We start from the raw sequence: 41,294 nt of genomic DNA on the forward strand, positions 1-41,294 counted from the left end.
GCCTAACGTGACGCTAAGAAAAATAATAAATCGCCAATCTCCTTCTAGAAAAATAGTCAAGAATACCACTTGCTACTACTTAAATTTCATCCATAATTGTAATGCGGAAGATATTATTCCCACTCCTAGTGATAGGAAGGTGAGAATAAGCCAAATATCACCGGTCTGTTCGTTAAAAATAAACAAATGTGGCCATGGCATAAAAGTACCCTGCGTTACTACTTCCATAAAGGTATAAGTCGCAATAATCGCTAGCGATATATCCAAACTTTCTGTAGCGCTTAAAATTGCAATGCCTACAATTTGGTAGAAGATAAATAGCATGATTAGATGCATAATCAAAGTGCTATTAAAGAAGTTTGGTTTATTTATCCATGCGGTTAAACTTGCAAGCAGTGATATAAAAATTGCGTGCATGATTGCGTAGCGAGTTATGTCAATGATGAGAACCCTTCTATAATAAGAGATTAGTGTCTCTTTAGCCCCTTCTTCAAACAAGCTACTATATAGAAAAACCAAATGCCAACCAGCCATCGGTACAGCAATTCCCTGTACTGCAACGTATGGTAGAAAAGAGTCATCGGATTTCCCTCCGAAAACTAGTATAATTAGGACACACAGTAAATAAGCCACGAAGGGAAAACCGTATAAAAAACGTAACAATTTAATATCGAATTTAAATAAATGAATAAGTTTAGCCATGGGCAACCTCTTTCAAAAGAGCTAAATAACCATCCATTAAGCGTGGACTAACGCGCTGACCAATAGGATCATTTGACAATACACGTACCACAATATGGGATGGTTCCTCATTCATTTGTACGACATCTTTGGTAGCGATTATTACATCTAATTCTGTAAGTGGAACGTTAATTTCATATGTGCAATGCACTGCTTTTTGCTTTAATTCATCAGGCTCCCCTTCGAATAAAACTTCCCCATTTTTAATGATACCAATTTTTGAACACAGAAATTCGATATCTTCAACAATATGAGATGAAATAATAACAGTATGACGCTTCCCTAGTTGCTTCAACAGATTGCGAAAGCGAATTCTTTCTTCAATGTCCAGCCCAGCAGTTGGCTCATCAAAAAGAAGAATTGATGGTTTACGTAGCAATAGCTGCGCGATACCTACTCGCCTACGCATTCCACCAGACAATTCCTTCATTTTTTTATTTAAATGTTCGGATAAATTCACTTGTTCTACTACCTCTTTGATTTGATTGTTGTACGAGGTGGAATTATTCCCTTGTAAGATAGCGATATGTTCGAGAACCTCATACATTTTGAGTTCTGGGTATATCATAAAATCTTGAGGGAGATATCCAATATGATCTGTTTGTTTTACATAAGTTCCTGTACTAATTAATTCCTCATTAATGTATACTTCCCCGGCATTAAAGTCAGTTAAACTCGCTAATATCTTCATCAATGTTGTCTTACCTGCACCATTTGGTCCTAAAAGCCCATAAATTCCTGAAAAAGAAAGTGTAACATTGGATAATATTCGTTTCTTTTTGATGATTTTTGATAATCCTTGAACATAAATATCCAACCTATTCCCACCCCTCTACCAAATCCAACACTTGTTGCCACGTCCATGTTTCGTCCATTTTATTGTACCATTCTCGTAAAAACCTCTGTTTCTTTTCATAATTCAATTGGTGAAAGTAATGATAAATGGATTCAATCAGCTCCTGCTCTGTTTGTGATAAAGAATCTGATAAAGGACTTCTTCCATTAAAGTCGATTTCCCACTCATTTTTTTGACGGATATATAGACTGGCCATATTCACCCATTCTCTGAAAATACTATCTGGCCCCTTTTTTTGTATCGTAAAGTTTAGCACTTTTTCTTGAAAGTCCTTCATAGTTTCGTAAGAATTCACAGCATCCCCATAGCCCGTGTTGTATACAAGGTGATCTTGTGTCATAAAGGAAGATAATCCATAATTGGAAAACACAATTGCCTTTGGTAATGATTTGACTGTTGAGGGTGCAAGTTGCTGTACATCATGTATCGTTCTTTCTAATTGTGATAGCACCATTGGTGTCCTATCCTCCATTTTTGGCCAATCGGCTGGGTATGTTATATGGTAGTCTCTATAAGTCAACTGATTTCCTTGCCCTTTTATTAATGTTACTGCTTGTGCTTCTCCTCTAAAAATTTCTCCTTGTTGTGGTAAATTACAGAATAGTACTTCATTCGCTTTTAACGTAAAGAAATAACTTTCTTCTGGTAAGAAAGATTCGCTTATTTCTATCCATCCAATGTAATCGTTCATTTCATACATGTGTGTGGCTCTTTTTTTGGGATACCATGCATTATTTGCTAATAGGGTCGTTCTATCTTTTTTGTAAGGGACAAAACTTGTATCCTCTATTTCGTATTGAAATGTGAGTGTTAATGTATTTGCAGGTATGCTAACTTTAATGAGATCTCCGTATCGTTTAAATTCTACTAATTTATCATCAGCTTTAATCCATTTAACAGGATAGGCATGGTACAATTGAAAAGTTGGCTTAAGTGTAGTCATTTCAGAAAAATTCATCTGCACAGTTGCTTGTTTGTCTGTCAATGAAATTACGTATGATTTAATTTCATAACGTAGGTCAGTATCAATGCCATTCTTGTTCAAATTCATATAGTAATTTGTTTCTGTTGTATCATCTGCTCTACTAAAAGCTTTCGTACTTAACTCGACTGCGCTTTTGGCTGTTATAAATGAAAGAATAAAAACCACCAATAGTGCTTTTTTTGTAAAATTCCTCTCACTGACTCTAAGTGTCCATCGCAGTGACAAAATAAGTATGATTCCGGTGAGAATTAAAAACCAAGTGAGTAGTTTCAGTTCATTTCCACTATCAATATCAAAGCCAAAATATGATTGATATACATATTGCACACTATTCAATCCAATAAAGAGTAAAGACTGCCAGTCATCAGCATGAACGTTGCGAAAAAATGGATCGAATAATTCTGCACTCATACTCCCTGTGCTAATCCACAAAAACAAGATTACTAAAAAGCTGATTTTTTTTGTTCCAAAAAGCATTGCAACAACCAAACCATATAACAAACTAAAAATCAATGGAACAAGCATATAAACTATCAAAAATCGCAACAATGATAAATAAAAGTCGGAAGGCTCTATCCCCACTTTATAATAAATTACTGTAAACAAACCATATACAAATCCAAGTTGTATTAATTGGAACATAGAATGTGTAACAAGCATAGCACTAATTTTTTCCAACATGATACGATAACCATCTACGAAAAAAGACTGAACTCCATATAACAATTCATTAGATTGAATACGATAAAAATAAACAATATAAAAAGCCGATACCATTTGTACAATCATTGCTACTTCACCAGGTAATTGACCGTATTCTTCTATTTCAAATGGATTTAATAAATACAAAATTAATCTGATGGTTAGCAAAGTAATAAACAGAACACTCGCTCCTATGTAGAGCTTACTTCGAGCCATCTGTTTAAAATAAAAAAGAGACAAAAACCTCCATCTCACTATTTTCACCCATTTCTGTATAGAGCTGACTCAAAAAGATAAGAAATCTCCTCATATAATGGGGAGAAGTATGTTGAGGTATTCCTTACTTTAGCTCTTACTTTTTACTATGTTATTATTTCAATGAGGGTAGGTTTGAAGTCAGGGAAGTGTTAATAAGCAATTCCCTGACTTCACTAATAACGATAAATACATTTGTTTGTTATTTAACTGTTATTGTCACACTTCCTCTAGATCCGATTGTTTGACCACCAATTTGCCCGTAATACACATGTCCTTTGGTTTGAGTAAAATATCTTCTTTCAGATTTTCCCGGATTTAACCAATTAGTAGATGCTACGATACTGTCTGGCCACCAATCAATTGATCTTTTACCATAGCCTCTAGTTTGTGTATTCGCACCAGTGTTTGTTGCATATATATTACCTGTGGAACCACTAGTTGCAGTAATGGTACCTGTATTTTTATAAGTACTTGACCCATCTAAGGATGCTGATTTTGATACTGCACCCGCTGCACCAGCAGTTGCCACTAAACCTGCTGCAAGTGATAAAGCAATAAATTTTGGTTTCCACTTCCTTTTTCTGTTTACTAACATAAATTTCATCTCCTTTGATAATTTTTTAGTACTTTTGAAGTTATGTGACTTTAAGTTCTGAAAATCTTGATCTTATGAGGGGGGTATTTGAATTGCTTGAGTTTTCATAGAAGTTTAATTTGTTCTACAATCTGATCACCTCCTTTCAAGGCTTTCATCTTAGTAGAATGGATTTGATAGATTGGTATTGCTAGCCTAGCAAATATTTCTTCAATACGATTTGTAAAGATAACATAATTCGCATCTGAGAAATCGCCATTTAAAAAATTGTAAAATTGTTCTAAGTCATCATAATCGAAATATTTTGTTGGCTGATCAAAAATAAATACAGAACGATTCAATAAATGACCAAGAGAAATAAAATAAATCAGTCTTTGAAATTTTGTAAGCGAATCGATTGAAACATTAGAGGGTATATTGTATTTGTTCAATAATGGCGATAGCTGGATTTTAATCTTCATAACTCTAGGTATTTCATGTAAGCAATAGTTCTTCCATAATTTATGGTAATTTTCGGGTATCAAAAAAAACACTTTTTTGATAGCTGTCACTTTTTTAGCCATCATATTTTCCTGTAGATGTATCTCACCTTCATCTACTGGACGAAAGCCAGTAATGGTTCTTGCTATAATATCCGTATTAATGTCATTTTTAGAAACAATGATTGATTGGGAATTAATATTACAATTACAACTATTTAAAATTAGTTGACTACCATGCTTTATAGTGACATCTTTTAATTTCAGCATTAGTTTCTTCTCCCCATTTCTGTAGCCATTTGTAATAGTACTTTTTCTTTCTCTCCAAGAGTTAAATTAGTGTAGCTTCTCCACTCTTTTGATGTAATTGAGGAATCCTCTATTATCCATTCTAAATATCCTATAGGTTCAATATCTAACTTTTCAATTAGATACTGACTAATATAAATACTAAATTGTACATCTTCAGAAAGCCTATAAGGTATTAAAAATGTGGATAATTCCTCAATATGAGTAGTTACTGGTTGGTGATTTACATCAAGCAAAGGGTTAACGTAAAAAGTAAAATTACCATGTGAAACTGTACTGTCATACAGTGAGAGGTTAGTTGTACTTAAACTTTTAGGAATAATAGTTATAGTCTGTGTTTTACTTTTGCAGTAATTGTTAAAATTAAGATCTTTAAATAAGTGACAAATCTCATCACGAACCAATTCAAGTTGTTCCAGCATTTCTATGTAGTTCTGTTTTTTTGTCAAGAACGGCTGATAAACTATTAATTTCGTTTCACGGATTTCAATTTCTTTATATGGACCTTTTATTATTGATAAACAACCGAGATTATCACCTTGCCAACTATATCTTCCTTTACCAAATACTAATTCAACCTGTCCACATTCATTTGCTTCCACATTAGCATGAATCGTTCCATTTGAATCGACAATATAATGATTCGAATTAGTAGGCTGTGGATACCAATTTGCTTCAAAAGGTAATATTATATTATTGGAAGTCAATGGGTGAAAGCTAGTTCCTATGGTATTTTTGTAGTACAGCACCATTGACTGTATCCCTGTTGTTTCAACCTCAACACTTCTTCCTTGTTGCTTAAATTCTAAGTTTTTCCCTTCACTTTCTATGTGATCTATCAAAAATTGTTCATTAATAGAAAATCGTATTAAGTCTTCCCTCTCGTCTAAAGTTAGTTCAATTTGAATCGGATATTGGGAATGTGGTTCAACATTTACTCCTGTTATCTTCCAATTGTTTGTAAATTGTATATTACTTTGAATTCTATTCTTTATTTGGTTATAGAGTTTATTGTCATTTGCCAAAATAGTTTCATCATCTAACCACAGTTTACTTTGAACACTACTAGTTGTGAATGTGACAAATAGTATAAGAGTTACAGTTAAAGTTAACCCTACGCTCAACTGTCTGAAACAAATGACTATTAATAAAATTCCTACTGAACTGATAAGATATACTGATTGGTGAAGTAATTTTTCTTTTAAAAATGTTAGGTGAAATAAAGGATCAATATAAGGCCAGCGATTTTCGATAAAAATATTAAATGAATCAAGACCATACTCAAGAGAAAATATCACCATTATCCAAAGAAGAAATACAGTAAAGAACAAAATCCCTTTTTTGTGGGAATAATATGAATAAATGATACTACTGAATAATCCAATAACCCATGACCATATAAATGGAAGAGTAAAATAAATCCAAAATAGTTTGAAAATTAATTTAAATAGCCCAAAGCTAGATGAAAAGATAATAACAATAGCACTTGATATTATTACGCCAGTTAATATTTGAAATATTGTAAAAAATATAAATAAAAAGCTAATTTGTTTGATCAAAATTCTAATAGGCTTTTCTACAAATTCGTTAATAGTAAGCCATTTAAGCGGAATCGACTTTGTAATCAATATATGTAAACGAAAACTTGCTATTACCCAAACTAAAACACCAACAGGTATAAAATACTTGGTGTACAGGGTAAACTCGACAGGGTTAATAACGTAAGGATTGCTACAATAAAAAACAAGAATACAGGAGAACAAAAAAACAACAGCTAAATCTACTTTTAAACTTAGAAGCATCCTTAATAACACTGGTAACGACTTCATCCATTCTGTCCTTTCTACAATTAGTATTAACATTAATTAAACAGTTTAAAGGTTATTTTTAATAATCTAACTTAGCTTTAATTTTGAAACTAGACATAATATCACCATTTATTCTTTTGACACATCATCTTAATTGAAGGAAATAAGATTTATCTTAATAATTCTTACTCATAAATATATCTTTATTGAAAGTTAATGCAGATAACTATTTTATTCAAAGTGTGTAATTAATAGACTCATCATTAAAGGTGAGGTTGATAATTTCTATAAAATATGTACTTATATAAATTTCCTCATTTTTTGCAATTATGAATGTAAAATAGATGTTGCAATGGATAATAAGTGAAATGTTTTATGTCATACCCAAGTTACTGTGATGGGCCATTTTTTACAAAAAATTAAATAATTAACATACAATTACATTATATCTAATTTTTTGACTTTTTCAACATTTAAAGGGGGATTTTCTTGTATTTGAGAGTTAATCCTTGTAGAAACAACACAACAAACATTGGTCATTATTCAATAATATGGTAAAAGGGTACTGATATTCTATTAGCCGTTTGGTAGATGATAATCATTATCAATTAGAAAAGGGGGTGTTTCGTCCTTGAAAAGAAGCTAGATTTGTAACAGTTGAAATGGAAGCTACGTTAAATAAAGGGATTGTACCACCATGAGAGTTGATTAACAAATAAAATCCGGAAAAAACAATAAAAAAGGGGACCTTTCCTGCAGAATGTAAGTACACTAAACAAAGAATACTACGTTCCCGAATTTACTGAAAAAGATTATTTTTGAGCGCATCTTGTCTCAAGCGTTATCTTTCACAACATGTTCATGATGATTCGGATAAATAACGTGACCCCATCAATTTTTGTATTTCGTTTATGATTTTGTTTCTTGTTTAAAATAGAAATACGATTGTATAAATAAATAGGCAACTCCTCCTAACGTGACGCTAAGAAAAATAATAAATCGCCAATCTCCTTCTAGAAAAATGGTCAAGATTGCTGTTAGCCCCATGATGACAAAGACTTTCCCACCAAGGCGGTGCGTTTTGTTCCAAACTGTTTCATTTGCTAATGTCCACGGAGTTCGAATCCCTACGAGGTAATTATGCTTAAATTTAGGCATGTAATTTCCGATGATGATGAATAAAACACCTATTGCTAGTGGGACGATAAATGAAATATCGATGTTATACCCTAGATTAAAACCGATTGTGCCTAGATGAATAATAATAAATACGAGGCCAAGTGAATTCATCATAATCACATAACTACTTTTAAATTTTTCGTAATTTTTCTTTTTGGGATCGATTTTCGGCACAATATTTAGTAATAGTAATAAGCCTACGATGACAAGGGGCATAAAAAATGCACCAAAATATTTGTGACTATAATTATCAGGTTCACCCGCTGTATTCCAATGGATGGCTACTTGCTCTGGCAAATAGGGTAACGCAAGGAAACTGATGACAAATGACAGGATAACAAGTCCCATGAATAGACGATTACTTTTCATTTTTCGTCCCATCCTTTTCTAAAATATCGTAAAACCACTTTAGTAATTCCTGAAAGACCGTAGTATTTAGTGAATAGTAAATATGTTGACCTTTCCGTTCATCATGAACTAAATCCGCTTGCTTTAACAGTTTAAGGTGATGAGATACACTCGGTTTTTGCATATCAAAATGGGAGGCGATTTCACCAGCTGTTAAATCTCTATTCTTTAGAAGTGATAAAATTCGCCTTCTCGTCGGATCTGAAATCGCTTTAAACGCATCATTAAAGGACACACTTTTCCACCTTTCTTTATGATTAGATATTTAGATAATCTTCTAAATATAGTATGAACAAAATTGAAATTGATGTCAAAATCTTTATTCTCTTTTCTTAATAGATTCAAAATACCGACATCCCCATCGCTATTTTTCTTAGAAAATGGTATACTTTCGTAGATATTATTTATTTGGAGGAATTAGTCGCAAAATGATAACAGTTCAAAATGTTAGTTTACGATTTGCTGATCGCAAACTATTTGAAGATGTGAATATTAAGTTTACCCCTGGGAATTGCTACGGGTTAATTGGAGCAAATGGAGCAGGAAAATCAACGTTTTTAAAAGTGCTTTCTGGTGAGATTGAGTCACAAACTGGACATGTTCATATGAACCCAGGTGAGCGCTTAGCTGTTTTAAAGCAAAACCACTTCGAATATGAGGAGTATGAAGTCATTAAAACGGTTATTATGGGGCATGCCCGTCTATATGAAATTATGGAAGAAAAAGATGCGATTTATATGAAGCCTGACTTTTCAGATGAAGATGGTATGCGTGCTGCTGAGCTTGAGGCTGAATTTGCTGAGTTAAACGGATGGGAAGCAGAATCTGAAGCCGCGATTCTTTTAAAAGGATTAGGTATTCGTGAAGAGCTTCATACGAAAAAGATGGAAGAATTAACAGGTGCCGAAAAAGTAAAAGTACTACTTGCCCAGGCTCTATTTGGCAAGCCTGATGTGTTACTTCTAGATGAGCCAACGAATAACTTGGATATTAAAGCAATCCAATGGTTAGAAGAGTTTTTAATTAACTTTGAAAATACGGTGATTGTCGTTTCCCATGATCGTCATTTCCTAAATAAAGTATGTACACATATTGCCGACTTAGATTATGGTAAAATTCAAATCTATGTTGGAAACTATGACTTCTGGTACGAGTCTAGTCAACTCGCGCAAAAAATGATGCAAGAGCAAAATAAGAAAAAAGAAGAAAAAATTAAAGAGCTTCAAGCGTTTATCGCCCGCTTTAGCGCAAATGCATCCAAATCAAAGCAAGCGACGTCTCGTAAAAAATTGCTGGATAAAATCACATTGGATGATATTAAACCGTCTTCTCGTCGATATCCGTACGTTCATTTTGCGCCAGAGCGTGAAATTGGAAACGATGTGCTTCGCGTTGAAGGATTGACAAAAACAATTGACGGCATCAAAGTGTTAGACAATGTCAGCTTTACGATGAATAAAGATGATAAAGTAGCGTTTGTTGGCAGCAACGAAATTGGTTATACGACACTATTTAAAATATTGTCAGGAGAAATGGAAGCAGATAGCGGCTCCTTTAAATGGGGTGTGACGACATCTCAAAGCTATTCCCCTCGCGATAATAACGAATACTTTGAAAACAATGATTTAAATTTAGTCGATTGGCTACGTCAATATTCGCCGAATGATCAAAGCGAAACGTTTTTACGCGGTTTCCTCGGTCGCATGCTATTTTCGGGTGAAGAAGTGATGAAAAAGGCAAGTGTCTTATCAGGTGGAGAAAAAGTACGCTGTATGCTATCGAAAATGATGTTAAGTGGTGCAAATGTTCTAATGTTTGATGACCCGACGAACCATTTAGATTTAGAATCCATTACCGCTCTTAACAACGGCTTAATGAAATTTAAAGGGGCCATGTTATTCACTTCCCATGACCATCAGTTCGTCCAAACGATTGCCAATCGGATCATTGAAATTACGCCGAAAGGGATGGTTGATAAGCAAACAACGTATGATGAATACCTTGAAAATGATGAAATTCAAAAGAAGTTGAAAGGACTTTATGCATAATAGGTAACTCCGAAAAAAAGCGTGTTTTGAAAAGATTGAATCAAAACACGCTTTTAGTATACGTTTTTAACCGCTTTAAATACTTCTAAAAAAGAACGGAATATCAACTTGAATGTAAATATTCGTATTATTTTTTGCAGAAATGTTTCTTCTTTATTTTACTCATTTGGTAGCTGCAACAAAAAATGTTCAACAAAGAGTTTTGAATCTAATCTTGCCGCAACATAGGGTGGACGAAGCTTTTCCGTTACGAAAAGAGGTAGACCTAACCATAAGAAACGATTGTCAATGATCACAAATGGAAAAGGTAATTCGTATGTAATGTAGTGATTGAACGACAATGACTTATGTGGAGCGCTGGAACTCATCATTGTTAACTGAACTTGTGCCTTTCGTTCGTTTAATACTTGAACCCATTCATCTGGGATAAATGAGTAAGTAGGAACTGAGATCAAGATAGAGCTTTTCGCTTGACGTATATCTTGAAAAACTTTTTCTAGCTTCTTTGCGTGCATCCATTGTAGTTTAGAATGTTGGTTTTTTATCCATGTTCCAATTTTACTTGGATACACAGCTTGTTCGTTTTCTACTTGATGTTCAACTAATTGCCTGATCGTTTTGTTTCGAAACACATTCTCACGCATAAAATGAATGTTACTTAGATGAATGAACTTCCCTTTCGTCCTTGTGATGGCGACATTAATGAGCCGCTCACTGTCTCTCCCTGTTAAAAGCATGCCTGCTCGATCAAAAGGGTGGCTGTCTACGGTATCAAAAATCATCACATCTCGTTCGCTTCCTTGGAATCGATGAACAGTGGCTGAGATGATATCTGCTGTTTGTCGTTCCTGTTCATACAAATCACTCAGTAATTTTTCCATAAGCATCGCTTGGGCACGATACGGTGTTACATATCCGATGGAGCGTGCGCCATCAAGATAAGCCTCATGAAGAAGTTGAAATGACAACATAAGGTGCCATAAGTTCATTCGAGAATTCGAATGTTTTTCTGACAGACCATACTCCCCTGTAAAGCTTGTATCTAAGAGAATGGATGCTTGATGAGAAAATGGAGCTCGCTGAACGATTTCTTCTCGACTCGTACTTACACTCGGATGATCTCCTACTAACGACTCGTAAATATAGTGGTTCGTAAATGATGATATAGCTGGATGCATACGGCGTTGTTCCTTTAAAAGGAATAAATGTGGATGTAACTCCCCTTTTTTCACCGAATCGGCAACGCCTGATTTATGGAAGATATCATCCTTCAGCCATTCGGTTACGAGTGGGTGGCGTGCTTGGGCAATCGGTGGTAATTGTTTAAAATCACCACAAATAATCGACCGTTTTCCGAGTGTTGCAGCAAAAGCAGCTTGCGGGATATACGCCATACTCGCTTCATCAACAATGATGACATCAAAGTCTTTTTCATAAATGATAGGATCACTCGCAGCTTTCGCTAATGTTGTACCAATCACTTTTGCGTCTTTCGCAAACTGAATGTCTTTTTGGTGCACTTTTTCTAATACGTATGTTATTTGTTTTTCTAGCTCTAATAAGCGATCAGAGTCCCTTTTCGAAAACGATCTCGTTAAATCTTGTTTTAACAAGCGTCTCTCTTCCATAAGCCGAGCCTTTTTCTCGAATAGGTTTGGATGATGTTTTTCTAATAATTGTGTCGTAGTCAATAAATGACAAGATTGTAAAGTGTCACTCGTTTGCGTGCCGTAACGGAGAATGTCCCCTTCTTTCAATCGGTCTTTCTTTTTGAGAAAGCTGGCAATTTCATTCATTAAGACGTCAACTGCTTGATTACTATGAGCCAAAATGAGAACTTGCTTCTTTTGGATATATTTGTTCGCGGCTACGCGGGCAAGTGTATACGTTTTTCCTGTTCCGGGTGGGCCCCAAACGTATGTAATCGGATTATATTTCGAGCGAAGAATTAATTCATGTACATTGCTTTTCATCCTGTCTGTTGGATGTTTAGGCGGCATATTCGGTTCCATCACTTTTTTGATTCGCGCTCTTTTTCGTTTGCTTTTTTTCATTTCATCTAGGCGTGAGCATAACTCATCTAACAGCTCCCATGGGTCATGAAATAAAAAGGCCTCATGGATTAGGTCGCCAAAGGAACGTTCAAAGGAAAGAATGACTCCATTCCCTTCAGATGAAAGAATTCGTCCTGACTCTGTAAGGTGACCCCACTCTAATTTTATATTTGATCCAACAGGCACTCTTAGCTTTAGTGTTGTATCAAAATAATACGTAAAAGAAGGAGAACTAGAGATCAGTCGACCATTTGTTAAGTGGTATTTCGTACTTCCATACTTTTTTAAATGATGAATTTCCGCTTGAATTGCCTTTTGCCATTGTTGAATATATGTTAATGTTGATGTCATAATTACCATTCCTTACATAAAGAAAGTTCAATCTCTAGTTGATCCCACTCTTAACGGGCAGTAAGACCCCCACCTCAAGATTTTGTAGTAAAGCAAAGAAGATAGGTGGTGGACAACTGCCCGTAAAGGTCCGATTGGTTCAACTAACATTCAGTTAACATTCAGTGGGGGATGAAAAAAACCCCCACTGAATGAAGTTTCACTTTATTGAACCGAACTTTGATTATATAACTATACCATTTTTTGCACTCATTCGACTACTGAATGACATCATGAATCAAATCACTAGCGAATCCATTTACTACCTTTTCTCTATTCGTTATACTTAGTAAAGAATTGATTAGGAAAGGATGAGAGGATAATGGCAAGAACGGAATCCAATATGCTCCCACTTGGATCATCGGCACCTTATTTTGAATTAGAAAATCCAATAACGGGTGGAACTACGAGCCTCGATGAAGTTAAATCGGATGTTGCAACCGTGATCATGTTTATCTGTAATCACTGTCCATTTGTCATTCACGTTCAAGAGGAATTAGTTCGACTAGCAAAAGATTATCAACCGAAAGGCATTTCATTCGTTGCCATTAATGCGAATGATGTTGAAAACTATCCGGAAGATTCACCTGAGAACATGAAAAAACGCGCAGAAGAGCTAGGTTACCCATTCCCTTATTTATTTGATGAAACGCAAGAGGTAGCTAAAGCTTATGAAGCAGCCTGTACACCTGACTTTTTCGTATTTGATCAAAACCTTCATTTAGTATATAGAGGTCAATTAGACGATTCCCGTCCTGGAAATGACGAGCCAGTAACGGGTGAAAGTATTCGGGCAGCATTAGATGCAATTTTGAAAGGTGAATCTGTTCCTTCACATCAAAAACCGAGCCTAGGTTGCAATATTAAATGGAAAGAATCATAAACGTAAAAATACAGCAGCAAAGGGACTGTCCGAAAAGTAGTATTTACGCCCCGAAATCTAAAAAGAAAAACCTAAAGAATGTTGATTTTACAGCATTCTTTAGGTCTTAGTTTTAAACATACACTTTTTGGAAATTACGATCCTAATATCTTTACCTTGACGGTTTTCCGGCCAAATCTTTTTGCCTCTTTTAATGACGGGATGAATACATCAATCCGTTTCCCGTTGATTGCACCACCTGTATCTTCCGCAGTCGCATAGCCATACCCTTCTACATATACTTTTGAACCTAGTGGGATAACATCCGGATCAACAGCAATCACTTTTTGGTTAGGGTTTGCGCGTAAATCTACTCCTGTTGCTGTTATACCAGAACAGCCTTTACAATAAGCTGTATATGCTGTCGCTTCAACGGAAAGCTCTTTTATGATGTTTTGGTCATTAGTTAAGTTGTCTTTCTTTGATTGAGCTTTATGTTCCGCTTTTCGTTCGTTTTCAACTGGCCTGTCTTTATTTAACTGAACGACTAACTTATCACCAGGAAAAATAGCTTTCGATTCTAAGTCATTCCATTTTAGTAAATCTTCAATCGATACGTTATAGTCTTTTGAGATCGACCATAGTGTATCACCTTCATCAATCGTTACGATTTTTGTAGGAGATACATATAATAGCTGTTCTGGATATATCGTCGTTGATGTTAATTGGTTCCATTTCATTAAGTTTTCAACTGTCGTATTCGTTTCCTGTGATATATTCCAAAGCGTATCGCCTTTTTTAACGACTCGCTCGGCTGCTTTTATATGTTGAGCAGAAAAGCCTGTTAAGAAAGCAACTGTCAAAATTGTAAACAAACTTTTTTTCATGTGTAAGTCCTCCTTCTGTTAACTCAAAAGATGTCAACTGGAGGCATACTAACAAAGAAATATATCAAATAGATTACAAGGGTATTTTGAATTATTTACATTCTTATATCAAGGAAAAATGTACCTGAAATATTGGAAATAACCGTGTCTTTTCTTCCTTAAATGGTAGTTCATACCTAAGTTAAGTAAACCGAATTGTTGTTTGATAATTTTATCGATTTACATAATGTTTTTATTGTCATCTGATGAAATGGTGAAAGCAAACAAAAAAATACCCGCTTTTCATACAGCAAAGCGGAATGGACTTGAATCTGTTATTCAACAAAGGAGTATTTAGTGTATTTTCTTCTACTTTATTGCATGAGTTTAGTCTTTAAGCGTTCATACTCTTCCTCTGTGATCTCACCTTTTGCCAATCGTTCTTTTAAAATATCCATATAGTTTGTACTTGTTGCTCGATTGTTCCCATTAATATAATTTTTCATTAAATAAAAAGCTAAGATGATTAACAATCCCCAGAAAAAAAACATGCCAATCATCATTCCTCCATGAATGCCTGTGTATCCATTAAACCAGTGCATCCATTATCAACTCCTTTCTATACTTAGACATTAACAGAGATGTGTGCAGAAAGTTTCGAGAAGTTATTCCCATTTGTAACCAACACCCCAAACAGTTTTTAGGTGGGCATCGATTGGAAAACCTACTTTACGACATTTGTCCCTAATATTCCGCACATGCGAATCGACTGTTCTCCCTTCCGTTTCTGAATCAAATCCCCATACTTGTTCAATTAATTTTTCTCTACTAAACACAACTTTTGGATGTTTGAGTAATAGGCCGATCATTTTAAATTCTTTCGGAGTCATTGTAATATGTTGTCCTTTATACTTTAATTCATGCTGCTCGCCATCCCATAAAAGTCCATTAAATTCTATCTTTAGTAAATGGTGTGTTCTTCGTAAGACAGATTCAATCCTTGCCAATAAAATAGATTCCTCAAAAGGTTTTGTAATATAATCATCCGCACCTATTTTTAATCCTTTGACCATATCAGAATTACGATCACGTGCCGTGATCATGATAATCGGGATATCTGAAAATTGACGAATGTTCCTAGCTGTTTCCCAGCCGTCCATTTCAGGTAACATGATATCTAGAAGAACTAAATCGAATTCCTCCATCTCAACTAAATGGAGGGCTCCTTTTCCATCACTAACCGTGTAACAGCTGTATCCTTTTGGCTCTAAGTACAGCTTTAATAGTTGCTGCATTCTTACTTCATCATCAACAATTAAAATTTTTGTCATGGTCACCCTCACTCACCTTGCAAAAAAATTGAAAAGGTTGTTCCTTTTCCTATTTCACTTTCCACTTCTATATGTCCTTCATGCCTATCAATTATTTCTTTCGCGATTGTTAACCCTAGTCCACTTCCACCTGTTGCACGTGAACGTGATTTATCTAATCTGTATAAGCGGTCCCAAATTTTTGAAATCTCATCTTTAGGAATTCCGAATCCTTGATCACAAACCTTTATTACCACCCATCTCCCTTCTTTAACGGCCGATATCGATACATTTGTATTTGAATCAGAATATTTTAAAGCGTTATCAATTAAATTATTCATGACTTGTCCAATCCGAATGGGATCAATCTCGATTATTATGTCATCATCGCATGAAGTATGTAACGAAATATTTTTTTCTTCAAATGCTGGCATAAATTTCATGATCAATTGTTGAAGAAATTCCTTTAGTTGAACACGCTCTTTTTGAATGAAAAACTGATTTTGGTCCATCTTTGCAAGGTCAAAAAAATTTTTCACAAGCTTTGTTAAGTTTGACGCTTCCTCTTGAATGATTGTAATAAATTCTTCTCGTTCTTTTTTAGACAAGTTAGGTCGATTTAAAATATCTGCATAGCCTTTCAAATAAGTTAATGGTGTCCTTAACTCATGAGAGATACTGGATAGAAACTCTGATCGTTCTTTCTTTAACCGTTCTAAATCATCCGAAAGTCTCTGGATTGATCGAGCGAGGTCTCCTAATTCATCTTCTCGATAAATATCTAAAACGACCTCACTCTTACCTTCACTCAATTTTTCTGTCACTTTCTTCATTTGAATTAATGGCATCGTAATAAACCTAGATAACAAGAGTAGTGTAATGATGGAAATAATCGTAGCAATGGCACCAACAATGATAAATTGACTCGTTAAATTTTGAACCATTTGTCTTATTTCCCCTGTATCTAAAAGCATGTAAACATACCCCTTAACATCCTCATCTATGCGAATGGGGCTAATGGTAGCTAAATAAGGGGCTGTTTTCCATTTCGATTCAACGACTACTCCGTGGTGCGAAAAGTCCATCGTTTTCCCTTTTTCAATTAATTTGTCCTGCTCTTCATTAAGAGGATTCGATGAGTTTAATACATGAAATTGACTATTCGTAATCGCTACTACTGTTTCGGCTTCTGATTCCATTAGGGCCACATGCTCTATCGTTAAAGGGTCGAAATTTTTTTCTAATACATCTCTGTGACTCATCCCGCGAGATAAAAGATTATCGATTTCACTTTGAACTCTCTCATTTACGAGAGAAAAATAGAGAAAGAAAAAAAGCATCGATTCAATTAATAAAATGAAAATAAAAAAGAGCATCCCCAACTTAAACGATAGTGATTTTATGATTATCAACTCCCTGTGTAGCCTAAAATATAATTTCAATCATTCATTTATAAAGTCTCACAACCGATTCTTAACAGGAATGTTTCCCTTCCCGACTTGCTGATCATTACCTTTGTAAGATGCCCTTTTTTCATCAATTCCGCATCTTCCTTTCATTAGCGTACTAAACATTTATCAAGAAATTGTGCAGAATATCCCTAGTTTTGATTCATCTTAAATGAATGAAAATATGTCAACATTTTTTCATCATTTCTGCAAAGTTTCTGAACACATTTTCTAGATAATAAAAGCAAATAAAGAAAGGAGTTGAGAAAAATGAAAAAAATGATGATCATTGGTTTGATCGCCATTGGATTAATTGTTGGAATTGGAACAACTACTTTAGCACATAGAGCTGGATTCGACAATGACAATATAAACAATTATCATCGAATGCAGTGGGGTAACCACATGGATTGGAGAGAGCAACCGTTTCATCACATGTATGAAAACAAAGTAGATTTTGAAGAAATGAAAGACCACATGAAAGATGTTCATCCTAATTGGGATAATCAAATGATAGAAGAAATGTATAGAGAGTGTCATGGTACCATTCAATGACGAATTTTCTGTATGATTTGAATGAAAATCAAAGAAGTCGCATCGTTTTCACCTTCAAATAGAAAACGATACGACTTCAATTTTAAGATTCTTTAATCTTTTAACATATGAAATACTTGCTCGACGTCTTTATCACCACGCCCAGAAATGTTGATGATGATAATACTATCGCTTGACATCGTAGGAGCTAGTTTCATCGCGTACGCTACAGCATGAGCGCTTTCGAGTGCAGGTATGATCCCTTCTGTTTTGGATAATTCTTGAAAGGCATCTAAAACTTCTTCATTTGTAACGGTTACATACTCTGCTCTTTCACTCGTTTTCAAATAGCTATGCTCTGGACCGATACCAGGATAATCAAGCCCGGCAGCAATCGAATACGTTTTGGCAGGCTCTCCTTTTTCATCAAGTAATGTTAAACATTTAAAGCCGTGCAGGACTGCCGGAACGCCTTTTGTTAAGCTAGCAGCTTGTTCTGGTTCTACGCCAATGAGTCTTACGTTTAGTTCATCAATATAATGAGCAAATGCACCGATGGCGTTACTCCCTCCACCGATGGCAGCAATGACAACATCCGGAAGACGACCTTCTTTTTCAATTATTTGACGCTTGCTTTCTTCGCTAATAACACTTTGAAAATGTTTTACCATACTTGGAAACGGATGAGGTCCGACGGCACTACCGAGTAAATAAAAGGTAGTTTCATAGTTTTCGACTAAATCGTTCAGTGCTTCGTCAACAGCATCTTTGAGTCGTCCTTGTCCTTTACTTACAGGTATGACTTTGGCCCCTAAAAGTTCCATCCGAAAAACATTCAACGCTTGACGTTTCGTGTCTTCTTCTCCCATATAAATCGTACAATCAATACCGAACATCGCACAAGCTGTTGCTGTTGCAACTCCGTGTTGTCCCGCACCTGTTTCCGCGATAATACGGCGAACGCCCATCCGTTTTGCAAGTAATATTTGCCCGATTACGTTATTGATTTTATGGGCTCCTGTATGATTTAAATCCTCACGTTTTAAGTAAATTTTGGCTCCGCCTAGCTTTTCGGTTAATCGTCTAGCATATGTAAGCGGGTTTTCACGCCCAACAAATTCTTTTAAATAAAACTTAAATTCTTCAATAAACGATGGATCATTCTTCGCCTTTTCAAATTCCTCGTCTAAAATACTTAACACATTTTGCAATTCGTTTGGAACGAAACTTCCGCCAAATTCTCCAAAAAACCCTTTTTCTTGACTCATCTCAACTATCTCTCCTCTATAAAAATGTTAACTTATTATAGCATAGAAGATGTATTGGTTTGAAGGGAAAGTTAAGAATCTTTTGATTTCTTTGTCATATTCTCAAACCATATTTGCTAGCGGTAATGTAATCGAAAAAGTAGTTGAATGTTCGTTTGATGTGCAGTTGATTTTCCCATTATGGCTTTCGATAATTTTTTTGCATATATATAAACCGATGCCTGTTCCTAATTCCTTCGTTGTAAAAAATGGTTCAAAAATAATATCAATAATCTCTTTTGGAATAACCGGGCCATTATTGGAAATGAATACTTCAACTTCATTCTCTTTTATCCTACATTCGATGATTATTTTTCTCGGATATCTCACTTGCTGCAGAGCATAAATGGAGTTCAGAAGAATATTCAGGAAAACTTGCCTTAGTTCCTCTTTATTGGCATAAATCTTAATGTCAGGATCAATTTTTGTTTCAACAGTCACGTCTCCATCAACGATGCTCGGATAAATGAATTCAAGTACTCCTTGTATCAATTCGGACAAAGAATTCCTCTTTTTTTCTCCAAAAAGGATCTCTTTTTTTGAAGTATGCAGAAATTTTGTAATTTGAGAGTTTAGTTGATGTAGTTCACGCTCTATAATATCAATATACTTCAAAGTGGGGTATTCACTTTTTATGAGCTTTGTAAAACCGAGGATGGTCGTTAATGGGTTTCTAAATTCATGAACGAAACTTGAGGACATCTGTCCTAAAATCGTCAATCTTTCTTTATGAGTTAGATCAATAAAAAGTTCTTTTTCTTGTAATTGTTCTTCCTTTATTTCTGTATATCTCTTTACAGCATAATACGTGAATTGATCAAATAATTGATTAATATCTTCAATAAGTGCTGGCAAGCTTTCGACTGGTATTCCCGAACTTACAACCCATTTCATGATTTCACTTCGTCCTGCATTCACATTGTAAGCAAAATCACTAATATTCATTTCGGCATCTGCTCTTTCAAAGGCAACTTTATAAGCGAGTTCTCGAATATCATCTTCAGTTAATGAATATTCAAGCGTTTGCTTGACTAACTCATACATTTTTATTCCATTTATGTATACTTTATCTTTATGAATATCTGTTTCAGAAATCATGGCCTTTTGTCGCCAAGACTTAACAAAAGTAGTGACATTGTTTTCTAAATAATTCAAGAGTTGTTTGCGAATATCATCCATCTATCAAACCCACTTTCGTCCTTCTGCTATGGGAATAATCACTGTTTTTATTAATAATACCACATTACAGCGTGAAATTAGGAATTTTTCAAAGGTGTTTGAATATTTCCATCTTAATCACTTGTTATTAAAAAAACTTCATTCAGTATTGGTCTTTCAGCTCGTTAAGAGGGGGTGAAACCATCCATAAAAAGGAAGAAATGCTGCGCAAACACAGCATTTCTCAGTCGATATCATATCGATCAAAATCGATGCTTATATAAATGAATGAATTTGCAAAAACATTTAGACCGCCAAATGACTTTTGATTCCTACTTTTAATAATTCTTTCACAGCATATGCGAAGCCGTTTTCATCATTAGACTTTGTAATATAGTCTGCATGATCCTTTATTTCTTGTGGGGCATTTTCCATCGCTATTTTAGTTGTTGCCACTTCAAATTGACCGAGGTCGTTTCCCCCATCGCCAAATGCGTAAATTTCATCAAACGAGAGACTCTTCATGTTTTGGTAGCGTAAAATTGCTTTTCCTTTATGGGCTTCGCCAGATGTGATTTCGACATTATTTGGAAATGATGAGGCGATTGAAATGTCATCACGTTTTCGGAGAACGTCCTTTACTTCTTTTATTTTCTCAAGATTATCATGATGGACTAAGGCAATTAGTTTATATATTTTTAGATTTTCCATGTTCAATATCGATTCATAGTTGAACTTGCGGAACATTTTCTCGATTTCATCCCAGTTCATGCTGTGTAATGGTGGCAATGTAGACGGAAGACCACCTTCGTTTGTATAGACAAGGACGCCGACATTTAACTTCATTAATGTTGTGAAAATTTCTTTATATGCCTTTACGTCAATTGTTGCTTCATACATAAGCTCTCTTTTCTCCGAATAAAGAACTGAGCCATTGACACAAAAAATTGGTATTTCAAGCTGTTTTACCGCTTCAATTTTCATCACATCTGGAAAAGCACGGCCCGTATTTAAAATGACTGTATGTCCTTCTTCTTTCAATTCACGTAAAACAGCTAAATTTTCGTCCGAAATTTCATGCTGAGAATTGAGTAATGTACCATCTAGATCAATTGAAAAACATTTCATCGTTTTATCATAATTCCTTTCCGTCATTTTAGAATAAAAAATGTGAGGGTTAAAATAGAAGGTAGCCCCTTAGTTTACTGATTCTAAAGGGGATTTCACTTTTCATAGTTTACTATAAAATTATGCCGAATCACAAACTATTCACTGAACTTTAATGAATAGATAGTGATTTTCTAATCTTTTCTTCTTGCGTTTTGGTGGCTTATTCAGTATGATTTTTTATGTAAACGGTTTAAAGGTAAGACGACTGATGTCTGATTATATATATTTAAGGAGTTAGCAGGATGAAAGAGAGATTGTTATTTTTTATGCTTGGTTTATTTATTTTAACGTTAGGTGTCGGACTAATTATTAAATCAGGGCTTGGTGCTTCCGCTTGGGATGCTTTAGCGGTTGGTGAATCAAACATGTTCGGTATGACGGTAGGAACATGTGTATTTATTAACGGAATCGTATTAATCTTCATTAACTCCATTCTATTAAAGAAAAGACCAGAAATTTTAGCTGCTGCAACGATTTTATTGATTGGCGTCTTAATTGACTTTTGGTTAATAATGGTTTTACAACCTTTATCACCACAGCATCTGTTCTTACAATTTGCTTACTTAATTGCCGGCATTCTTACGATGGGAATTGGCATTGCGATATACTTACAAGCAAAATTTCCAGCGAGTCCAATGGATACATTAATGGTAGCGGTTCATAAACGATTTGGCCTTAATCTTCGAAGTGCACGAATCATTAGTGAAGGATTCGCTTTAATGCTTGCCTTTCTTTTTAAAGGTGCGATTGGAGTTGGAACCATTGTCGTAACGTTAACATTAGGATTCGTTGTCCAGTTATCATTTCCTTTTTGTGAGGAGCTCATGAAAAAAATCCGCAGAGAACCTGCCGTTAAATAATTATTCTCAAAAACGCCTTCATCTTTTCGAGTAAGATGAAGGCGTTTTTTTGTTCTTTACGGTTTTGGGTTAATCGACCAAGAAAGGAAGAACATGAAAAAGATAAATAGGTTTAAGGCAATCCCCCATAAAATCATATCGTTTGAAAAACATAATGGTACCTGTCCTATTTCACTTCCGTTTGTTGTGAATATACTGTAGTTAGGGAGGGTGTGATGGATGGAAAAGGATAGCCGATTACTCGAACTTGCAGGTGTTTGGACTCAAACAGCTGGTACAGCAATTGCCTCTATTGGACATACAATCATAATAAAAGTAGAATCAATGGAAGCAGAAGAGCTGGCGACAAAACTTGTCATCATAGGAAATACATTAGAAGCGGTCGGAAACTCCTTTCAAGCCATTGCAACATCTAAATCAAATGAACAACAAAAAGGCCAATCCTTTTCCGTTCTTGGTGGATGGCTTCAAGCTGGTGGTAACTCAACAAATGCTGTTGCAAATGCGATGTCTTTAAAACATGATGAGTTCGATACTCTAAGATTAGATTTAACAGGAGATGTGATCCAATCCATCGGTGCAGCTTTTGAAGCTGTTGGTGCCAGTGTAAGTGACTCTGAATTTGCCAAATTAAAGCTTTCCGGTTTATCGTTACAGTCTGCGGGAGCAGCTATCGAAGCCATTGGCATTTTAAATATTTTAAACGGAAAAGAAAAGCAAGGTGAGCAAATTGTTGCGTTTGGTAGCTATGCGCAAACAGCAGGAGCAACCATTGCAGCCATTGCAACAACGAAGGAATTTGAAGTGGAATTGGAGGAATAGTAGAGTTATCCGAAAATATGTTCAATTAATGGATATGTTTCTTCTCTTTAAGGCTCGATCACAGGGTTGCTGCTCTAGTCCGTCATAATACTTACACAAATTGTAAAATAGAGCGAAGCAACCCTTTTTATATTTAAGATTTCTCTAAGTAACGAAACAGTGTTGTTTTGCTGAGTCCTGTCATTTCGGTAATTTCTTTAATTGAATAGTCTTTACTCTTATACATTTTAATTGCAATCTCTACTTTATCTTCTCTCTTGGTAGGTCTACCGCCCTTTTTCCCTCTGGACCTTGCCGCTTGCAACCCTGATTTTGTCCGTTCACTAATGGTATCTCGTTCCAGTTCTGCAATACTTGCCACGGTACGAAAGGAAAATTTTCCCATCACCGTCGAGGTATCAGGGGTAACAACAGCGTAGCTGTCATTACCCGCAACAAACAGTAAATATGTGTAAAATCGAAAAATGACTTAAAGTTTCCACTTTTAGTCATTTCTGTTTTTCTATAGGGCGTATTACTCAACTAACGAATATAAGAAATTCTTTCCATTTCTAATGCATCCTTAAGCCATCTTGGATGCATGTTCAGGAGATTTTCTGGTAAATGATTAAAGTCGAAATAGTCCGCATCTAATGTCTCTTCGCTTTTTCTATTTAGAGTTCCACCTATAACTTCACATTCAAAACAAGTTGTAATAAAGTGACTTACATTACCATTTGGATATGAAAAAACCTGAGAAACAGGATCAGAATAAACTCCTATTAACCTATTAACTTTGACTCTCAAACCGGTTTCTTCCCTAATTTCTCTGATGATTGCTTCCTCCACAGTTTCTCCTGGCTCAACATGACCCGATGGAATTCCCCATAATCCGTTATCTGCACGTTTCATTAAAAGAACTCGCTGTTTTTTATCAAAAATAATGCCTGCAACTCCTGCTTTGATATTGTCTGGCCAAGAAAAGCAAGGAGAAATCCATTTTTTTATGTTTATATTACTGTCAAATAAACTCTTTAAATTTGGTATCGTAGCATCTGGATTGCGGAAATCTCTTGCTGATGGAAACTTTTTAACATTTTGGTCTGATACCAAAATGGCCGATATTCCTGCCTGATGTGCACCCAAAATATCAGTATATGGATTATCACCAACCATTACTGCTCTGGAGGATGGAATAAAATCTTCAAGTGCCTCTTTAAACATATAAGGATAAGGCTTTCCAACAACGATAGGTCTTTTCTCCGTTGAAACTCGAATCGCTTCCACTATTGCCCCAACAGCAGGTAAAGGACCTTCAGGGGTTGGAAACGTTCTGTCTGCATTTGTGGCAACAAATTTGGATCCTTTATGAATAAATTTTGCTGCTTTCTGGATATCATGAAAAGACGCATTATCGTCCCACCCAACAACAACGGCTTCTACATTGGTTTGATCTTTTATATTGATACCAACTTGTTGACATTCCCATTTTAAATTTTCATCACTTAAAACAAATGCAGTTCTGACTTTTTCATGGTGTAAATATTGTGCGGTCAACCAACCAGACGTAATTACTTCTTCGCTGCTAGCTTCTATACCTAGATTACTTAACCGTTTTGCTGTTTTTTCCCGTGTTGTACATGGATTATTAGTTAAAAATCTAATCTCTTTCTTTTCTTTTCGAAGACGCCTAAGTGATTCTACTACCTCAGGAAGTGGTTCTGATCCTATATAAATTACTCCATCTAAGTCAAATAAAAATACATCAAATTCATCAGCTATCATAATATTCTCTCCTTGGAACAGTTCTGAAACCTTCCATTACTTATTTGACGGATCGATAAAGAACGAAGGGAGGGTAATCCCATTCCTGTGTCCATTGGCTAAATTTATGTTCTTGTTCAATCCTTTTTAATTCCTCATAAGGAATATCTCGTAAAGTTGGTTCTAGTTGTTCGATATTTCGGAAACCTACCTCTTTCAGAACTTCCTGATACATTGATTTTGGCCAGTGAAAGTCATGTAATATAAGATCCTCTTGGTTCTCTATATGTAACCATTCTTGTCGTGCTTCTCCACTTATATATTTTTTTCCTGGTATACCATTTCGAAACGTAGAAAACTCGATACCTGTTGAGTCAGGGTTTGTATCTAAAATAACAAATGGTGAATCAGGTTTTAGTACTCGATAAATCTCTATCATAATTCGCCGAATCCTATCTTTATTTTCCGTATTAATAAATACATAACAGGTCATGGCTCCGTCAACTGAATTATTCTCAAGAAAAGACAACTGGTCATTTTCAATCAAATGATAATCTACGTTTGGATGGTTTCTTTTTTCCTGAGCAATGTCGAGCATTTCTTTTGATTCATCTACAGCAATGATGTTTAGGTTCGTACTTTTGGACAATCTATAAGCTACTTTTCCCGGTCCGCATCCATAGTCAAGTATATTTTTTACATTGGGATTTGAAAGGAAAGTTTCAAAGACAAAGCGAAATCCTAAAGTTTGTTCGAGTATATCATTGTAAACTTCAAATTTATTAGCAATGGTTCCTTCTTTAAAAGAAGTTTTCATAATCTACTTCTCCTCCTCGGCTAGATTTATTTTACAATTGTTGTGAATTTTGAAGGCCATTTATTAATAACAAAATGCTGATAAACTGGGAGTAAGTTTTCATATAAGGAAGTATCAATTGGTCTTTTATAAGCAATGTATTGATACAAACTAAAAAGTAATAGAACTTGCTTCCAGTATTCAGGTAAATCCAATTTTTTAATGTCTAAACTTGACATTTTAATCTGATCTTTTCTTAATAAAGCCTCATATTCTAGCACAGTTTCAATCGAAGGCCAATTATTTATAGAAGGCATTTTAGGGAATTCAAATTTAGGCTTCATGTTTCGTGGGTCAGATTTAGCTTCCTGAAGCACCTTTTCAGTCCATTCATCATCCGGCTGATAAATGTGGATGGAGCCAACATTATGAAAATACTCTCCTAATTCCAGGTTAAGATCTCTGGCCATTAATTCTTGAATAAATGTAAATGAAAAAAGATCACTTATGATTCCACGAAAAGCATCATTTGCACGCATATAAGATGCCATATATAGTTTATTTTCTCTTACAAAAAATTGCAGACCTAATGTGCAAGAAATATCAATATTGTTTGGTACCATTAATTCAGTTGCATCAAAGATCTGTATAAATGCTCTTTTGGAATCAGGATCTTCATGTGTTAATAAATCTTTTATTTGTTTCCATTGATTTATTTTGGCATTGCCAAATTCAAAGATTTTCGGTCCATATGCTGTCCCCGTTAATGTTTTTCCATTCATTGAATATTCAGGCATTTTTTTGTTATAGTAACTAATAAAATCAAGGCTATTATCACCTGATAAATACCATAAAACTTCTGCAAAATTAAAAACAATATTCGTTTTTCGGCTTGGTAAATAACAGACACGTTCTACAGGGTTTTTAATACTCAAGTTATAATTAAGCTTCTCACGACTATGGTTACCACGTGGTGCATTGAAAAATTGTGGGTTGTGATAAGTATCATAAAGTGTTTCTATATAAGCCTCGTGGAAATTACTGTATTGCATATGTACCTCCTTCTAAACGAATTGTAAGTACTGTTTTTCGATTTCTCTTAAATAATCATCTTCTTTTTGATAACGGATAGATATTACATTAGCGACAGCATCAAGGCCTTTTATTAAAAATGCGTAGTCTTTTCCTTCTTCAAGCAGCAGAATAATTGGTTTATTTAAAGCAGAAGCCCATCCAATTTCTATATGGGTTCCCGGGGAAGCTGGTGAACCCGGAAAGGCAACGAAAAGATCGCATGTACTGATTTCTTTGAAATCTATTGCAGTACATTCTTCGGGTGTCATAAAGTCCTTTCCCCACCCTTCACGTTTGTGCGCATTATGGACTGAAAAACCTCTTTCTTCAAAAAAAGATATAAGATTTAACAACTTTTGTTTTTCATGATTGGCCATCATTCCTGTTTTTGGATCAACTAGACTTTTAAATGGTCCTGCAAGAAACACTTTTTTGTTTTGACTCATTTCTTATCACCCCTAATAAAAAATTAAAACCACTTCAATTAGAAAGTGGTTTATTAACGAGAGCATTTAATAAAAATTATTCATTAATGCTTACGCATTTTCCCCACTTTCCTACGCCGGTACAAACCAGATCAGGTTCAAAGAGTTAAAGACTTTTAGTCTTTTCTCAGCTTTTAACACAAAAGCACCCCTAGTGAATTTTTATTTTGTTGTAAAAGAGTTCCATATAAACGTAACACAAATTCGTTGAATAGTCTATAAGTTCCGATTCCTATTTTGGGTTAGAAATTTATAGAAAATTTAATAGATTATTGTTTGATAATATACCACGAGTGTTGATTAACCAATAAAATCCAGAAAAAACAACAAAAAAGGACACCTTTCCTGTAGAATGTAAGTACCAGCAAACAAACCAAGGAAGAGGTGTCCCTTATGAAAAAGAATACCACGCTCCCGAATTTACTGCAAAAGATTATTTCTGAAGAATTAATTTCATCTATTTATTTTACATTTATTGTAATCATTATGACGGACAGAGCAGTAACCCTGTGATCGAGCCTTTAAGTGTGTTGTTCCATATAATGTATCACCTTATCTCTTTCGTGTTATTGATTTTAAATGGATAGGATTTTGATACAAATGATTTCTTAATGGTATAGTTATTTTGGAGGGATATTCATGTTACTGTCTTCATTGGCTAATAAAATCATTAATCAAGTTCGTAAATTGACGAAAGAACAGCTAATTATCACGGATCAAGATGGGCAGATCATTGCTAGTACGTTAAAAGAACGAATAGGTCAATTTCATGAAGGAGCCTTGTTAGCTTGTAACAATAAAGAGACGGTTCGAATTACACCGGAAAATGAAAAGCAATTTAAAGGTGAAGTGAAAGCCGGGTTATGTCTTCCTATTTTTTTTCACCAAGAAGCCGTTGGAGCGATTGGGATTACGGGTCATCCGGAATCGATTGAAGAATACGGGGAATTGTTAAAAAAAATGACGGAGCTGCTTATTCAAGAAAGTTATTACTATGACCAAAACGAATGGATGCAACGAGCGTATGAAACGTTTTTATTTGATTGGTTGAATAATGAAGAGTGGACAGAGGATTTTTATAAACGGGCCGATGTATTACATATTGACTTAACAACAAAAAAGCAAGTAATCATGATAAGTTTTGAATCCCCTCATGTCTCAAACGCCCATCACTTGCTAGCTGATTTGAAAAATTTGTTTCAAACAGACGGAAAGCTTATTTTACGATGGGGACATGGAAAGTTTGTGATGATTCACAACGTCAACATAAAAGAGAAAACACAAGAATTAAAAGGCTTTCTTGAACAAATCCTTCATTATTGTCTTCATTACTACCGAATGGAAGTACGGATTGGTGTTGGGCATATCGTCCCTTCTACTCATATTAAAGAGTCCTTCACTTTTGCCGAACGGGCATTAAAGGTCACTTCTTTAGAACGGCCCATCGTATTTGAAGATGAGCTTGGGCTAGAAATCTGTCTTCAAGAAGTTCATACAAAAACGAAAAAACAGCTGATTCACCGTGTCCTTGGGAAGATTGTTCAAGAGAAAGAACTTCTTGAAACGTTGCGGACATTACTTCAATGTAATCATTCGTTAAAGGAAACAGCTCAAACATTACATATTCATATCAATACACTCCATTATCGGTTAAAAAAAATTGAAGAGCTAACAGGATATAATCCTAGAGTTATGAAAGATATCGTTACATTATATATCGCTATGCAGTTTTTGTGTGAACATCCAATTAATATTAATGAAAACGATTGATTTTCGTGTATTTATCCATAGCGGGGATTCCCTGCTTTTTTTTATGCTTAAATAAAGAATATTGGAGGTGCTGGATGTGTTACAAAAGGAAGTAAAAGAACGATTACAGCAAATCGTTGGAATAGAAAATGTGGAGGACTCTCCTGCTTCAAGACTTGCTTACTCTTATGATGCGACACCACAATTTCAAGCGATGCCAGATGCGGTTGTGGCACCGAGAAATACAGAAGAAGTCGCACAAGTCATTAAAGTTTGTAATGAATTTAAAATCCCCGTTGTTCCACGCGGGTCTGGGACGAATCTTTGTGCGGGAACATGTCCAGAGGAAGCTGGGATTGTTCTCATCTTTAAACATATGAACAAAATTATCGAGATTGATGAAGATAATTTAACTGTTACCGTTCAACCGGGCGTTATTACATTACAATTAATTGAAGAAGTCGAGAAAAAAGGCTTATTTTATCCACCCGATCCTAGTTCGATGAAAATTTCGACAATCGGTGGAAATATTAATGAAAATTCGGGCGGTTTACGCGGATTAAAGTATGGCGTAACAAGAGACTATGTTTTAGGATTGGAAATTGTGTTGCCAAATGGGGAAATTGTTAAAACAGGTGGAAAGCTAGCAAAAGATGTAGCTGGATATGATTTAACAAGACTTTTCGTCGGCTCTGAAGGAACATTAGGGGTCATTACCGAAGCGACACTAAAACTGATTCCAATGCCTGATACAAAGAAAACGATGCTTGCCCTTTATCAAGATTTGGAAGCTGCGGCACGTTCGGTTTCAAAAATTATCGCGAATAAAATCATTCCGACAACACTTGAATTTTTAGACCAACCGACACTTGAAGTCGTCGAAGACTTTGCGAAAATAGGATTGCCTACGGATGTGAAAGCTGTCCTTTTAATCGAACAAGATGGCATAAAAGAACAAGTCGATAAAGATATGGATGCGATGAAAGAAATTTGTCTTCAAGAAGATGCAGTGTCTGTTCAAGTGGCTCAATCAGAGGAAGAAGCGAATCAATTACGCCTTGCGCGCCGTTCTGCCCTGTCTGCCTTAGCAAGATTAAAACCGACAACGATTTTAGAAGATGCAACAGTTCCTCGCTCTGAAATTGCTAAGATGGTAAAAGCGATTGAAGAAATCGCCAAAGAATACAATGTCCGTATTTGTACATTTGGTCATGCCGGAGATGGGAACTTACATCCAACTTGTTTAACGGATGTTCGAGACAAAGAAGAGTTAGAACGAGTTGAAAAAGCGTTTGAAGCGATTTTCCAAAAATCCATCGAACTTGGCGGTACGATAACTGGAGAGCATGGGGTTGGAATTATGAAAGCTCCTTATTTACACTTAAAGCTCGGAGAAAGTGGCATAGAGGCGATGAAAGCCATTAAGCATTCACTTGATCCAAATAACATTATGAATCCAGGAAAAGTTTTTGCAAAAAGTGAAAGAAAGCGTGTGGTGGTCACATCATGACAAAAACAATAGAAAAAGAGATTCAACAACAATTTCAAGAACGATTAAATGATGACGAATTGCTTAATTGTATGCGATGCGGATTTTGCCTTCCATCATGCCCAACGTATATTGAAACAGGTGGAAATGAAGTTCACTCTCCACGTGGACGTATTGCTTTAATGAAAGCAGTAAAAGATGGACTCATCGAACCGGATGAAGAAGTGGAAAAGTCATTAAATATGTGTCTTGGCTGCCGGGCGTGTGAGCCTGTTTGCCCATCTGGTGTCAATTATGGACATCTTCTTGAAGAAGTTCGTGACATTATCTCACAAAAGAAAAAACAATCGATGCCCGTTAAAGTGCTTCGCCGAGTTGTTTTTAAAGAACTTTTTCCTCATCCAAACAGGATGAACCGTGCCGTCTCTCTTCTCGGCATTTATCAGCGTTCAGGACTTCAAAAAGCTGTACGAAATCTGAAGCTATTAAATGTGCTTCCGGAACATATGCGGACAATGGAAAAAGTATTACCGTCCATTCCGCCTGCGAAAGAAAGGAAAAAACATCCTGATAAAATTCAGACGAAAAACAAACCATTAAAACGCGTTGCCTTTTTTACCGGTTGTTTAATGGATACGATGTTTCGAGAGACGAATAATGCAACAATTAAACTATTACAGTTAGCAGGTTGTGAGATTGTCATCCCCCCTTCGCAAAATTGTTGCGGTGCCCTTCATGGTCATAGCGGGGAAAAAGAGTTAGCAAAAGATTTAGCAAAACAAAATATTGAAGCGTTTGAAAACCTTCAAGTTGATTATATTATTTTAAACGCTGGTGGTTGCGGCGCGTTTTTATGTGAGTATGACCATCTTCTTGGTAATGATCCAGAATGGGCAGAGCGAGCGAAAAGGTTTGCTGAAAAAATTAAAGATATATCGGAAGTACTGGTAGAAGTAGATTTTCATAATCGCTATCGCCTCGAACTTAATGACCAAGTGGTCACCTACCAAGATTCATGCCACTTACGCAACGTGATGAAAACTGCTCAAGCACCGCGAACATTATTAAAAGCAATTAACGGAGTGGATTTCCGCGAAATGAAAGAAGCGGATCGATGTTGTGGTTCAGCAGGCGTTTATAACATTGTACAACCAGAAATGTCGATGCAAATTCTTGACCAGAAAATGAAACACGTTAAAGATACGAAAGCAACAACGATCGTGACCGCTAACCCTGGATGTTTACTCCAAATGAAACTTGGAATTGAACGAGAAGGTCAAAAACATGTAAGAGCGGTTCATATTGTGGATTTGTTATTAGAGGCGGTAAAAACGAATGAACAGCTCGATCCATCACATATGTAAAAAATAGACTTGCCTTTGGCGAGTCTATTTTCTATTTTGATAATATTTTTAGGAATTAATGGAGTCTTCGTTGTCATCTTGTGGAGCTTTTTCAAGAAATGTAGAAGTTCCTACATGACTTTGAGCGAATTGGATCTTCATTTTCAGGTCTATTTTCTTAGAAAAAATCAACAATTATCGTCAGGAGCCCTACTTCATGAAACAGGAACATTTATTTAAAAAAGAGACGACCCTTCATATAATAAGGTCGTCTCTTAAGAAATAAGTTTTGGAAGTTTTACAGATACCGTTGTTCCTCTTTCTTTTTGACTATCAAATTCGATCGTTCCTTTATGGCGTTTCACAATTTTTGTACAAACCGCCAATCCTAACCCCGTTCCCTTTTCCTTTGTTGAGTAAAATAGTTCCCCGAGCCTTTTTATTCGTTCTTGCTCAATCCCTCCCCCATTATCTTTTATTGACACGATCACTTCTTCTTTTTCTTCGAGTAAATAAATATGGATGCTCCCATTCCTTTTGTCTAAACTTGCTTCAATCGCTTCAATACTGTTTTTTATAATGTTGATAAACACTTGTTTCAATTGGTTTGGATCTCCTGAAATATAGACTGGTTTCGGTAGTTGATGAAGCTTAATAGTTGTATTATTCATATTTGCTTCAGCATCCATGAATAATGCAATCACATGAAGCAACTTTTGCAGGTCAACTTTTTCAAACGTCACCTCTTCATTTTTTCCGAGGTATAGCATTTCGCTTGTGATGGTGTTCATCCGATCGATTTCAGACATCATAAGTTCTAAATAGGTTTGATTTAACGTATTGGTTTCATTCATGAGTTGAACAAATCCTTTAATCGACGTGAGAGGATTTCGAATCTCATGCGCAACAGACGCTGCTAATTGTCCCATGACATACATTTTTTCATTTTTGATCATCAATTCTTCATTTCTTTTTTGTTCTGTTATATCTTTTGCAATCCCATAAACCCCTGTCACGTTATGATCAACAATAATCGGGAGGAGTGTACAGCGAACTGTTCGACGTTGATTTTCAATTTTTTGTAGCACAAGCTCAAATGTTTTCGCCTTTCCTTTTAACACTTGTTTGAATAATTGAAAAAATCGATCTTTGTCTTTTTTATCGACAAGATCCATAAAAGGTATTCCTTCAATGTTTTCTTCTTTTACATATAACATCTTTTTACCGGCTTGGTTTAAAGAGAGTAGCTTCCCTTCTAAATCTAATTCAATGACCGCATCTGGGTTATGCTGAAACAAGGATTCGTAGCGAAGCGTACTTTTTTCAAGCTGATTTTCTTTTTCTTTTAAGGCGTTCGTAGATAAAAATAATTGTTTCGTTCGTTGTTCAACTAAAAAATACAATAGAATTCCTGTCATCAATGTAAATATCCAACCTTTATACCGTTGAAACATTAAAAAATCTTCTATCCCATTTTGACTAAATAAAAATGAGAAATAATCCGTAAAAATAATCCACAACCCGCCTAAGGAGACATACGTAAGAGCAATTTTTATGGCTATTCGATGAGGTGAATCATTCATGTTTACTCTCCTAAGTTTAAGAATTAATCAGAAATCACTTCATTTTATCATTAAATCATTTTTTAAGGAATAATACAAAAGGTACTCGTTTTTATGTAATTTACATACACTCGGTACCCGAAAATCATTTGGTATAACTCAATTCTATTCTTAAATTATGTATAAAAGTCAAAAGAAGATTCATCCTAACTAAATAGAAATGAATTTTTGGAGAACGATTTATAATATGATTAAGGGAGACGGTACAATGACATTTATACCTCAACAACATGTCACACTTCATGGTTTTAATAATTTAACCAAGTCTCTTAGCTTTAATATGTATGATATTTGCTATACAAAAACGAAAAGTGAGCGAGAAGCTTACATTGAATATATTGACGATTTTTATAGTGCAGAACGTCTAACTTCTATCCTTACGAATGTTTCAGATCTCATTGGCGCACACGTTTTAAACATTGCACAACAAGATTACGTCCCGCAAGGTGCAAGTGTCACGATGCTTGTATCAGAAGGCCCGGTTGTAGAAGTTCCAGAAGAAACGTATGAAGAAACACCGGGACCATTACCGGAAGCTGTTGTCATGTCATTAGATAAAAGTCATATTACGGTTCATACATATCCAGAATATCACCCGGAAGAAGGGATTAGTACGTTTCGAGCGGATATTGATGTTTCAACATGTGGAGAGATTTCTCCGCTTAAAGCACTGCATTATTTGATCCATTCGTTTGAACCCGATATTATGGTCATTGATTACCGAGTAAGAGGCTTTACACGTGATATTAATGGACATAAATTATTCATCGATCACGATATCACGTCCATTCAAAATTATATCCCCGAAGATATTCAAGTGAAATACGATATGATTGACGTAAATGTGTATCAAGAACATACTTTTCATACAAAATGTAAACTAAGAGAATTTGATTTAGATCAATATCTCTTTGGTGACACAAAAGAACAATTAGATAAGAAAGATTTCGACGATATTACGGCTTTATTAAAACACGAAATGGATGAAATTTTTTATGGCAAAAACATGAATCCGCCACCTACTAAGAATGATTGAAAATGGAAAGTGAGGAGAACAAAATGGAAAATTCTTTATTATATTTACGAGAAACGTTATCAAATTATTTGGAAAGAAGTCATCGATCACATGCGATATATAAGAAAATATTAAAGGGGAATTTTTCAACGGTTTCTTCATTTGTAGAAAGCTTAAATCAAGAAGAAGTTGACTTGCTGAACGAGATCTTACCCGAAGAATTGAATTATGCACGTAATGAAAAAGATCAAAAACGTTATCAAGAATTATTTGAAGTATACGAACAATTGTATTGAGAAAAGGGGCTGTTTAAAAAGTCCATTTTCGCGAAAAACACGCTAAAATTAAGACATCAGGAATGCTGTAAACCAACATTCTTGATGTCTACTTTTTTAAAATTCGGAGCGTAAATACCATTTTCGGACACTTTTTAATAAAAGCATTATGAGCTTGCGGTTGGAACTTCTTTCTGTTTTGAGTATCTTCCAAAATAAATGACTGCTGCGATGATGATGAAAGAGAGAATCCATTTCATCCATTCATTTTGTTCGAAATATAGTTTTAGGAAGGGTTCATCCATGATCATTTTTGATGCTGTGTAGGCGATGACACCTGCCCCAATTGTAATGATGATCGGATAACGCTCAATCCATTTTAATATTAATGTACTCCCCCATATGACAATCGGAATGGACACAAGCAAGCCAATCACAACTAAAGCAAAGCTTCCGTGTGCGGCACCAGCAACAGCTAAGACGTTATCTAAGCCCATTAAAGCATCCGCAACCACGATCGTTTTAATCGCACTCCAAAAACTTGGGCCGGATTTTATATTATGCGTATCTTCTCCCTGCATTAGCTTAAAGGCAATCCAAATGAGAAGAATCCCCCCAATGAATAAAAGTCCCGGTATTTGTAATAACCATACGACCGCAAGTGTTGCAATCGTCCGAATGATAATAGCTCCAGCGGTCCCCCAGACAACGGCTTTTTTTTGCTGATCTTTCGGTAAATTTCTTGCCGCAAGCCCGATGACAATGGCATTATCCCCTGCCAGCACTAAATCGATAATAATAATCGACATTAGGGAAGACAAAAAGTCTGGTGTCCAAAATGTCAAACGAATCACTCCTAGCGTCAACCAAACATTCCGTTCTTTACAAGTATGCTTTCAAATGGATTGTTCCATGCTGAAAAAATCCTTCCAATATAGAGTGAAGAAGAAAAAATGAAAAAAAGGAACCTTATAAGTAAGGCTCCTTTTTTGAAGGGAGTTAGCAAAAGGCGTCTATGTATGACGATTTCATTTTTGTTCTGGCGGGGTAAATGTCCGTGCAGCAAATTCACGATCGAGTAAAAACATTCCATTTGGATCATTATTCACTCGTTTTAATTTGACAATAATATTATCAAACATTGCTTCTTCTTCGATTTGTTCATCGATATACCATTTTAAAAAGTGGATCGTTCCGTGATCACGCTCATCTAAAGCTAAGTCTGATAGTGCATAAATACGCTTTGTTACAGCTTTTTCATGATCAAAAGCGGCTTCGAAGCAATCGACAATAGATTCAAACTCATTTTCAGGTGAGTCATGCCCGGTAATAAAGGCTCTTTCGCCAATATCATTTAAATAATTAAAAATTTTCATTCCGTGAAATCTCTCTTCTTCTGCTTGTACTAAAAAGAAATTTGCAAATCCATCCCAGTTCTCAGCTTGGCAGTACGCGGCCATGGCTAAATAAACGTTAGCTGATTCAAATTCAAAGTTCATTTGTTTCACTAGACCTTCTACAAGGTTTTGACTTGGCATAATATATTCTCCTCTCTATTCGAACAACATTTTTATTATACAATGTTCATTTCTAAGAATACTACAGATTTCTTGACAAAACAGGGAATAAGTAGCACCCATTAGAATTTGATATTTAACATGCGCATCGCATCTTCCTTTTGCTTATTGGACACATGTGTGTAAATTTGGGTCGTACTAATGTTTTCATGTCCTAACAATTCCTGAACAGTCCGTAAATCAATGCCCTTTTTCACTAAATACGTACCAAACGAATGACGCAATTTATGACTTGATAAAGGTTTTGATTTTAAATATTCGTACCCTTTTACGTTTTGTAACTGTTGGATTGTTTTTCTTGTAATGTGTTGAATCGATCGATTGGATATTCGTTTTCCGCTTCTCGATAAAATAAGCGCATCCTCATGACCATCTTGTGGTTTTGGTCGATAATTCGCCTCATAAATAAGAAGTTGTTCAAAAAGAGGTTCTGGTAGAGGTAAATAGCGTGTTTTATTTCCTTTTCCCCTCACGACGATCCCTTTTTGACTACGATCAATGTCACCGATGTTTAAGTGATGCACTTCCATTACACGTAACCCAGCATAGGACATCAACAATAAAATAATTTTATTCCGAACGAAATGACTATTTCGGTCAATTACTTGAAAAAGAGCTTGCAATTCTTCTTCATTTAAATATGTAGGAATGACTTCTTTTTTCGTTTTGGCTGGTTCGATATCCATGGCAGGGTTATTCGATAACATATCATATTTCATCATTGCTTTAAAAAAGAGCCGTAGTGCCATTAATCGCCGATTTCGGCTCGTGGCCCCATTGTCATGCTCATTCCGCAGCTTACGTAAAAACAAATGAAGATCGTGCTTTCGAATTTTCGATAAATCGAACCCATCCCCTTTATGCATTGATAAAAAGTTGAAAAATAACGTCACATCATGTATGTAATGTCGACGTGTATTCTTGGAATAGCCTAAATCCTCCATATACATTTCGAATAAGTCGATTACTTCTTCTTGATCGGTTCCATTTGCCATTGAATGCTCCACTCCTTCCCCATCATATGCTATTTCTATTATACACTTATCCCCATTTTATTGCGTATAATATATCTTACACGCAATTGAGTCGTTTTTAAAGGGGAAATTTGGTAACTTTTTGGTTTTAAAAGAGAATCGTAACGTTTGTTCTTGATATTTATGTTTGCTAGTATTATCATTCAATGTGTTATGCATTTCTCGTCGAAAACTTTTTTTGTAATCATTTATTAATCTTCCGTTCATATTCATGATGTATGCTTTTAAAAAGAAGCTCGATTTTAGATGACATTTAATGAAAATAATAATTGGAGGAGATTGTTATGAATCAAAATAGTCAACGATTATTGCGGTTTGCTGGTGTCTTTGGTTTGATAGGAGCAGTACTTGGTGCACACATTGCTGGTTCAGGTTCATATGCATTTCGCCCTGTTCACGCACATATTTTAGTCGTTGGTTGGTTAAGCCTTTTTGCATGGGCAGTATTCTATAAGGTTTTCCAAACATCCCAAACTATTTTGACGACGATTCACGTATGGACGGCGATTATAGGTTCTATCGGTTTAACGGTGGGCATGTGGTTACATATGGTTAAACCATTTAACTTACCAGAAGGTTTAACGCTGATAGTTTATATCGGTGGTGGAGTTGCATTACTTGTAAGTTTTATCGTGTTTTTCTTATTAACGATTTTTTACAAAGAAGAGAAAAACTAATATATTAAGGTTTCCATTTATTTGTTATAGGAAAGAGCATATATAAAATCACCTTGATCCCTCTTGTGTTGACATTCCTGTCTATTCAAGAGGGATTCTTTTAAAGCTATAAAATTTCCTCAAATCGCCTCTTCCCCTCTATTTGTAATTCTTTGTTCATCTTCCGTTCAAATTCATTCCCTATAATAATATTCACTAATAGTAAAAGGGGTTGAGTTAATTGCTAAAACCTATTCAAAATATAGTTAGGTTTTCAAGTAGTTCGAAGGGAGCGAAGATATTCCTTTTCATATGGATTGTAGCCGTCGTGCTATTAAGTGTATTAGCACCTTCTTCGAAAGAGTATTCAGGTACGAGTCAAGAAAGAAGCGTAAATCATAACACTCCTTCGGAAATGGCGGATCAATTATTAAAAGAACAGTTCCCAACTGATGAGGGATTGACCGCTTTGCTCGTCTTTCATCGTGAGAACGGGATATTAGATTCAGATAAGGAAAAGATAACGGAGTTTAGTGAGTGGTTAGCATCCGGGAAGAAGCCGGAAAATATTGCGAGTGCCTTGCCATATCATATGTTTCCTCCTTCCGTACAGAACAAAATGTTCTCTGATGATGGAAGTACGCTAATTTTTAATGTCTCATTAGCTGATGACTTAGAGCCCGATGAAGCTCATGAAACATTGGAGAAACTTAGAGATAAAGTGGAAGCCATTGGGCTAAATGATTTACAATTTGACATCACAGGTCCAGCTGGAATTTCTGCTGATTCAATATCCATTTTTAAGAACGCTGATGTAGTATTAATGCTATCGACAGTCGTATTAATTTTCGTTATATTAATCATCATCTACCGTTCACCAATTCTTGCTATTACACCGTTGATTATTGCCGGAATTGTATATGGCATTGTCGATCGAATTTTAGGGTTGGCGGGTCAAAATGAATGGTTTGCGGTTGATAGTTCAGCTGTTTCTATCATGCTTGTCCTATTGTTTGCCGTATTGACAGATTATAGTTTATTTGTTTTTTCAAGATACCGGGAAGAGTTGCAAAAAAATGAGTCCAAATATAGATCGATGGCCGAGGCGATGCATTACGTTTCGGAACCTATTTTGTTTAGTGGTGGAACGGTATTGCTAGCAATGTTGACGTTATTTTTCACGGTTTTTGAGCCATATAATCACTTCGCACCTGTATTCTCTGTCGCAGTTGTAGTGATTCTAGTAGCTGGATTAACCCTTATTCCAAGCATTTTTGCATTAATGGGACGAAAAGCATTTTGGCCTTTTGTTCCAAAGGTTGAGAAAGATAAAAAGGATAAAGACCATTTCTGGAAAAAGGCGAGCAAGCTTGTAACGAATAAACCGGGACTTCTAGCAGGAGCGTTGTCAATTATATTTTTGATTGGGGCCTTTCATTTTGGTTCAATAAATTTTTCCTTTAATTTATTAAAATCATTTCCGGAGGATATTTCTTCACGCAACGGTTTTGAGCTATTAGAAGAACATTATCCAGCTGGGGAATTGGCTCCAGTAACGATTCTTTTACATGCAAATAAAGATATGGATATGGATCAAGAGTTTTTGCAAAAGGTGAACAAACTAAAAAATGATTTAGAAGGACAAAACGGTGTAAGTTCAGTATCCCCCGAGTTGACAGATGAGATGATTGCTGGGAATGCCGACTTGCCACGCAATTTTTTAGCAGAATCCAAACAGACCGTCCAGCTTCGGTTAGTATTGGACAGCAATCCTTATGATCAAAAAGCCTTGGATACGATTCAGCAACTACGGGACGCAGAACGAACATTACTCTCTGACAGTGGATTTTCAGTTAATGAATATGAACTTCACTATGCTGGACAGACAGCACAGCAGCTTGATGTAAAAGATATGAACAAGCGTGATATGATGATTCTGTTTTCACTTGTGACGGTATTGCTCACTGTTATGCTAGGAGTTCAAACGAAGTCTATTCTTCTACCGATTTTAATGATGTCAACCATTCTCTTATCTTATTTTGCAACATTAGGCTTCAGTTGGTGGATTTTTGAGCATCTCATGGGGTACGATGCGATTAGTTATCGTTTACCTGTGTATACATTCGTTTTCATGGTAGCGCTGGGCGTTGACTACAATATCATGCTCGTTTCGCGAATTAAAGAAAATGCAGCACACCTTCCGTGGAAAGAAGCCGTGGGCCAAGGTGTCTCATTAACCGGTGGCGTTATTTCATCAGCAGGGTTAATTCTCGCTGCCACATTTGCTGTTTTAATGACACAGCCTCTGCAAGAATTGTTTTTATTCGGCTTCACAATGGCATTAGGAATCCTCCTTGATACGTTCATTATTAGAGGACTATTCCTGCCATCGATATTAATTTTAACTCATAGAAAAAATTCTAATAAAGTTCATCCATTAACTTCATTTGATTCTAACTAATAAAAAGATTTACATTTAATTAAAAGAAGGGATGCTTCCGTTAATTGGAACATCCCTTTCCTTGTTTTTCAGCCAAAAGATAAATAAGAAGTATATATTTGAAATAGTCACTACTAACTTCTAAAAAGAACTATTTTAAAACACATCGTTCCCGATTTTCACCTTTTCCTCCCAGTCACGAATAATCATTAATTGGCCTTCATCTCTTTTAATAGTCATTTCACCTTTTTTTGATATTTTTTCCGAACCTCCATTTGTTGGATCCTTTAATTCGATACTTAGATTGTATTTATAATCTATGGAATCCTTATTTTCCTCCACTTTTTCTAGCGTAATGTCTTGTACTTGGATGATTTTATTCAGCTTTTTCGCCATAAATGGAGGGATATCAAAAATTCGATTGGAATTTAGTTGATCAAAAGCTTCCTTAGATAAATAGGGTTTGCTTTTGTCGGCAATTTCTTGACTATTAGGAATGTTTGTTAAATCATCAATATTGTATTGAGTTTCTTTGTATTCCAAGAAAAATTTTTTGACTTCTGCCTCACTTATTTCTGGTTTATTGCAGCCCACTAACAACAGAAATAATGAAAAAAATAAACCTAAAACAATTAATCGTTTCATCTTTCTATCCCCTTTCAAATGTATTACATAAGGAATAAAAGTCATCTTTTTTTAATTTAGGATTCAGTTACTTTCTATTTTACTGGCTCATCACCAAAAGTCGGGGGTGACAAATTAGCACCCTGTTTCTAGGCGGATACGCAAGAATAAATGTTTATCATTTCGATAGCCATATCCTCTCCGTTTGATGAGTTTTATTTTA

37 protein-coding genes, 1 pseudogene and 1 riboswitch are annotated in these 41,294 nt (G+C 35.5%); of the genes and pseudogenes, 12 read left to right on the forward strand and 26 right to left on the reverse strand.

Annotated features, from left to right (window positions below; all coding sequences use genetic code 11):
- Positions 1-75: 75 nt before the first annotated feature.
- The 8 genes from MLD65_RS12390 to MLD65_RS12425 form a co-directional block, all read right to left on the reverse strand.
- Positions 76-702, reverse strand: a complete 627-nt coding sequence (locus MLD65_RS12390; protein ID WP_243292180.1) for a hypothetical protein — start codon at positions 700-702, stop codon at positions 76-78.
- Entirely contained in the window at positions 695-1,558 is an 864-nt protein-coding gene (locus tag MLD65_RS12395) for an ATP-binding cassette domain-containing protein (RefSeq protein WP_243292181.1), read from the reverse strand. Before MLD65_RS12395 ends, MLD65_RS12390 begins: the two co-directional genes overlap by 8 nt.
- A gap of 1 nt (position 1,559) precedes the next feature.
- Positions 1,560-3,524: an ABC transporter permease gene (locus tag MLD65_RS12400; RefSeq protein WP_243292182.1), complete on the reverse strand. Its 1,965-nt coding sequence runs from the start codon at positions 3,522-3,524 to the stop codon at positions 1,560-1,562.
- Between the two features lie 217 nt (positions 3,525-3,741).
- Entirely contained in the window at positions 3,742-4,137 is a 396-nt protein-coding gene (locus tag MLD65_RS12405) for a hypothetical protein (RefSeq protein WP_243292183.1), read from the reverse strand.
- Between the two features lie 104 nt (positions 4,138-4,241).
- Positions 4,242-4,886, reverse strand: coding sequence for a hypothetical protein (locus tag MLD65_RS12410; protein WP_243292184.1), 645 nt, complete (start codon positions 4,884-4,886; stop codon positions 4,242-4,244).
- Entirely contained in the window at positions 4,886-6,754 is a 1,869-nt protein-coding gene (locus tag MLD65_RS12415; protein ID WP_243292185.1) for a hypothetical protein, read from the reverse strand. The genes MLD65_RS12410 and MLD65_RS12415 overlap by 1 nt, the downstream gene beginning before the upstream one ends.
- An 888-nt stretch (positions 6,755-7,642) precedes the next feature.
- Complete coding sequence (locus tag MLD65_RS12420) at positions 7,643-8,281, reverse strand: SdpI family protein (protein ID WP_243292186.1); 639 nt, start codon at positions 8,279-8,281, stop codon at positions 7,643-7,645.
- Positions 8,271-8,555: an autorepressor SdpR family transcription factor gene (locus MLD65_RS12425; RefSeq protein WP_243292187.1), complete on the reverse strand. Its 285-nt coding sequence runs from the start codon at positions 8,553-8,555 to the stop codon at positions 8,271-8,273. The genes MLD65_RS12420 and MLD65_RS12425 overlap by 11 nt, the downstream gene beginning before the upstream one ends.
- Positions 8,556-8,748: 193 nt before the next feature.
- Here MLD65_RS12425 and MLD65_RS12430 point away from each other — a divergent pair, with 193 nt between their 5' ends.
- The gene (locus MLD65_RS12430; RefSeq protein ID WP_243292188.1) at positions 8,749-10,368 is read left to right on the forward strand and encodes an ABC-F family ATP-binding cassette domain-containing protein; all 1,620 of its coding nucleotides are present in this window, start codon (positions 8,749-8,751) and stop codon (positions 10,366-10,368) included.
- Positions 10,369-10,526: 158 nt separating this feature from the next.
- Here the strand turns inward: MLD65_RS12430 and MLD65_RS12435 are convergent, their stop codons facing one another.
- Positions 10,527-12,773, reverse strand: coding sequence for an AAA domain-containing protein (locus tag MLD65_RS12435; protein WP_243292189.1), 2,247 nt, complete (start codon positions 12,771-12,773; stop codon positions 10,527-10,529).
- Positions 12,774-13,134: 361 nt separating this feature from the next.
- Here MLD65_RS12435 and MLD65_RS12440 point away from each other — a divergent pair, with 361 nt between their 5' ends.
- A complete protein-coding gene (locus tag MLD65_RS12440; protein ID WP_243292190.1) occupies positions 13,135-13,695 on the forward strand; it encodes a thioredoxin family protein in 561 nt (186 codons plus the stop codon).
- Positions 13,696-13,829: 134 nt separating this feature from the next.
- On the opposite strand, the gene MLD65_RS12445 is transcribed toward MLD65_RS12440, so the two are convergent.
- From MLD65_RS12445 to MLD65_RS12460, 4 genes are all read right to left on the reverse strand, one after another.
- On the reverse strand, positions 13,830-14,561 hold the full coding sequence (locus MLD65_RS12445) for a 3D domain-containing protein (RefSeq protein WP_243292191.1): 732 nt from the start codon (positions 14,559-14,561) through the stop codon (positions 13,830-13,832).
- 353 nt (positions 14,562-14,914) lie between these two features.
- On the reverse strand, positions 14,915-15,142 hold the full coding sequence (locus MLD65_RS12450; RefSeq protein WP_243292192.1) for an SHOCT domain-containing protein: 228 nt from the start codon (positions 15,140-15,142) through the stop codon (positions 14,915-14,917).
- Positions 15,143-15,205: 63 nt separating this feature from the next.
- Positions 15,206-15,871, reverse strand: a complete 666-nt coding sequence (locus tag MLD65_RS12455) for a response regulator transcription factor (protein WP_243292193.1) — start codon at positions 15,869-15,871, stop codon at positions 15,206-15,208.
- Positions 15,872-15,879: 8 nt separating this feature from the next.
- Entirely contained in the window at positions 15,880-17,049 is a 1,170-nt protein-coding gene (locus tag MLD65_RS12460) for a sensor histidine kinase (protein WP_347709300.1), read from the reverse strand.
- A 519-nt stretch (positions 17,050-17,568) separates the two neighbouring features.
- Between MLD65_RS12460 and MLD65_RS12465 the strand changes: the two genes are divergently transcribed.
- Positions 17,569-17,853 carry a hypothetical protein gene (locus tag MLD65_RS12465; protein WP_243292194.1) on the forward strand — a complete coding sequence of 95 codons (285 nt, stop codon included), beginning with the start codon at positions 17,569-17,571 and terminating at the stop codon, positions 17,851-17,853.
- A 92-nt stretch (positions 17,854-17,945) separates the two neighbouring features.
- Here MLD65_RS12465 and trpB read toward each other — a convergent pair whose 3' ends face one another.
- The 3 genes from trpB to MLD65_RS12480 form a co-directional block, all read right to left on the reverse strand.
- The gene (trpB, locus tag MLD65_RS12470) at positions 17,946-19,100 is read right to left on the reverse strand and encodes a tryptophan synthase subunit beta (RefSeq protein WP_279326067.1); all 1,155 of its coding nucleotides are present in this window, start codon (positions 19,098-19,100) and stop codon (positions 17,946-17,948) included.
- A gap of 102 nt (positions 19,101-19,202) precedes the next feature.
- Positions 19,203-20,318, reverse strand: coding sequence for a sensor histidine kinase (locus MLD65_RS12475; RefSeq protein ID WP_243292195.1), 1,116 nt, complete (start codon positions 20,316-20,318; stop codon positions 19,203-19,205).
- Positions 20,319-20,603: 285 nt separating this feature from the next.
- Positions 20,604-21,425: a Cof-type HAD-IIB family hydrolase gene (locus tag MLD65_RS12480; protein WP_243292196.1), complete on the reverse strand. Its 822-nt coding sequence runs from the start codon at positions 21,423-21,425 to the stop codon at positions 20,604-20,606.
- A gap of 284 nt (positions 21,426-21,709) precedes the next feature.
- Between MLD65_RS12480 and MLD65_RS12485 the strand changes: the two genes are divergently transcribed.
- Both MLD65_RS12485 and MLD65_RS12490 read left to right on the forward strand, forming a co-directional pair.
- Positions 21,710-22,327: a YczE/YyaS/YitT family protein gene (locus tag MLD65_RS12485; RefSeq protein WP_243292197.1), complete on the forward strand. Its 618-nt coding sequence runs from the start codon at positions 21,710-21,712 to the stop codon at positions 22,325-22,327.
- Positions 22,328-22,546: 219 nt separating this feature from the next.
- A complete protein-coding gene (locus MLD65_RS12490) occupies positions 22,547-23,149 on the forward strand; it encodes a DUF6944 family repetitive protein (protein ID WP_243292198.1) in 603 nt (200 codons plus the stop codon).
- 133 nt (positions 23,150-23,282) lie between these two features.
- Here MLD65_RS12490 and MLD65_RS12495 read toward each other — a convergent pair.
- The 5 genes and pseudogenes from MLD65_RS12495 to MLD65_RS12515 all read right to left on the reverse strand — a co-directional run.
- Positions 23,283-23,549: pseudogene (locus tag MLD65_RS12495) on the reverse strand (recombinase family protein); the annotation flags it as partial.
- Between the two features lie 122 nt (positions 23,550-23,671).
- Complete coding sequence (locus MLD65_RS12500) at positions 23,672-24,913, reverse strand: HAD-IIA family hydrolase (RefSeq protein ID WP_243292199.1); 1,242 nt, start codon at positions 24,911-24,913, stop codon at positions 23,672-23,674.
- Between the two features lie 40 nt (positions 24,914-24,953).
- Positions 24,954-25,709, reverse strand: coding sequence for a class I SAM-dependent methyltransferase (locus tag MLD65_RS12505; protein ID WP_243292200.1), 756 nt, complete (start codon positions 25,707-25,709; stop codon positions 24,954-24,956).
- Between the two features lie 26 nt (positions 25,710-25,735).
- Positions 25,736-26,740 (reverse strand): thymidylate synthase, encoded by a 1,005-nt coding sequence (locus MLD65_RS12510; RefSeq protein WP_243292201.1) that lies wholly within the window; start codon positions 26,738-26,740, stop codon positions 25,736-25,738.
- A gap of 12 nt (positions 26,741-26,752) precedes the next feature.
- Positions 26,753-27,208, reverse strand: a complete 456-nt coding sequence (locus MLD65_RS12515) for a nucleoside 2-deoxyribosyltransferase (RefSeq protein ID WP_144463686.1) — start codon at positions 27,206-27,208, stop codon at positions 26,753-26,755.
- A gap of 91 nt (positions 27,209-27,299) precedes the next feature.
- A riboswitch (TPP riboswitch) is annotated at positions 27,300-27,410 on the reverse strand.
- A 476-nt stretch (positions 27,411-27,886) separates the two neighbouring features.
- Here MLD65_RS12515 and MLD65_RS12520 point away from each other — a divergent pair.
- From MLD65_RS12520 to MLD65_RS12530, 3 genes are all read left to right on the forward strand, one after another.
- Positions 27,887-29,017: a CdaR family transcriptional regulator gene (locus tag MLD65_RS12520; protein WP_243292202.1), complete on the forward strand. Its 1,131-nt coding sequence runs from the start codon at positions 27,887-27,889 to the stop codon at positions 29,015-29,017.
- 76 nt (positions 29,018-29,093) lie between these two features.
- Positions 29,094-30,506, forward strand: a complete 1,413-nt coding sequence (gene glcD, locus MLD65_RS12525) for a glycolate oxidase subunit GlcD (RefSeq protein ID WP_243292203.1) — start codon at positions 29,094-29,096, stop codon at positions 30,504-30,506.
- Entirely contained in the window at positions 30,503-31,849 is a 1,347-nt protein-coding gene (locus MLD65_RS12530) for a (Fe-S)-binding protein (protein WP_243292204.1), read from the forward strand. The genes glcD and MLD65_RS12530 overlap by 4 nt, the downstream gene beginning before the upstream one ends.
- 254 nt (positions 31,850-32,103) lie before the next feature.
- On the opposite strand, the gene MLD65_RS12535 is transcribed toward MLD65_RS12530, so the two are convergent.
- Entirely contained in the window at positions 32,104-33,411 is a 1,308-nt protein-coding gene (locus MLD65_RS12535) for an ATP-binding protein (protein ID WP_243292205.1), read from the reverse strand.
- A 247-nt stretch (positions 33,412-33,658) separates the two neighbouring features.
- Here MLD65_RS12535 and speD point away from each other — a divergent pair, with 247 nt between their 5' ends.
- On the forward strand, positions 33,659-34,486 hold the full coding sequence (gene speD, locus MLD65_RS12540) for an adenosylmethionine decarboxylase (RefSeq protein ID WP_243292206.1): 828 nt from the start codon (positions 33,659-33,661) through the stop codon (positions 34,484-34,486).
- A 23-nt stretch (positions 34,487-34,509) separates the two neighbouring features.
- Positions 34,510-34,761 (forward strand): sigma-G-dependent sporulation-specific acid-soluble spore protein CsgA, encoded by a 252-nt coding sequence (locus MLD65_RS12545; RefSeq protein ID WP_243292207.1) that lies wholly within the window; start codon positions 34,510-34,512, stop codon positions 34,759-34,761.
- A gap of 146 nt (positions 34,762-34,907) precedes the next feature.
- On the opposite strand, the gene MLD65_RS12550 is transcribed toward MLD65_RS12545, so the two are convergent.
- The 3 genes from MLD65_RS12550 to MLD65_RS12560 form a co-directional block, all read right to left on the reverse strand.
- A complete protein-coding gene (locus MLD65_RS12550; protein ID WP_243292208.1) occupies positions 34,908-35,585 on the reverse strand; it encodes a TerC family protein in 678 nt (225 codons plus the stop codon).
- 183 nt (positions 35,586-35,768) lie between these two features.
- Positions 35,769-36,278, reverse strand: a complete 510-nt coding sequence (locus MLD65_RS12555; RefSeq protein ID WP_243292209.1) for a ferritin — start codon at positions 36,276-36,278, stop codon at positions 35,769-35,771.
- Between the two features lie 101 nt (positions 36,279-36,379).
- Entirely contained in the window at positions 36,380-37,312 is a 933-nt protein-coding gene (locus MLD65_RS12560) for a tyrosine-type recombinase/integrase (RefSeq protein WP_243292210.1), read from the reverse strand.
- A 323-nt stretch (positions 37,313-37,635) separates the two neighbouring features.
- On the opposite strand from MLD65_RS12560, the gene MLD65_RS12565 reads away from it, so the two are divergent.
- Together MLD65_RS12565 and MLD65_RS12570 are read left to right on the forward strand one after the other, a co-directional pair.
- Positions 37,636-38,028, forward strand: a complete 393-nt coding sequence (locus MLD65_RS12565; protein ID WP_243292211.1) for a hypothetical protein — start codon at positions 37,636-37,638, stop codon at positions 38,026-38,028.
- 220 nt (positions 38,029-38,248) lie between these two features.
- Positions 38,249-40,468: an MMPL family transporter gene (locus tag MLD65_RS12570; RefSeq protein ID WP_243292212.1), complete on the forward strand. Its 2,220-nt coding sequence runs from the start codon at positions 38,249-38,251 to the stop codon at positions 40,466-40,468.
- Positions 40,469-40,603: 135 nt separating this feature from the next.
- Here MLD65_RS12570 and MLD65_RS12575 read toward each other — a convergent pair whose 3' ends face one another.
- Positions 40,604-41,092, reverse strand: coding sequence for a hypothetical protein (locus MLD65_RS12575; RefSeq protein ID WP_243292213.1), 489 nt, complete (start codon positions 41,090-41,092; stop codon positions 40,604-40,606).
- Between the last annotated feature and the right edge of the window lie 202 nt (positions 41,093-41,294).

This window comes from Bacillus sp. FJAT-47783, from assembly GCF_022808615.1.
Taxonomy (GTDB): domain Bacteria; phylum Bacillota; class Bacilli; order Bacillales; family Aeribacillaceae; genus Bacillus_BZ.

What these genes read in the sequence shown, in the direction of transcription:
- MLD65_RS12430 (WP_243292188.1), top strand. Translation starts at nt 8,749, where the DNA reads ATGATAACAGTTCAAAATGTTAGTTTACGATTTGCTGATCGCAAACTA.
- MLD65_RS12485 (WP_243292197.1), top strand. Translation starts at nt 21,710, where the DNA reads ATGAAAGAGAGATTGTTATTTTTTATGCTTGGTTTATTTATTTTAACG.
- MLD65_RS12530 (WP_243292204.1), top strand. Translation starts at nt 30,503, where the DNA reads ATGACAAAAACAATAGAAAAAGAGATTCAACAACAATTTCAAGAACGA.
- MLD65_RS12560 (WP_243292210.1), bottom strand. Translation starts at nt 37,312, where the DNA reads ATGGCAAATGGAACCGATCAAGAAGAAGTAATCGACTTATTCGAAATG.
- MLD65_RS12450 (WP_243292192.1), bottom strand. Translation starts at nt 15,142, where the DNA reads ATGCACTGGTTTAATGGATACACAGGCATTCATGGAGGAATGATGATT.
- MLD65_RS12460 (WP_347709300.1), bottom strand. Translation starts at nt 17,049, where the DNA reads ATGGAATCAGAAGCCGAAACAGTAGTAGCGATTACGAATAGTCAATTT.
- MLD65_RS12535 (WP_243292205.1), bottom strand. Translation starts at nt 33,411, where the DNA reads ATGAATGATTCACCTCATCGAATAGCCATAAAAATTGCTCTTACGTAT.
- MLD65_RS12440 (WP_243292190.1), top strand. Translation starts at nt 13,135, where the DNA reads ATGGCAAGAACGGAATCCAATATGCTCCCACTTGGATCATCGGCACCT.
- MLD65_RS12500 (WP_243292199.1), bottom strand. Translation starts at nt 24,913, where the DNA reads ATGATAGCTGATGAATTTGATGTATTTTTATTTGACTTAGATGGAGTA.
- MLD65_RS12545 (WP_243292207.1), top strand. Translation starts at nt 34,510, where the DNA reads ATGGAAAATTCTTTATTATATTTACGAGAAACGTTATCAAATTATTTG.
- MLD65_RS12455 (WP_243292193.1), bottom strand. Translation starts at nt 15,871, where the DNA reads ATGACAAAAATTTTAATTGTTGATGATGAAGTAAGAATGCAGCAACTA.
- speD (WP_243292206.1), top strand. Translation starts at nt 33,659, where the DNA reads ATGACATTTATACCTCAACAACATGTCACACTTCATGGTTTTAATAAT.
- MLD65_RS12445 (WP_243292191.1), bottom strand. Translation starts at nt 14,561, where the DNA reads ATGAAAAAAAGTTTGTTTACAATTTTGACAGTTGCTTTCTTAACAGGC.
- MLD65_RS12565 (WP_243292211.1), top strand. Translation starts at nt 37,636, where the DNA reads ATGAATCAAAATAGTCAACGATTATTGCGGTTTGCTGGTGTCTTTGGT.
- MLD65_RS12475 (WP_243292195.1), bottom strand. Translation starts at nt 20,318, where the DNA reads ATGGATGATATTCGCAAACAACTCTTGAATTATTTAGAAAACAATGTC.
- trpB (WP_279326067.1), bottom strand. Translation starts at nt 19,100, where the DNA reads ATGAGTCAAGAAAAAGGGTTTTTTGGAGAATTTGGCGGAAGTTTCGTT.
- MLD65_RS12405 (WP_243292183.1), bottom strand. Translation starts at nt 4,137, where the DNA reads ATGTTAGTAAACAGAAAAAGGAAGTGGAAACCAAAATTTATTGCTTTA.
- MLD65_RS12555 (WP_243292209.1), bottom strand. Translation starts at nt 36,278, where the DNA reads ATGCCAAGTCAAAACCTTGTAGAAGGTCTAGTGAAACAAATGAACTTT.
- MLD65_RS12420 (WP_243292186.1), bottom strand. Translation starts at nt 8,281, where the DNA reads ATGAAAAGTAATCGTCTATTCATGGGACTTGTTATCCTGTCATTTGTC.
- MLD65_RS12390 (WP_243292180.1), bottom strand. Translation starts at nt 702, where the DNA reads ATGGCTAAACTTATTCATTTATTTAAATTCGATATTAAATTGTTACGT.
- MLD65_RS12490 (WP_243292198.1), top strand. Translation starts at nt 22,547, where the DNA reads ATGGAAAAGGATAGCCGATTACTCGAACTTGCAGGTGTTTGGACTCAA.
- MLD65_RS12505 (WP_243292200.1), bottom strand. Translation starts at nt 25,709, where the DNA reads ATGAAAACTTCTTTTAAAGAAGGAACCATTGCTAATAAATTTGAAGTT.
- MLD65_RS12415 (WP_243292185.1), bottom strand. Translation starts at nt 6,754, where the DNA reads ATGAAGTCGTTACCAGTGTTATTAAGGATGCTTCTAAGTTTAAAAGTA.
- MLD65_RS12575 (WP_243292213.1), bottom strand. Translation starts at nt 41,092, where the DNA reads ATGAAACGATTAATTGTTTTAGGTTTATTTTTTTCATTATTTCTGTTG.
- MLD65_RS12510 (WP_243292201.1), bottom strand. Translation starts at nt 26,740, where the DNA reads ATGCAATACAGTAATTTCCACGAGGCTTATATAGAAACACTTTATGAT.
- MLD65_RS12435 (WP_243292189.1), bottom strand. Translation starts at nt 12,773, where the DNA reads ATGACATCAACATTAACATATATTCAACAATGGCAAAAGGCAATTCAA.
- MLD65_RS12515 (WP_144463686.1), bottom strand. Translation starts at nt 27,208, where the DNA reads ATGAGTCAAAACAAAAAAGTGTTTCTTGCAGGACCATTTAAAAGTCTA.
- MLD65_RS12480 (WP_243292196.1), bottom strand. Translation starts at nt 21,425, where the DNA reads ATGAAATGTTTTTCAATTGATCTAGATGGTACATTACTCAATTCTCAG.
- MLD65_RS12465 (WP_243292194.1), top strand. Translation starts at nt 17,569, where the DNA reads ATGAAAAAAATGATGATCATTGGTTTGATCGCCATTGGATTAATTGTT.
- MLD65_RS12410 (WP_243292184.1), bottom strand. Translation starts at nt 4,886, where the DNA reads ATGCTGAAATTAAAAGATGTCACTATAAAGCATGGTAGTCAACTAATT.
- MLD65_RS12520 (WP_243292202.1), top strand. Translation starts at nt 27,887, where the DNA reads ATGTTACTGTCTTCATTGGCTAATAAAATCATTAATCAAGTTCGTAAA.